Consider the following 57,671-nt stretch of genomic DNA (forward strand, 5'->3'; position numbering starts at 1 on the left):
CTGCACGTCTTCCTTCAGCACGCGGTTCTTGGGCCCGGTGGGTGTGACCTGGGCCAGATCGACGCCCAGTTCGCGCGCCAGCATGCGCACCGCCGGGCCGGCATGCACATGCGCGCCCGCCGTCTTGTCGTCGCCTTGCTTGTAACGTGCCTCGGGGCTCGGCTCGCCCGTGGGCTGCTTGGTAGACGACGTCGACTTGGAAGCGCTCGCCTTTTGCTGACCGGAATCAGCCTTCTGATCCGCCTTGCCAGCGTCGGACTTCTTGCCGGCATCGGCTTTCTTGGCCGGCTTCTTGCTACCGGCCACCTCTATATAGCCGATCAGGTCGCCCTCGGAGACGCTGTCACCCTCCTTGACCGAGACTTCGACGACCTTGCCCTTGTAGGGGCTAGGCACATCCATTGAAGCCTTATCGGATTCCAGCGTGACCAGCGTGTCTTCCTCGCTGATCTCATCGTCCTCACCGATGGCGATTTCGATGATCGGCACGTTCTCGCTACCGCCGATATCGGGGACGCGGAGTTCCTTGCGGCCACCCTCGTCGCCACCTTCTTGCGTCTCGTCTTCGGCGTCTTGCTCTTCGGTATCCGCGTCCGACTCGGCACTACCGGAGTCGCCTTCCGCCGGCGCTTCGTCGGTCTCGCCGTCTGCGTCGTCACCTTCGTCGACGATCTCCATGCTGCCGATCAGGTCACCCTCGGAGACGCTGTCGCCCTCCTTGACCGCCAGCGAGACGAGCTTGCCACTGTAGGGGCTCGGCACATCCATCGATGCCTTGTCTGATTCCAGCGTGATCAAGGTGTCTTCCGCGCTCACCTCATCGCCTTCACTGACCGGCACCTCGATGATCTCGACGCCTTCGCTGCCGCCGATGTCCGGCACCTTCACTTCAACGGTGCGCTTGCCGCCGCCGGAAGACTTCTTCTTCGGCGCCGTCTTCTCGGGCTCGGCCTCGTCCTTTTCCTGAGACTTGGCGTCGTCCTGGGACTTGGCATCTTCTTGAGAGGACGCGTCGGCGTCGCTATCGTCCTGACCGTCGTCGCCACCTTCGGCTTCGAGCTCGAGGATATCGTCGCCCTCGGAGACACTATCGCCTTCCTTGACCAACACCTTGACGACCTTGCCGCCCTTGGGCGCCGGGACGTCCATGCTGGCCTTGTCAGACTCCAGCGTGATCATGGTGTCTTCGGCGGCGATGACATCGCCTTCGGACACCGCCACCTCGATGATCTCGACGCCGTCACTGCCGCCGATATCGGGAACTTTGATGATTTCGCTACTCAAGGTCGCGCTCCTTTCCAATCTGGCAGTCTGGTCGTCCCGGCAATACATCGCACCCGGGCAATACGACCAGACCAGGCAATCTGGCCATGGCCGCCACCGCGTCTAACCGGTGGCGGCACCTTGATGGGACACTTCAGTCCATGACATCAACGGGGCTCAAGACACCAGCGGGCTGGGCTTGGCAGGGTCGATGCCGTATTTCTTCATGGCATCATTGACGACCTTGGCGTCGATTTCACCGCGACTGGCCAGCGCACGCAGCGCCTGAATGGTCACGTAATAGCGATCGACTTCGAAGAAACGACGCAACGCTTCACGCGTGTCGGAACGCCCGAAACCATCGGTCCCCAGCACATGGAAGTCACTCGGTACCCAAGCACGAATCTGATCGGCGTAGAGCTTCATGTAGTCGGTCGAGGCGATGACCGGCCCCTCGACATCTTTCAGCTGCTGTGACACCCACGGCTTCTCACGCTTCTCATCGTAGTCGAGGAACTGCAGCCGGTCGTATTCGAGCGCTTCGCGACGCAGCTCGTTGAAGCTGGTCACGCTCCACACATCGGCGACGACATCGTGCTCGTTCGCCAGCATCTCGGCGGCGGCTTCGACCTCGCGGAGAATCGTCCCGCTGCCCATGAGCTGCACGCGCGGCTGCTTCTTGCGACCGTCCTTCTTGCCTTCCTGAAGCAGGTACATGCCGCGAACGATGCCTTCCTCGCTACCCTTCGGCATCTCCGGGTGCGGGTAGTTCTCGTTCATCACGGTCAGATAGTAGAAGCAGTTTTCCTTGTCCTGGAACATGCGCTTCAGACCATCCTGCAGGATCACCGCGACCTCGTGGCCATAGCACGGGTCGTAGGCACGGCACGACGGCACGGTCGACATCAGGATATGGCTGTGGCCATCCTGGTGCTGCAAACCCTCGCCATTGATGGTCGTGCGCCCAGCGGTACCGCCGATCATGAAGCCGCGCGCCTGCAGGTCGCCGGCAGCCCAGACCAGATCACCGACGCGCTGAAAGCCGAACATCGAGTAATAGACGTAGAACGGAATCAGCGGCAGGTGGTGGTTGGCATACGCCGTCGCCGCCGCGATCCACGCGGAGATGGAACCGGCTTCGGTGATGCCTTCCTCGAGGATCTGGCCCTTCTGGTCCTCGCGGTAGTACATGATCTGGCCGGCATCCATGGGCTCGTACTTCTGCCCTTCGGCGGCGTAGATACCCAACTGGCGGAACATGCCTTCCATCCCGAAGGTACGCGCTTCGTCAGGAATGATCGGCACCACGCGCGCGCCCAGTTGCTTGTTCTTGACCAGACCGTTGAGCACACGCACGAAGGACATGGTGCTGGATACTTCGCGATCGCCAGAGCCCTTGAGCTGGCTGGCGAACATCTTGTCGTCGAGCCCGGGTATCTCGAGTGCCTCGAAGTCGTTCTTGCGCGCCGGCAAGAAGCCGCCGAGCTTCTCGCGCTGGAGATGCAGATACTTCATCTCCGGGCTATCGTCGTCGGGCTTGTAGTACGGGATGTCGCCGCTTTCGATCTGCTCGTCAGTGATCGGCACGCCGAAACGATCACGGAACGTCTTGAGCGCGTCGGTATCCATCGACTTGATCTGGTGAGCTTCCATGTCGGCTTCGCCGCTACCGCCGCCCATGCCATAGCCCTTGACGGTGTGCGCCAGGATGACGGTGGGACGATTGCCAGCATTATTGACCGCTTCATGGTAGGCCGCGTAGACCTTCTGCGGATCGTGACCGCCGCGATTGAGACGGAAGATCTGCTCGTCGGAGTAGTCCTTGACCATCTCCGCGGTTTCATCGTACTTGCCGAAGAAGTGCTCGCGGGTGTACTTGCCGCCTTGGGCCTTGTAGTTCTGGTACTCGCCGTCGACCGCCTCGTCCATGCGCTTTTGCAGCATGCCCTTGGTGTCCTGTTCGAACAGCGGGTCCCACTGACCGCCCCAGACGACCTTGATCACGTTCCAACCGGCACCGCGGAAGACCCCTTCGAGCTCGTCGATGACACGCGAATTACCGCGTACCGGCCCGTCGAGACGCTGCAGGTTGCAGTTGATGACGAAGATCAGGTTATCGAGCTTCTCGCGGCTGGCTAGATGCAGCGCGCCTAGCGATTCCGGCTCGTCGCACTCGCCGTCGCCGAGGAAGGCCCAGACCTTGCGGTCCTGCATGTCCTCGAGCTCACGCGAATGCAGGTACTTCATCACGTGGGCCTGATAGATCGCCTGGATCGGCCCCAGTCCCATGGAAACCGTGGGGAACTGCCAATAATCCGGCATCAGGTACGGGTGCGGGTAGGACGGCAGGGCTTCGCCGTCGACTTCCTGACGGAAGTTATCCATCTGCTCCTGCGTCAGGCGGCCTTCCAGAAACGAACGTGCATAGATACCCGGCGTGACGTGCCCCTGGATATACAGCAGGTCGCCCTTGTGGTCACCGTTGTCGGCACGGAAGAAGTGGTTGAAACCGACTTCATAAAGCGTGGCACTGGACTGATAGCTGGCGATGTGACCGCCCAGACCCTTGTGCTTCTTGTTGGCGCGCAGCACCTGAACCATCGCATTCCAGCGGATGGCCGAACGAATCTTGCGCTCGATGAACATGTCACCGGGCATCTTGGCTTCGCGATGCATCGGAATGGTATTGCGATGCGGCGTGGTCCCGGAAAAGGGGGGAGAAGAGCCATCGCGACGCAGACGATCCGCCAAGCGGCTCATGATGTACCGAGCGCGCTCTTCGCCCTCATGCTCGATGACCGAGGCCAAGGAATCCAGCCATTCCGTGGTTTCGATCGGATCGAGATCGTTTCTTGCCTCCAGACTCATAGACGTCTCTCCGAATGAAGATTGTATGTCGGTCATGGCCCGTCTACGCATCGCGATGGGGCCTGTGGCGCTCTTCAGTGCGGGCGCGACCTTCTTTGGGTCGTGTCTCCGAGAAAACTTTCTGTAATTTCCTTACAGCGGGGCGTGCAAGACGCACGAATTCAGGACACGACGATACCGCAAACGCTGTCTGCTGCCAATTCGATAGGCCGCAAGCGACCTGCAAAATACTTATTGCTCACACCCGCTTAGGCCATATCAAAGAGATGCGACAAAGGTTTACACGATGTAGTGAATTTACACGCATGCGTTGCCTCAAGACGCCGCGCCCTCTACTTCCTCGAGACAACGACGAAAATAGGCCCAATCAAAGGCCGGGCCGGGGTCGGTCTTGCGCAACGGCGCGATATGCGCGTGGCTGGTCATCCGTTCGACACTCAAGGCAGGATAGTGCGCTTGCAAGGCACTGAACACGCGCACCAGACAGCGATACTGCGCGTCACGATAGGCATGAATGTCGTCGCCCTCCAGCTCGATACCGATACTGAAATCGTTGAGTTCACGACGTTCACGCTGGCCATCCCACCAACGCGAGCGACCGGCATGCCAGGCGCGCCGGTCGAACCCCACGAACTGCACTGCTTCACCGTCGCGACGAATCAGCACATGCGCCGAGACCCGCAAGGCGTGAATCGTGGCAAAGTAGGGATGCGCAGCGGGATCGAGACGATTGGTGAACAAACGCTCGATGGCATCGCCACCGAAGTTTCCCGGCGGCAGGCTGATGGCATGCAGCACCAATGCCGATACTTCCCCTTCGGGGCGCGCATTATGATTGGGCGAGACGACGTGCCGCGCCGTGGTGAGCCAGTGATTGTCGACCCGCATGCCTGCTCCTATCTTTTCAGGGCGTACTGCTCGCAACGTACTTCTCGAAACGTACTTCTCGAAACGTACTGCTTAAGACGAACTTTTCAGGATGCGCGCGAATGACCAGCGTCCCCCTGACCGAATCGCCGTGATCCCGATATAATGCCCCTATTGTCGCACATCAAAGAAAGGCGCCTGACATGCAATATCGCGAAGCTCTCGCGGAGGATATCCGCACCAGTGCCGCCCGCCTGCTGGCCGAGGACGTCGGCCCCGGCGACATCACCGCACAGTTGATTCCCGCCAAACAGTGGGCCTGGGCGCGCGTCGTGGCCCGCGAGGACGCGGTGCTGTGCGGGGTGGCCTGGGTCGACGAGCTTTATCGGCGTCTCGACCCGAGCGTCAAACTCCATTGGCATGCCGCCGATGGCGATGCCCTGGCGCCCGAGGAGACCTTTCTTGAGCTGGAAGGCCCCGCGCGCAGCCTGATGACCGGTGAGCGCGCAGCCCTCAACCTGCTGCAGACACTCTCGGGCACGGCGACGCGCACGCGCGATTACAGGGCACTGGTCGCCGACACCGGCGTGGCACTGCTGGATACGCGCAAGACCCTGCCCGGCCTGCGCTTGGCGCAGAAATACGCCGTCACCTGCGGCGGCGGCCATAACCACCGCCTCGGGCTACACGACGCCTTTTTGATCAAGGAAAACCATATCGCCGCCTGCGGCGGCATTGCCAAGGCCGTCACCGCCGCGCGCCGCATCGCCAGCGACCTGCCGGTGGAGGTAGAAGTAGAAACGCTCGACGAACTCGACGCCGCACTCTCCGCCAGCGCAGACACCATCATGCTCGACAACTTCGATCTCGAGACGCTGCGCGAGGCAGTCGCACGCACGGCCGGTCGCAGCCGCCTGGAAGCCTCCGGCAATGTCAGCGAAGCAACCCTGCGCGATATCGCCGAAACCGGAGTCGACTGCATCTCCATCGGCGCGTTGACCAAGGACGTCAAAGCCGTCGATCTATCGATGCGTGTCGTACGCACCGAAATGCTTTAACGATCCTCATACGGTCGTTTCCGTTGATCTAGCGGGCTCAGCGACCGAACGCCAGCATCCGCTCCAAGGGCTTGAGGGCCCGCTGACGCAGCGCCGCCTCAATGTGAATCTCGCCACCACCTTCACTGAGGGCGCGCTCGAGGCGATCCAGGTCATTCATTGCCATCCACGGGCAGTGCGCACAACTCTGGCAGGTCGCGCCATTGCCCGCCGTGGGCGCCTCGAACAGCGTCTTTTCCGGCACCGCCTGCTGCATCTTGTAGAAGATGCCACGATCGGTGGCCACGATCAGGCGCTGCTGGTCGAGTTCGCGCGCGGCCTTGATCAGTTGCGAGGTCGAGCCCACTACGTCGGCCAGCTCGACCACTCCCATCGGCGACTCGGGATGCACCAGCAAGGCGGCGTCGGGGTAGACCTTCTTAAGATCCAGCACACCCTGGGCCTTGAACTCCTCGTGCACGATGCAGGCGCCATCCCAGAGCAGCATGTCGGCGCCAGTACGCTCGCGGATATAACGTCCCAGGTGCTTGTCCGGCGCCCACAGGATCTTTTCGCCGCTGGCCTGGAGATGCTCGATGACCTCGACCGCGATCGACGAGGTCACCACCCAATCCGCGCGCGCTTTGACCGCCGCCGAGGTATTGGCATAGACCACGACCGTGCGGTCGGGGTGCGCATCGCAGAACGCCGCAAACTCATCCGCCGGACAGCCGTCATCTAACGAGCAGGTCGCTTCCAGCGTGGGCATCAACACGGTTTTCTCGGGGGACAGGATCTTGGCGGTCTCGCCCATGAAGCGGACGCCCGCCACCACCAGGGTCGTGGCCGAGTGCCGGGCGCCGAAGCGCGCCATCTCCAGGGAATCGGCCACACAGCCGCCGCTTTCCTCGGCCAGCTGCTGAATGGCATCGTCGGTGTAGTAATGCGCCACCAAGGTGGCATTACGCTCGCGCAGCAAACGCGTGATCGTTTCAGTCTGCGCACGTGCCTGCGCACTCGGCGCGACCGGGCAATACGCACGGGCCAGCGACGAGGCTGCCTCAGGCGCTTTCGGTGTCATGATCGTCATCGTGTCTACCACTGTGACTGGCAGGGGCTCCCCCTGCATAACGAGAAGCGCCGCGCCGCGATCTCTTCGCGGACACACCGCACCCGATTTCATGATACTGCCCGTCGATGCCGGCTCGCCAGCACCGTGTTCACACGAATATCGTCACCGGGGCATGGCTCCAGAACGCAAAAACCCCGCCTCATGCGAGACGGGGTTGAATGCTGGTGGGTCGTGTAGGATTCGAACCTACGACCAATTGGTTAAAAGCCAACTGCTCTACCACTGAGCTAACGACCCATAACCTGCCCATTCAGACAGTTGTCGGCGGCAATGGTGGGTCGTGTAGGATTCGAACCTACGACCAATTGGTTAAAAGCCAACTGCTCTACCACTGAGCTAACGACCCGCCGCCGGGTCTTCGAAACGTACATCGCGCCACGCCACTCAAGGACGCTGGACAATGGTGGGTCGTGTAGGATTCGAACCTACGACCAATTGGTTAAAAGCCAACTGCTCTACCACTGAGCTAACGACCCGTCCCGATAGGGCGCACATAGTACTGATAACACTCGACATTGACAAGATTTTTTTGCTGGAAAGCCGCTCACTGCGAGCGCCGAGAACTCTTCGGCTTGCGCATGGCATTGACCGGGCGGCGCTTGTTCTTATCGCGGCTCCAGCGGTTCTTCTCGTCAGGCGTCAACGCGGGAACCTTGCGTGCCGACAGACCCGCCAATTGCGCCAAGTCATCTACCTCTTCCTGGGAAAGTTCGACCCATTCGCCCGCCTTGGCGCGTTTATCGAGGAAGATATTGCCGTAACGAACGCGTTTGAGGCGGCTCACCGTGAGCTCTTGCGACTCCCAGAGACGCCGCACCTCGCGATTGCGCCCTTCGAGAATCACCACGTGGAACCACGTATTGATGCCTTCGCCGCCGAACTCCTGGACATCGGTGAAGCGCGCCGGACCATCTTCGAGCATCACCCCCTCGGTCATGGCGGTCACGTTTTCCGGGCGAACGCCGCCCATTACGCGTACCGCGTATTCGCGCTCGACCTGCGTGGAGGGATGCATCAAGCGGTTCGCGAGTTCTCCGTCAGTGGTGAATAACAATAAACCGCTGGTGTTGATATCCAGGCGACCGATGGCGATCCAACGCTCGCCTTTGAGGCGCGGCAAGCGATCGAAGACAGTCCGCCGTCCTTCGGGATCGCGGCGCGTGCACAACTCGCCCTCGGGCTTGTTGTACATGATGACGCGCCGCGGCACTTCCTCGGCATCGCGCAGGTTGACGGGGCGCTCGTCGAGAGTGACCCGGTCACGCGTCTCGATGCGATCGCCCAGTGTGGCGACCTGGCCATTGACCTTGACGCGACCATCGGTGATGGCGGTTTCCATCTCACGGCGCGAGCCGAAGCCCGCGCGGGCCAGTACCTTCTGCAATTTTTCGGTAGGCGTGTTCATGAATCGAACGTTGTCTCGTCTGTTGAATGTTCCGCGTCCGCCGCGTCAAAAGCGTTGGTGTCACCCTCTGCAGGTGACGCCCCGGCTTTCTCTTCCCGTCGGCGGGCGCGTTCGGCCAGGCGAGCTTCGAGTTCGGCGAAGCTCACTCCCGACCGCTCGGACGCCGTCCCGGCGTGCTGATCGTCGGCCGTCCCGGCCGTCGTCGTATCTATCGTGTCTGGCTCGGCCTCGGATGGCGACGTTGCCTGCGACGCATCCTCTACCGGTGACGTATTCTCGACGTTGTCGGCGTGACTGTCACGCGCCGATGAATGATCCGCCTCATCCTGCCCCAACGTTTCCTTATCGTGCCCCAGAGCCTCCTCGAAACGCGTCTCGAATTCCTTGAGCTCGTGCATCGGCGGCAGGGCATCGAGGGTCTTGAGGCCGAAGTCGTCGAGAAAGGCACGCGTAGTGGCATAAACCGAGGGCCGCCCCGGCACATCACGCTGTCCCACGACGCGGATCCATCCCCGCTCGGTCAGGGTACGCATGATCGAGCTGCTCACCGAGACCCCGCGCACTTCCTCGATATCGCCACGGGTGACGGGTTGACGATAGGCGATCAGCGCCAAGGTCTCCAGCAGCGCGCGCGAATAACGCTGCGGCTTTTCATCCCACAGCCGCGATATCCAAGGCGAAAAACGTGCACGAATGCGCACTTGAAACCCTGAGGCGGTTTCGATGAGTTCCAGAGCGCTATGCTCGAGGCGCTCGCCGAGGCGCGCCAAGGCATCGCGCAGCTCACCGCGCGATGGGCGCTCACGCTCATCGAACAGGCTCTCCAGGCGTTCGGAGGTCAGCGGTTCGCCGGCGGCCAACAACGCCGCTTCGCAGACTTCGTCGAGAGACGTCGGCGCCTCGTTCATCGGGGATCCTCTTCGGCATCGGCGAAGGCGCTTTCTCCGCCGTCGTCATCGTCCGTCCCAGCGGTATCGTCGACCGCCTCGGCCACCAACCGGGCACGCACATGAATCGGCGACAGCGGCGCGTTCTGCGCGATCTCGATCATCGCCTCCTTGGCCAGCTCGAGAATCGCCATGAAGGTCACCACCACGCCCGCGCGCCCCTCCTCGAGCGTGAACAACGCCTCGAACAGGGTATAACGCTGGCCGTCCAGCTGTTCCATGATACGTAGCATACGCTCGCGGGTAGATAGCACCTCGCGGCTGATCTGGTGAGACTGCTGAAACTCGGCCCGCTTGAGCAGTCCCGACAGGGCATGCAGAAGCTCATCCAGCTCGACCTGAGGATGAACCACTCGGGTCTCGAGCGTGGGCAGCGCCGCCTGAGCCGCCACCCAATCGCGCCCTTCGCGCGGCAATTCATCCAGCCCCTCGGCGGCCAGCTTCAATTGCTCGTATTCCTGCAGGCGGCGGATCAGCTCGGCGCGCGGATCTTCGGCGTCCTCGTCCTCGCCCTTGGGCGGACGCGGCAACAACGTGCGCGACTTGATCTCCGCCAGCATCGCCGCCATCAGCAAATACTCGCCGGCCAGATCGATCTCCAGGGCCCGCATCAGCTCGACGTATTCGATGTACTGATGCGTGATCGCCGCTACGTCGATGCCCAGGATGTCGAGGTTCTGACGCCGGATCAGGTACAGCAATAAATCGAGCGGCCCTTCGAAGGTTTCGAGAAAGACACGCAACGCTTCGGGCGGAATGTAGAGATCTTCCGGCAGCTCGGTGATGGGCTGATCGTGCAGGCGCGCCAATACCGCCGCTTGGGACGCGGCCAAGGCGGTATCGGCACTGACGGGCTCGGCGGTATCACTCACGCGTGACGCTCTCCTCGATTGCGCCTCACGGCGCGACCTTCGACAAACGCGCAGTGTAGCAAGGCCACCGGGAGGCGAACACGCCCGCGTCATGCAAGACGTGTCGGTGGATCGTCAGGCGCCCTCGGTCGTCCGCGCGAAACGTCGATAAGTGAACTCGGGCGCACCCGAGGCATCGCGTACCGCCAAGGTCTGCACGTCATCGTGATAAGGCGATTTTTCGCATACCGGGTCCATCTGCGCAGCGTCACCGGTGAGCATCAGCGCCTGACAACGGCAGCCGCCCCAGTCGATTTCCTTGCGCTCGCAGCTCTGGCAAGTCTCGGGCATCCAATCCGTACCGCGATAGGCGTTGAAGGCCGGACTGTCGTACCAGATATCGTCCAGCCCATGATCCACGACATTCCAGAACTCCAAGTGCGGGATCGTCTCCGCCGCATGGCACGGCAGCACCTTGCCCGAGGGCGTTACATTGAGGGACTGGCGTCCCCAGCCATTCATGCAGGGCTTGGGCAGACGCGCATGGTAGTCCGGCACCACGGCGTCGATGACAAGACGCCCTTGCAGACACTCACGCGCGGCCTCGACCCGCTCGATAGCCTCCATGACCTGCTCGCGACTCGGCATCAGGGCCGCGCGATTGACCAGCGCCCAGCCATAGTACTGCGCATGGGCGATCTCCAGACGCCGCGCGCCCAATTCTACGGCCAGATCCACGAATTCATCGATCTGATGCAGGTTGGCGCGATGGATCACCGCGTTGAGCGTCAGCGGTAAGCCAAGCGCCGTCACCTCGGCGGCGAAGGCGCGCTTGCGTGCATGGGCGCCGACCATGTTGGCGATATGGTCCGTCACCTCGGGCGTCGCGCCCTGAAACGACAGTTGAACGTGATCGAGGCCCGCGTCCGCCAGGGTCTCCAGCCGGGGGCGGTCGATGTTGACGCCGGCGGTGATCAGATTGGAATACAAGCCCGCGTCAACGCAGGCCGTCACCAGCTCGGGCAAGTCGGGGCGCAGCGCGGGCTCTCCACCCGAGAGATGGACTTGCAGCACGCCAAGCTCGGCGGCTTCGGCGAAGACGCGTTGCCAGGTCGCGGTATCCAACTCTTGGCGACGGCGTTCCAGCGCCACTGGGTTGGAGCAGTACGGGCACTGCAGCGGGCAACGGTGCGTCAACTCCGCCAGCATCCCCATAGGCGGCTGCACGGCATGCGCCTGCGAATGTGTCATGCGACCTCCAGGACACGTTTCTCGACCAACCCAGCGAACATGGTCGTCACATCCTCGGCAATGCGCTCGCGCGGCGCCTGATAGGTCTCGCACAGTCGATCGATGATCGTGCCGACACTACGCTCGCCGTCTACTTCACTAACTACCGTTTGTGCGATGCCATCGAGCTGGAAGACTCGCTCAGGGGCCAGCAGTACCCAGCCGCCCCGCTGCTTGTCTTCTCGCAGCCTGACACCACGCGGTAGGCGCACGATGTCGCTTTCCTGAATCGCTGTCATAACGTCTGCGTTTCTCTATCGATCGTCGGCCGCGCCCGTGTCGCCCCATGCCCCGGGGGGCACGTGACCGGGAGCGACATAGGCATGATGAAGGGCATCCAGTTGCGTCCACAGCACGTTGCACTTGAAGATCAACGCATCGAGCACCGCTTGCTGCTGGTCGAGTCGTCGCGCGTGGCGTTTGACGTAATCGAGCGCCATATCAGCATCCCGCGGGGCCTGGGTCAGGCGCGGCTCGAAATAGGCTAGGGTCTCGGCGGAGACGAAATCGTAGTGCTTGAGCATGCCGCTGACGCGCTGACCGATCACCATCGGGGAAAACAACTCGGTCAGTGAAGACGCGATGGCTTCCAGCACGCTGCGCTCGCGCACGAAATGAATGTAGGCATCCACCGCGAAACGCGTGGTTGGCAATATGTGCCGCGTCGAGACAACCATATCGCGGTCGAGGCCTAGCCCATCGGTAAGCATCAGCCAACGTGCGATTCCCCCTTCGCCCTCGGCTTCGCCATCATGATCCACCAGCCGCGAACGCCACTCACGACGCAGCGCCGGATCGTCAAAACGCGCGATCAGCGACGCATCCTTGTGCGGGATCATGGCCTGATAGTAATAGCGATTGAGCGCCCAGGCCTGCACCTGACGGCGATCAAGCTCGCCGTTCTGCAACATCAACTGAAAGGGGTGCCGGTGGTGGTAACGCTGCTCACCAATGCTGCGCAGACGAGCTTCCAGAGCCTCTGCGCTCAGCGGTTCTTGCAGCGGTGCGTCGATATCGTTCATCAGCACTCCAACTCCATGCCGTCATAGGCGATTTCCCATCCCATGCGCGCCGCTTCCCGGCGCTCGGGTGAGCCATCTATCAACACCGGGTTGGTATTGTTGATATGCAGGAAGACACGCCGGCCAAGCGAAACCGACGACAGCTTCGCCATGCTGCCCGTATCGCCGGACATCGCCATGTGCCCCATGCGCTGCCCTGTCTTGTGGCCAACCCCGGCACGGATCATCTCGTCATCACGCCACAAGGTGCCATCGAAAAGCAGTACATCGGCCCCTTCGAGACGCGCCGCCAATGCGGGCGTCATCGCCGCGCAGCCGGGGATGTAATACGTACGGCGGCCCGCGGCGCGGAACTCGATGCCCACGGTCGCCTCGCCTTCGGCGCCAATGTCTACCTGCTCGCCTTCCAGATACAAAGCCGTCTTGCCCGGCACCGCAAACATACGTGCCTCGAGCCCTTCGGCAAGCGTCAGAGGCTGCTCCAGCGCCACCGACACACGCTCGACGTAATCCGGATTGAGCACATTGAAAATCGGGCTGTCACGCAACACGGCCTGGATCTCCGCCGTGGCATACAACCGGTAGGGAGAGCTTTCACGCAGACTCAACAAACCGCCGACATGGTCCACATCGGCATTGGTCAGCAGGATCGACGCGATGGGCGTGTGGCGACACCCTTGTTGGGGGAAGAGCGCCGGCGTTCGGCGTATCTGTGTCAGCACCTCGGGGGCGCAATTGATCAGGGCCCACGAGCGACCATCGGCACTGACGGCAATGGAGGATTGTGTTCGTGGCGTGACGCGTGGATCGCCTGACCACGCCAGCCGACATACTTCACAACGGCAATTCCATTGGGGCAGACCGCCACCGGCGGCCGCCCCGAGTACACGAATATACAAAGCCGCCTCAGAATTCGGCGGGCATGTAATCGTTGATTTCCAGCGCGATGCAGATCTCTTTGACTGCCGGAGTGGTCCAAGTCATGTCGTTTCTCCGCTAGTGGGTTTGCCTTTTCATCATAACCCCTTGATAGCACTATCGCATTAGCAATTACAAAGAATGCGCATATTGATCACGCATCACCCATCGGCCTTGCGATAGCGCCCTGTATAGTCGAAGAGCTTGTCGCGAATCTGCCAGTAACGCCCGACCTTGCGTCCCACGACGAAATCCGGGGCCTTGAGTCGATGCTCGTCGGCGATGACCTCATCCGCCGAGCGTGGCTGCCAATCGCTGCCCGGTGCGCGCAGGTGGTAGCGCAAGAACGCCAGCGTGAAAGCACGACGCTGTGCGGGCGTTTCCAGCGCGAACCATTCGTCGAGCGTGGCGCCATCCTCATCGTGATAGGTCACCTTCAAGCGCGGTAGCCCCCGCCCGTTGAGCACCGATTGCAGCTGCATGCCCGACACGCGCAGCACCTTTGCTTCCTTGAGTCGTAGGGCCGCCTTGAGTTTGTCATCGGGGTCGACCATGCGCTCGCCGCATTGATGGCAAGCTCGCGCGGCGATGTCGTTTTCCGCGCCGCACTGATCGCAGACCTTGAAGCGAAAGCGAAAGTCACACTGCTGGCGCTGGCCGTCCACGCCTTCCACCAGGCCTTGGCAGCGCCGGCCGTGATGCTCGATGACCAGGTCACCATCACGCTTGCCCCAGAACAGATTGGCGTGCCCGCACGCCGGGCATTCCACCTGAACCGGCTCAGCGTCTGAATCCGGGCGCGGCTCACCGACTTCCGGCGCGTATAGATCCCAGGGATTGCCCGCGTAATCGAGGATCAGACAGTCTTCCTTGCCCGGGGACAGGCGTAACCCGCGCCCGACGATCTGTTGATACAGGCTGACGGACTCCGTAGGTCGCAGGATGGCGATCAGATCCACATGCGGCGCGTCGAACCCGGTGGTCAGCACCGCCACGTTGACGAGATACTTGATCTCGCGCGCCTTGAAGGCCGCAATCAAGCGCTCGCGCTCCTTCGTGGGCGTCGAGCCGACGATCAACGCCGCCTGCTCGGCCGGTAGGTAACCGACGATTTCCTCGGCGTGAGCCACGGTGGCCGCGAAGATCATTACGCCACACCGCTCGCGCGCCTGCTCGACAACCTCGGCGATGATGCTCGGCGTCGCCCGGTGCCCCTGAACGACGCGATTCAACTCGGCTTCCTCGAAGCCGCCATCGCGTCCGGGTACCAGGCGCGAGAAATCGTAACGGGTCTGCCGACCATCCTCGGCGTAGAGCGCCGCATCCACGCGCTTGGGCGCGACCAGATAGCCCTGCTTGACCATCAGCCGCAGTGGCTGCTCGAACACACAATCCTGGAAGAAGCTCTCGGCCTCGCCACGCACCATGCCATGATGATGGCGGTGATAGATGAACCCTTGCCCCAGGCGATACGGCGTCGCAGTCAGCCCCAGCACCTTGAGACGCGGATTGTGCTTGCGCAGATGCGCGATCACGCGATGATAGCTCGACGGCGCCTTACTCTGGCGGGCGTCGTCACTGGCAGGCGGAGGAATGCGGTGACATTCGTCGATGACCAGCAGGGTAAACGCGCCCCACTCGTCGTGTGCCTCGAAACGCGCCAGACTATTGACCACGGACTGCACCGAGCCGAAGACCACCTGACGCTCGCTCTCCTTACGCCCTAGGCCAGCGCTGAATAAATCCGCCTCCAGGCCGTAAGCCAGATACTTGGCATGGTTCTGCTCGACCAGCTCGCGCACGTGGGCCAACACGAGTACTCGCCCCCGAGCCAGACGTGCCAGCTCGGCGATCACCAACGACTTGCCACTACCGGTCGGCAACACCACCACGGCCGGATCGTCGCTCTCGCGAAAGTGCTCGACGACCCGAGACACGGCCTGTTGCTGATACGGACGAAGCGAGGGCGCGCTCATGGCAAACTTCCAATCGAATCAAAAAGCGCATCCTACCACCGGCGACAAGAGCGGCCAGATGGCAATACAGACCTTGATCTCGCTCCCCCGCGCCCCGACCTCATGAGTGAGGCGCAGATGACAACGATCACCCCGTATCGCATTAATGTTTCCGGCCAGGAGGCCCCATGCAAGCACCAAGCAGTCCCGATTGTCCTGAATGCGGTAGTCGCGCCAAGCGTTTCCCTCCCGGTCGCGAGGGGCAATATCATGTTTTTTGCAAAAAATGCGACCATGATTTCGGGCGTTACGACCGCCTCGTCGCCGACTACCGTCATCTGCTCGACGACCTGGAAGCCCATCTCGGAACCTCGGACAACGCGCCACGAGACATCTGAGATTGTTATCGGCACTTTTCACTGACATTCGTCATTCGGAGATCCTTCATGTCCTCGACTCAATCCCATTTCGTGGTGCTCGCCGAATTCCGTCTCAAGGAAGGCCAAATACCCGCGTTTCTCGCCTTGGCGCACAACGACGCCAACGAATCCCTGGCCAATGAGGAAGGCTGCCTGGCATTCGACGTGCTGACGCCGGAAGGCAGCGATAACGTCGTCGTGCTGCACGAAGTCTATCGCGACCGCGACGCCTTCGAGCATCACATGCAGATGCCCCACTACGCGCCTTTCAAGGAAGGCAGCGCGCCGCTGCTCGCCGACGAGCCAAGCGTGCGCTTTTTCTACACGGCCATGCGTCCCGAATAAGCGCTTGTTGCCGTTAAAACGTCACGCAAAAACCGCGGCACCGAGTTTTACTCGGGACGCGGTTTTGTCTCTATATTAGCGGGCATCAACTCAATTCATTCACTACCGCCTGGGTTATCTCACGTGTCGTTGAAGCACCGCCCACATCCCGGGAATGGACACCGGAGCGCGTCAAACGCTCAATGGCCGCCATCAGTCGCTCGGCCGCCGTAGTTTCTCCCAAGTGCTCGAGCATCATGACCGCTGTCCAAAAGGCGCCGACAGGATTGGCGATACCTTGCCCTGCAATATCGAAGGCCGAGCCGTGGATAGGCTCGAACATGGAAGGAAAGCGGCGCTCAGGATTCAGGTTAGCGGTCGGGGCAATCCCCAAACTCCCCGTCAGCGCTGCTGCCAGGTCGGAAATGATATCGGCATGCAGGTTGGTGGCCACCACGGTGTCCAGGGTGTCCGGCTTGAGCACCATACGCGTGGTCACGGCATCGACGAGCTCACGATCGATCTCGACGTCGGGATAGTCCTTGGCCACCTCGAAGAACACCTCGTCCCACAACACCATGCCGTGCCGTTGAGCGTTGGATTTAGTCACCAGGGTCAACTTCTTGCGCGGCCGACTTTGCGCCATCTCGAAGGCAAAGCGGTGGATGCGCTCTACCCCCTTGCGCGAGAAGATCGACACCTCGGTGCCGATTTCCTCCGGCAAGCCGCGGTGAACCCGCCCGCCATTACCGGAATACTCGCCTTCGCTGTTCTCGCGGATGATCACCCAATCGATCTTGTCGGCGTCCTGCAGCCGGCTGCCGATCCCGGGTAATAAACGAGCGGGACGCACGTTGGCATACTGATCGAACCCCTGGCAGATCGCTAGACGCAAATCCCACAGCGATACATGGTCCGGCACGTCCTGGCTGCCCACCGCGCCGAAATAGATGGCATCGAAAGTGGCCAGTTCTTCCAGGCCGCCCTCGGGAATGTAGCGACCATGCTCCAGGTAATAGTCTGAGCTCCACGGGAAATCGCTAAAGGCGAAGCTCAACTCGCCGCTTTTCTCCGCCAGGGCCTGCAGGACCTGTTTGCCGGCCTCGATGACCTCGACGCCGACGCCGTCCCCAGGAATCACGGCGATCTTGTGATGACGCATGGTGAATATCCTCTGCTGCGATTGGCCCAAGACTTACAGATGGGCGTGGAAGACCTTCATCAACTCGGCCTTGTCCTCGAAGCCGATCCCCGGCATGGCTGGTATTGCCACATAACCATTCTCGACCGGCGTGGAATCGGCGAAACCGCCGAAGGGTGCAAAGACACGCGGGTAGGATTCATTGCCGCCTAACTTGAGGCCGGCAGCAATATTGAGCGCAAACTGATGCCCACCATGGGGAATGCATTGGCGTGTCGACCAGCCGCGAGTATGCAATTCGTCCAGCATGCGCAGGTATTCCACCAACCCGTACGAAAGCACCGGATCCATCTGCAGGATGTCGCGATCGGGACGCATGCCACCATGGCGCAACAAGTTACGCACGTCCTGGTGGGAGAACAGATTTTCCCCCGTGGCAGTCGGGCCGGCATAGTGCTCGCATAGCTGGCGCTGCAGAGCGTAGTCGAGCGGATCGCCCGCCTCCTCGTACCAGCGCACCCCATAGGGGGCCAGACCATCGGCGAAATCCAGCGTGGCCCGCAGGTCGAAACGGCCATTGGCATCCACCGCCAGGCGCGACGCTTCGCCCACGACCTCGAGCGCCGCCTCGATACGCGGCAAGTCTTCTTCCAACGGCACGCCGCCGATTTTCATCTTGGTGGCCACATAGCCCATCTCCAGGTAATCGCGCATCTCCTCCTGCAGCCCCTGGATTTCTTTACCGGGATGGTAATAGCCGCCGGCGGCGTAGACCGAGACGCGGCGATCCACCTCACCGTCCCCGAAGCGTTCGGCCAATAACTGCGCCAATGGCTTGTTCTCGACCTTGGCCACGACGTCCCAGATCGCCATGTCGAGGACACCCACCGCCACCGAGCGTTCGCCGTGACCGCCCGGTTTCTCGTTGGCCATCAGCGTCGCCCAGACCTTGAATGGATCGAGGTTGCGGCCGCTGTCATCGAGAAGCGACGCCGGGTCCGCCTCCCTCAGACGCGGCAAGAAACGTTCCCGAAGCAAGCCACTCTGGGCATAGCGGCCGTTCGAGTTGAAGCCATACCCCACAACCTGCCGGCCATCGACCTTGGCGTCGGTGTAGATCGCCAGGATGGAGACATCCATCTTGGCGAATGAAATGTAGGCATTAGCGATATCGGACGCGATCGAGACTCGCGCTTCCTTGATGTCGGTGATTCGCATGCTTTCTCCTTGTCTTGAAGCCATCGTCGTTCTTGAACGATTACGACCAGATACCGGACGGTAGCCTAACGCTCAGGACTTCCGTAAAGGCCAGATAAAAAGCCCCAATCAGCACCGCAACGACCGGTACCCACTGAACCAGGCGACGCACTGGTACCGGCCCCTCGATATGCGCCAGGTACCAGGTCAAGCCGAAGAAAACGATGGCCGTCGCGACCAGAAATCCCAGTAGGTCGATGGCATACCACCAAACAAACAGCACGACGATCATGATCACCAGGCGTCGTGGATCACCTTCGATTTCCACCTGACGCGCCGCCGGTTTGATAAACGCCTTGACGATCAGCGCCAGTGACAACGCGACCATGATCACCAAGATGGCGCGGGGGAAGATGATGCTCAGCCGGCCCATGCCTTCGCGCGGCAACCACAGAACGGCGGCAAATAGCAGACCAAAGAGCCCTGCGGCGAAGTCGGTGTTGAGTCGCAGGGTCATGATGTCTTCTCCTCGTCCGAGTCGACCTTGGCCATGCGTCCACTACGTTCCAGCCATCCCGGCAGCAGGGTCGTCGCGACACTCAAAACCACCAGGCAAGCAAGAACGATGGATAGCGGATTAGCCACCAGCCGCAACCAGGGAATCGGGTCCACGACCGCCACCAGCATGGTCTGCACATAGCCCTTCTCGGCAATAACGCCAAGAATCATGCCCAGAACGATGGGCGCCGCCTGGATACCGATCAGGCGCAGGAAATACCCCACAGTGCCCAGCAGTAGCATGATGAACACGTCGGTCATGCTGTTGCGCAGTGCATAGGTCCCCAAAATGGTGACCATGGCGATGCTCGGCAGCAGGAAGTAAAACGGCGTCTTGACCACGACACGATGAATCAAGCGCCCACCCAACAGGCCAACCGGCAGCAGGAACATGGCCGCGAAGCCCATCGAGAGGATGAAGCCATTGGTCAACACACCGGTTTCGGTGAACAGGTCAAGCCCCGGGCGCAGGCCATGCATGAGCAGCACCCCGAGGATGATGGCATCCGGTGGCGCGCCGGGAATGCCCAGGGTCAGCAGCGGTACCATGCTGCCCGCTACCATGACGTTGTTACTCGATTCAGACGCGATCACGCCATCGACATTGCCCTTACCGAACGACGACGGATCCTTCGAGAAACGGCGGGCTTCGTTATAGGCCACCAAACTGGTGACGTTGCCGCCCGCCCCTGGGATGATGGCGATAATTTGACCAATGATGCAGGAACGAATCAGATTGATGGGCTTGCCGAAAATATGCCTGCCCATGCGCCCGATGGCCGCTCCCGCGCCGCCCTGCAACTTGCCGCTTTCCGGTAAAGCGCCCCGCCCTTGGGCCGCCATCGAGATCAGCTCAGGGATGACGAACAGTCCGATCAAAGCGACGATCAACTCGATACCGCCCTGTAGCGCAGGAATGCCAAAGATGAAGCGGGTTTCACCACCGATCGGCGAAACCCCGATGGTGCTCAACAACATGCCAATGCAACCGCCGAGCAATCCCTTGAGCAGCGAACCGCTCGACAGGCTGGCCACCAGGGTCAGACCCAGCAATGCCACCCAGAACATCTCGGCTGGCCCAAACACTACGGCGAGTCTCGCCAACGGTGGTGCCAGCAACAAAAGAAACGCCACCCCGATGATGCCGCCGACCACCGAGGCAATGGTCGCGGCGGCCAGGGCTTCGTAGGCACGCCCTTGGCGCGCCATGGGATAACCATCGAATGTCGTGGCGATGGATGACGGAGTGCCGGGCGTATTGATCAGGATGGCGGTAAAGGCGCCGCCATAAATGGCGCCCATGTAGACCGCCCCCAGCGCCATCAAGCCTTGCAAGGGCGACATCGTGAAGGTGAACGGCAATAACACGGCCAATGCCATGGTCGCCGTCAACCCCGGCAACGCGCCGATAAACAACCCCGCCGTGACGCCCGCCAGAATCGTGACGAGCCCCTCGAGCGTCAGGATCGAGAATAAAGCTTCCAGTAACATGTCCATGAGCCAACTCCACTAAATGCAGGATGGGTCGCTGCAGATGAACGGCCAGCACCCGGCCCTGCGCCAAGAAGGATCGCAGGGGCGGGTGACGCATCACGTCGCGTTATTGGTTGGCTTTGGCTTCTTCGAGGATCGGCTGATAGGCCGTCTTGAGTTGCTGTATGACCTCATCCACTTCGCCATCGGTGATATCGGTCATGACGAAGCCGAGCGGCTCCTGCTTTTCGGCGATGCGCTTATTGGTTTCGGCGAACGCCTCTTCCAGGGTGTTGACGATATCGTCCGGGGTGCCCTTAGGCACGGCGACGCCGCGATAGGCACCGCCGACGATGTCATAGCCCAATTCCTTGAACGTCGGTACGTCGGGTAGCGCGGGCACGCGCTCTTCCGAGGCCACGGCCAGGACACGTGCATTGTCCTGCATCTGCACACCGAGCATCGAATAGTTGAAGATGCCCGACACATGGTTCCCTTGTACTGCCGCCGGCAACGGCCCCGTACCGGTAAAAGGAATGTAAGTCACATCGATGCCCGCTTCACGCTCCAGACGCAAGGCACCCAAGTGGTTGGCACTGAACGTCCCACTTCCACCCAGCGTTACCGCCTGGGGATTTTCCTTGGCGTACTTCACCAGGTCATCGAGCGTCTCGAACTGGCTATCCTTGGGGACGATCAAGGCATTGGGCGTGGTGTGGAAAAAGGTCACGATCTTCCAGTTGTCTGTCTCGTAACCGGCATTCTCACGCATGATGGGCTGAGCGATGATGTGTGGAATATTAACGCCAATCATCTCGTAACCCGTCGGCTCGGCATTATTCTGGAACTCGCTCCAGCCAACGGCGCCACCACCCCCTGGGCGGTGATTGACGTTGACATCGACCCCCAAGATCTCTTCCAAATGCGGCTCTTGGAAACGCGCGGTGACGTCGGACTCGCCACCCGGATCAAACGGAATTGTATAAGTAATGGGTTGTTCGGGGTACTCGGCGAAGGCGATGCCGGGCATGCCCAGGGCAGCCATCAGGGTTAGCGAGCCTACCCAACGTGTCGTGGCGAGTGTCATTGGCGTACTCCTTGGTCTTCTTGTGGTCTGGCGACGTTCTCCGCTCGATTGTTCTTGTCACCGTCATGGCGGAGAGAATGAAACGTCATACGCATTCCGTGTCGGGGAAATGCATACCGCACCTTTGAAGCTAGCCAACTTGTAAAATCTGTCCACTCACAAGAGATAGACCTTAGTCGGGTCAAGCAGGTAAAACACATTCCCACACAAAGCACCCAACTAAATATAAATTAAAAACAATAACTTACTTAAAATGCATTCTTTTCAAAACAAGCAAGCGCACACCGGCCGAGTTGTTTTAAATGAACATGGAAATCCTGCTAACCCTCGAACACGCGAAGGCGTGAGTTACCGATGTGCTCGCGCATCTGTTGGCAGGCCAGTTCGGCATCGCCTGCTCTAATGGCCTGAAAAATCCGCACATGTTCTTCTTGAACTTCCGGCAAGTGCTGCCCAGGACGGCGTAGACCAAGGTTGCGCGCCAAGTTCTGGCCGAAATTGATTTGTGCCTTGAGCGACAGGAGGGTATCGGTGAAAAACCGATTGTTGGTGGCATTGGCAACCGCGAGGTGAAAGCCGAAGTCCGCATCTACCCCGAGTTCACCCACTTGGATACACACTTCCAAGCGCTGTAGCGCCTTCTCGATCTCCTTGAGCGCCGACGTCGAGGCATATTGAGTGGCCGCGCGTGCCGACTCCCCCTCGAGCGCCGCTCGAAACTCGAAACAACGCTGCATGTCCGCCAGACTGTCCAGCGGAGCGAAGTCCAGCATGGCACGGTCTGGGCGGCGCATTACGTAACTCCCCGCCCCCCGCTGCGACCTCACCAAGCCGTCTTCCCTGAGCCGTGATAACGCCTGGCGCACGATGGGTCGCGAGACTTGGTTCATTTCGGCCAGTTTGGCCTCGGAAGGTAGCCGATGACCTTCGTCGTACTCGCCCTGAAGAATACGCTCGACGATAACGCCATAGACCTTGTCACTGAGCCGCGCAGGACCCGCACGCGAGTCCGCGCCCCCCGCGTGATAAAAGCCCCCGCGCCGTTCGGAGTGAGAATCGTGTGTCATTGACGGGCCCATGGATAAAACATACCCGCTCAACCTAACGCATTTCGAGGCGCCTGTGGATTATGCGAGAGGCCAACAGGCGCCATCGTTCATCACGCCAGCCCGAACATCAATCCATCCATGCGCGCGCGTTACGGAAAAGGCGCATCCAGGCGCCGTCTTCCTGCCATTCGGCGGGACACCAAGAGTTGGTGACCGCCCGCGCTACCCGCTCGGGGTGCGGCATCATGATGGTCACGCAGCCATCCGGTGTGGTCAGCCCGGTGATCCCCGCGGATGAGCCATTGGGGTTGGCGGGATAGCGCGTGGTGACCTGGCCATAGTTGTCCACGTAGCGCATGGCGATCTGATCGCTGGTCTGCATGCTGCGTAAATGGCCACTATCGCGGAACTCGGCGCGCCCTTCACCGTGCGCCACGGCGATCGGCAGCCGCGAGCCTTCCATCCCGGCGAGCAAGATCGAAGGGCTCTTCTCGACCTGCACCATGCTCACGCGTGCCTCGAACTGCTCGGACTCGTTGCGTACGAAGCGCGGCCAGTTCTCGGCGCCGGGAATCAGCGATTTGAGCTGCGAAAGCATCTGGCAACCGTTGCACACGCCTAGCGAGAAGCTGTCTTCACGCTGAAAGAAGCCCTCGAAGGCATCACGGACGCGGCTATTGAAGAGCACTGACTTGGCCCAGCCGCCGCCAGCGCCGAGCACGTCGCCGTACGAGAAACCGCCACAGGCGATCAGCCCTTTCATTGTTTCCAGATCGACGCGGCCCTCGAGGATGTCACTCATATGCACGTCGATGGCCGCGAAACCCGCACGGTCGAAGGCCGCCGCCATCTCGACATGGCCGTTAACGCCCTGCTCGCGCAGCACCGCCACGCGCGGCTTCTCGCCACGCCCGACATAGGGCGCGGTAATGTCCTCATCGACATCGAAGCTAGGCTGCGCCGAAAGGCCCGGATCGCGCAGATCGAGCAAGGCGTCGAATTCGGACTTCGCGCAGTCCGGATTGTCACGCAGCGCCTGCATGCGGTAGCTGGTTTCGGTCCAGGTACGCTGCGCGATGGCCCGCGTGGTTTCCAGAAGCGGCTCCTCGAAGAGCGTGACACGCACCTGATCGTCGTAGCGAGGCCGGGCGACCACGCCGCTGGTTTCGAGTCCTGCGGCAGCGAGCTGGGCGAGCACGAACTCGGTATCGCGGCGGTTGATCTGAATCACCGCACCTAGCTCTTCGGCGAACAAGGCATCGAAGGCTTCATAAGCGTCGTCGATCAACCAGTCGAGCTTGATTTCCAGCCCACCGCGTGCGGCGAAGGCCATCTCCAGCAACGTCACCAGCAAGCCGCCGTCGCTGCGGTCATGATAAGCGAGCAGCTTGCCATCGGCGTTGAGGCCTTGAATGACGGCGAAGAAAGCCTTGAGGTCCTCGGCGTCTTCGAGATCGGGACACACGTCGCCGACCTGACCATACACCTGCGCCAATGCCGACCCGCCGAGACGATTCTGACCGCGCCCCAGGTCGATCAGGATCAGATCGCTTTCGTCCTGATCCAGCCGCAGCTGCGGGGTCAGGGTACGCCGGGCATCGGTGACCGGCGCGAAACCGGTGATATCCAGCGTCAGCGGCGCGGTGACGCTTTTCTCCTCGTCATCGGATTGCCACGCGGTACGCATGGACATCGAGTCCTTGCCCACCGGAATGGCGATGCCAAGCGCCGGACAGAGTTCCATACCCACGGCATGCACGGCATCGAACAATGCCTGATTCTCGCCGACATGCTCGGCGGCACTCATCCAGTTGGCAGAGAGCTTGACGTCGGAAAGCTTGGCAATCGGCGCCGCGGCCAGGTTAGTGATCGTCTCGGCCACCGCCAAGCGCGCGCTGGCCGCCGGGTCGATCAACGCTACCGGCGGACGCTCGCCGAGCGCCATGGCCTCGCCCGCATGCGTGTCGAAACTCGCCGTGGTCACCGCGCAGTCGGCCACCGGTACCTGCCAGGGGCCGACCATCTGATCGCGCGCCACCATCCCCGTGATCGAGCGGTCGCCTATGGTGATCAAGAAACTCTTGGAGGCCACCGTCGGCAGGCGTAGCACACGATCCAGCGCCTCGCGCAGGTCGAGATTGTCTAGCCCCAGCCCCGGCATGACCAGTGAATGGCGCTCGAAGGAGCGCGTCATCTTGGGCGGCTTGCCGAATAGCACGCTCATCGGGAGATCAACGGGACGCGTGTCGAAATGTCCGTCACGAACGTCCAAATGGTGCGCCTCGGTGGCTTCGCCGACCACCGCATAAAGGCAGCGTTCACGCGAACACAGCGCATCGAACGCCTCGAGATCGTCCGGCGCCACAGCCAGCACATAGCGCTCCTGGGCCTCGCTGCACCAGATGGCCAACGGGCTCATGCCAGGCTCGGCATTGGGCACATCGCGTAACTCGAAACGTCCACCGCGACCGCCATCCTTGACCAGTTCCGGCAAGGCGTTGGAAAGCCCGCCGGCACCCACGTCGTGGATGAAACACAGCGGGTTGTCATCGCCCAGAGCCCAGCAGCGGTCGATGACCTCCTGGGCACGGCGTTCCATTTCCGGGTTATCACGCTGCACGGAGGCGAAGTCGAGATCTTCACTAGAAGCACCCGAGGCCATGCTCGACGCCGCGCCACCGCCAAGGCCGATCAGCATCGCCGGGCCGCCCATCACGATCAGCTTGGCACCGACCGGAATCTCGCCCTTGGCGACATGGCCCTCGCGAATATTGCCGTAGCCGCCGGCCAGCATCACCGGCTTGTGGTAGCCGCGCCGTTCGATGCCGCCGGCACCCACTGCGTCCTGTTCGAAAGTGCGGAAGAAACCGGCCAGGTTGGGGCGGCCGAATTCGTTGTTGAACGACGCGCCACCGACGGGCGCTTTCAGCATGATCTCGAGCGCCGACTGAATGCGCGCAGGCTTGCCGTAATCGAAGGCTTCCCAGGGCTGCACGAATTCGGGGATACGCAGGTTGGAGACCGCAAACCCGGTCAGCCCGGCCTTGGGCTTGCCGCCAACGCCCGTGGCACCTTCATCACGAATCTCGCCGCCGGCGCCGGTCGCGGCACCAGGATGCGGCGCTATAGCCGTCGGGTGGTTGTGGGTTTCCACCTTCATCAGGATGTGAATTGGCTCCTGATGAGCCGCGTAGCTGGCCCGCGTCGCTTCGGGCGCGTTGATGTTCGTCGTTCGCGCGGTTTCGGGCGCGTTAAGCAGTGGCGCGGCGAAGAAGCGTCCGGCCTCGGTGCCACGAATCACGGCGGCGTTATCGCTATAGGCGGAAAGGATACCGTCGCTGGAACACGCATGGGTGTTCTTGATCATCTTGAACAGCGAATGCGGCTGCGCTTCGCCATCGACATGCCAATCGGCATTGAAGATCTTATGCCGGCAATGCTCGGAATTGGCCTGCGCGAACATCATCAGTTCGACATCGGTGGGATTGCGATCGAGCCCTTGGAAGGCATCGAGCAAGTAGTCGATCTCATCCTCGGCCAGCGCCAACCCCAAGGCATCATTGGCCTCGACCAGGGCGGCACGGCCACCGCCGAGCACGTCGACACGCCCCAGCGGCGCCGGCTCGTGGCGCTCGAAGAGCTTGGCTGCGTCGCTCGCGTTGGACAGCACCGTTTCCGTCATCGGATCGTGAAGCGCCGCTACCAGGCTCGCGAAGGCCGACTCGTCGAGCGAACCTTTGAGCGTCACACGGTAAGCAATGCCGCGCTCGATCCGGCGTACCTGCGTCAAGCCGCAGTTGTGGGCGATATCGGTGGCCTTCGATGACCACGGCGATAGCGTGCCCAGACGCGGCACGACCAACAACAGATGCCCTTCGTGATCGGCATTTCCACCATCACGAACGGGACCGTAGCTCAGCAGCTGCGCCAGCACCTCTTGTGCCGCGTCATCGAGCGCCTCTTGGTGATCGACGAAATGAACGTAATCAGCATGCAGCGCCTCGACCTCGGGCACGGCATCACGTAACGCAGCTAGCAGCTTGGCATGACGGAAGGCGGAAAGGGCGGGCGCTCCTCGCAGTTCGAGCATGTCGAATGGGCCTCTGGGACAGCAAGTAGACGATGCCGCGGGCGGCGGCCAATGAGCGATCATGATACTGGAAAAGGCCTCGACGGGCGAAGACGCCTTCACGCCCTCGCCCATTGCGTGGAATAGCCGCCAGGTGACACAAGGCGCAACGCCCGCTAAGGTGGCCTCTCTCATCGCTGACTCGAATTGGCATGCTCGATGCTCTCTTACGCTACATGCAGCCAGCCGCGACCACACTCGTCGCGCTGCTGGCGCTACTGATTTCCGACGGCCGCACGCTCTCAGTTCGGGACGCCGCGCTGTCGGAGGTCTTCTCGCGTGATTTCATCCAGGTATTCACCCGCAATACGCCGTCGACCTATTACGAAGGGCGCCACGGCCCGACGGGGTTCGAATACGAGCTGGTAAGGCAATTCGCCGAGGCGCTGGACGTCAGTCTATCGATCGATAGCCAGGGCAGCATCGGCGAGGTACTCAGTGCCGTGCGCGATGGTCGTGCCGACATCGGCGCCGCCACCCTGGCGCTCGATCCCGCCGAACCCGGCGTGAATTACACGCGCCCGATCATGTCGATGCAGCCCATGGTCATTTATCACCATGGCATCACCCCACCCAAGACACCGGAAGATCTTCTGGGGCTGGATATCGCCGCGCTGCGTGGCTCGGGAACCGGCCACGCGCTGCGCGATCTGCAGGAATCCCTCCCCAAGTTGACGTGGCGGGAAACCGACGAGCTGGAAGTCACCGACCTCATCGAAATGGTCGAGAATGGCGAACTCGATGCCGCCGTCGTCTATGCCCATCAGTTCAAGCTCAATCGGTTGTTCTTTCCCGACGTCGAGAGCGGCTTTCCTCTGGGCGAGCCGCAAAGCCTCGTGTGGGCGCTCCCCAAGAACAGCGGCGTGGCACTTCTGCGAGCCGCCAACCAGTTTATCGCGCGTCTTAGAGAGCACGGAGACTTGGCGGATTTGATCGCACGCTACTTCGGTCATGACAACTACCTCGAGTACGTGGGGGCGAGCCTTTTCATCCGTCATGCCCAAAATCGCCTGCCGCGCTATGAAGATGCTTTCAAGCAAGCGGCGCGCGATTCCGGCTTCGACTGGAAACTGTTGGCTGCCCTGGGCTACCAGGAATCGCACTGGAAACCACGCGCGACCTCGCCGACCGGCGTTCGCGGTCTGATGATGCTGACTAACGCCACCGCCGCCGAGGTGGGCGTGAGCAACCGGCTCGACCCCGAACAGAGCATCGAGGGCGGTGCCATCTACCTCGGCCATGTGAAGGGTCGCCTGCAGGAAGAGATCACCGAGCCGGACCGCACCTGGATGGCGCTTGCCGCCTACAACGTCGGCCTGGGACACCTCTACGATGCTCAGAAGATCGCCGAGATGCAGGGCGGCGACCCTTACAACTGGGCAGACGTACGCAAGGCATTACCCCTGCTACAGAAGCGAAAGTGGTACAGCAAGGTCCATCACGGCTACGCGCGTGGCGGCGAGCCGGTGATTTACGTGCGCAATATTCGTCGATATTACGAAATTCTCAACTATGTGGATCGCAGTCGGCGCCAATTTCACCAGCTCGGCGAACGCAACGATCCGATGCTCCAGGGAACGCCTTTCGACACCGTCCCCCCGGTGCTCTAACTCACTCGCGCCGCGCGGCAAAAAAGGCTTGCAGAAGTCGCGTCGCACGCGTGGCCAGCAGCCCGCCTTCCACTTGGACACGATGATTGAACCACGGTTGGGCAAACAAGTTGGCCCGTGACTCGACCATGCCGCTCTTGGGCTCGGCAGCGCCGTACACGACCCGAGCCACGCGCGCATGGATGATAGCCCCGGCGCACATCATGCAAGGTTCCAAGGTAACGAAGAGCGTGCAGCTATCCAGCCGATAGTTACCCAGATGGGCGGCGGCATCACGCAAGGCACGCACCTCGGCATGGCCACTCGGGTCGTGGCACGACACCGGAGCATTGAAGCTCGCCCCCACGATCTCGCCACTAGGCTCGACCACCACCGCGCCCACCGGCACCTCGCCTGCCTCCAACCCCATGCGCGCTTGATCCAGCGCACGGTGCATGTAGAAGGTATCGCTGCGCATGACAGGGGCACTCCGGTATGCTGGTAGAATTGGAACAGTCGTATGAAAACGAGCCATCAGAAGGATGCCGGCATGACGCAACCACTCGCCACTCTCGTCGATCTATTGGGTCTGGAATCCTTGGAGGAGGACCTGTTTCGCGGTCGTAGCCAGGATCTCGGCCTTCCTCAGTTGTTTGGCGGCCAGGTGCTCGGCCAAGCGCTTTCCGCCGCCACTCGCACGGTCGATGCGGCGCGCCGCGCCCACTCGTTGCACGGCTACTTTCTACGCCCCGGCGACGCCAAACGCTCGGTAGTGTATCAGGTCGATCGCGTACGCGACGGTGGGAGTTTCACGACCCGGCGTGTCAGCGCCATCCAGAACGGCAAGACCATTTTCTTCTGCAGCGCCTCGTTTCAGGGCGAGGAACCAGGCTTTGGCCATCAGCGCGAGATGCCCGACCTCGAGTCACCCCAGACGCTGCTCGAAGCCGGCGCCGAGGTACAGCGCTTCGACGGCCATCCCATCGAGTTCCTGCATTTCCCGGATACCACCACCGACATGCCGCGCAAGCGCCTGTGGTTCCGCCTCGCTGGCGAACTGCCCGAGGACGCCTCACTGCATCGCTATCTGCTTGCCTATAGCTCCGATTTCAACCTGCTGACCACCAGCCTGGTCTCGCACGACACCTTTTTCGGCGACCCGCGGCTGCAGATCGCGAGTCTCGATCATGCCCTGTGGTTCCACGACGACGTGACCATCAACGACTGGCTGCTGTATGACATGGAAAGCCCGTGGGCCGGAGGAGCACGCGGATTCGCGCGCGGCAGCGTCTACGACCGGACCGGACGGCTGGTCGCATCGGTGGCGCAAGAAGGGCTGACGCGTCTGCGAGACTGAGCGACGCGTGTCGCGGCGTCTATCTGCATGGCGAGCATGATGCTACCGACATAATAAACGATTAATATAAGCCACGACCCGGTATCGACGACACCCAAGCGATATAGTCACCACTTCAAGAGTGGCGCGGCATAGCGTGATACACGCCTATTCCTGCCAGTCGCTGCGGTACCGGTATCGCCCGACCCAAGCTCGGGGATCATCAATGAATACAAGGGAACACCATGTTACGACGTATCTCACTTGCCTGCGTGATGGCTGGCAGCGTGCTGCTGTCGGGTTGCGGGCAAGACTCGGCAGACGCACCGCTGGCGCATGTTCCGGCTGATACCCCCTTTCTCTTCGCCAATCTCGACACCCTCGACGACGCGACTCTCGATGCCGCGCTGGCGTCATCGAATGCCTCACTCGCGCAACAGCGTGTCGACTTGCGCCAATTCGCAGAGGAACTGCGCCACGACGGCGAGGCCGAGTCCCTCGCCAATGTGCTCGATGCACTCGCCGAGGAACTTGCCGACAAATCGGACTATCAGCAGGTCGCTAAACAGATCGGCGTCGACTTGGGGGGCCGCAGCGCGCTCTATGGTCTGGGCCTGAGCCCCGTATTACGCCTTAGCATCAGCGATGCCGAGCGTTACCAGGCTTTCCTGCAACGTCTTGCCGATGCTGCCGGCCGGCCGCTGGAAACCCATACGCAGGGCGAGCTCAAATACCGCCAGGCACGCCTCGGCGAGGCACCGCTGCAACTTCTGAGCGCCGTTCATGACGGCCAGGCAGTGCTAGCAATGGCCCCCACCGACCTGGATGACGACGCTCTTCAGCAACTGCTAGGCACGCGTCTGCCCGACAACAGCGTGCAGGATACTCAGCGGCTCAGCGAGTTGGCCGACGCCAAAGGCTACCTGCCCTACGGGCTGGGCTATGTCGATACGACACGCTTGGCGACCTTGCTCACCGGCAGCCAAGATCCCATGATCCAGTCCTTTCGCGCATTCGCCGAGCAGACGCAAGGCCAGGCCCCAGAGCCGGTTTCGGCGAGCTGCCGCAAGGACGCGGCGCGCCTAGCCTCACGCATGCCTCGACTAAGCGCCGGTTACACCACGCTCGACGCCGAACGCACCGAGCAACGCGTCGATGTGGCATTGGCCGAGGATATTGCCGCCCCGTTTGCCTCGCTCACGTCCACGCTGCCGGGCCTGGGCAAGGACTCGCTCGAGTCTCCCTTCGACCTAGCAATCGCGCTGCCCATGAACGATCTGCGCGATCTGCTGACCCAACAGATCCAGCACGTACGCACCACACCGTTCGACTGCCCGGCGCTTGCCGAACTCAACAACGACCTGGACGAACTCGGCCGTCAGGCCAACATGCTGGCCATGCCTCCCTTAGGTAGCCTGCGCGGTATGCGACTGGTGATCGATGAGTTCGCGATGCCCGAAGACAGCAGTCAGCCCGCCATCAAGGTCTCCCTGCTGGTCGCCTCCAACGACCCCGACGGCCTCCTGGCGATCGGTCAGAGCATGCTGCCCGGACTGGCAACACTCTCGCTTTCCGGAGACGGCGAACCCCAAGCGCTGCCGCCACAACTCACCGCGATGCTTGGCGACACGCCGGCCTGGCTGGCCATGACAGACAAGGCACTCGGCGTAGCCACGGGCCAAGGCGAGCAGGCAACGCTCAAGACCCTGCTGCAGGACGAAACCGGCGAGGCGGGCGAGCTGATGCACCTCAAGCTTTCCGGTGACATATACGCCAAGTGGCTTCAGTTGGCCGACACTTTCGGCAACCTCGCGGGCAACGACGCCGCCGCAATCGAGGAGCAGCTCGATGCCATGCGGAACCAGTTCGAGCGCATCGACAACGTTGTAATACGCATGCGCATGGAAGACGACGGCCTGGTCATCGACAACCGTATCGACTGGCAGCAGTAACGCCACTTGCCCAGAGCGCCCGAAGGCGTTCTGGTGCCCTTACGGCATCACCACTCATGACCCATTCTGCGACCTGCCAGAAACGAAAAAGGCGCGGGGCATAGCCCGCGCCTGACACGATCACTGGGTAAGCCGTCGCGGCTTGCTCAGCCGTTCTTCATCGATGCCATGTCGATGACGAAGCGATAACGCACGTCGCCTTTCTGCATGCGATCCCAGGCCTCATTGATATTCTGGATATCGATCATCTCGACATCGCAGGTGATGCCCTTCTCGGCGCAGAAATCCAGCAGTTCTTGCGTCTCGGGAATCCCGCCGATCAGCGAACCGGCCAGCACACGGCGCCGGAAGATCAGGTTGGCGCCTGCCACGCCGGGCTCCAATGGCTGCATCTGGCCGACCAGGATGTGCGTGCCGTCGTACTTCAAGGCCTGCAGGTACGGATTCAGGTCGTGCTCGTTCGGCACGGTATCGAGCATGAAGTCGAAGGTCTCGGTGACCGCCGCCATCTGCTCCTCATCGGTGGAGACCACCACGTGATCGGCGCCGTTGGACTTGGCCTCGGCAATCTTGCTCTCGGAACGCGTGAACAGCGTGACCTCGGCACCCAGCGCCTGGGCCAGCTTGACCCCCATGTGACCGAGACCACCCATGCCGATTACGCCGACCTTATGGCCCGGCTTGACGCCATAATGCCTGAGCGGTGAATAGGTGGTGATACCGGCGCACAGCAGCGGCGCGGCGGATTTAAGATCGATGCCTTCCGGCATGCGCAGCACGAAACGCTCGCTGACCGTGACCCGGTCGGAATAGCCGCCCTGGGTCAGGCTGCCGTCGTGGCGATCGGGGCTGCCGTAGGTCATGGTGAAACCTTCGGCACAATACTGCTCCAGACCATCGCCGCACGCCTGGCAATGACGGCAAGAATCGACCATGCACCCCACGCCGACCACGTCGCCTTCCTTGAAGTTGGCGACCTCGCTGCCGACGGATGTGACGCGGCCGACGATCTCGTGGCCCGGTACGATCGGATACTGCGCCATCCCCCAGTCGTCGCGTGCAAAATGCAGATCACTGTGGCAAACGCCGCAGTAAAGAATCTCGATAGCGACATCATCCGGGCGCGGTTCGCGACGCTCGAAGGCAAATGGCTCGAGTGCCGACTCCGCAGAGTGCATTGCATAGCCCGTAGCTTGTGGCATAGCGAATATCCTATAACTGGTGAGTGCAACCGCGTACCGGCTCGGCGAATTGCCCAGCCTGGGTCGCGAACACCGACATTGTGGGCGCCGTCGGCGATTTCCTCCATGCCCGATTCTGTGTGATATTTGCCCAGAGCTCTTGTATCGCCTCCTGAATCGCCGAGTAGGCGGTATTTTTCATGCACGATGTTATTCTTATGAGCGTTCGTCATTGCCGAGGAGCCACCCCATGACCCACCCACTGCCCTCTCACTTGACCGCCGTCGGGGCCAGCGCCGAGTCTGCCTCGGAGACCCGGCTGGCTGCGCGCTTGGCGCCGCTGACGACTCGGGATGGCTTCACGTCCACCACACTGCCCGGCGTACAACTGATCGCCTCGCATTGCGGCCACCCGCGCACGCCCCTCATGTACGAGCCCAGCCTGGTAATCATCGTCCAGGGCAACAAGACCGGGTATCTCGGCGAACGCATCATTCATTACGGTGCCGGCCACTATCTGATCCAGGCCATGCCGCTCCCGTTCGAGTGCGAAACCCACGCTTCCGATACCAAGCCTTTGCTAGGCTTATCGGTGAGCCTCGATATGGCCATGCTCAGCGACTTGGTAGCGCGCCTGCCCTCGACGACGTCCACGCGCATGCCCGCGCCCATGGCCGCCGTATCCATGGACGCCGACATGGAAGAAAACGTGTCACGGCTCATCGATTGCCTCGCCGACCCCGATCAAGCCGCCGCGCTAGGCGATGGGCGCATCCGCGAAGTCCTGTTCACCGCGTTGCGTGGGCCGCAGGGAGCCTCGTTGCGTCAGCTGGTCGCCTACCATGGCCAATATTCGCGCATCGCCGAGGCGCTGACTTTCCTGCATCGTCACTACACCCAGACCCTGAACGTTGATGCACTCGCGCAACGCGTCAACATGAGCGCCTCGCATTTCCATCATCACTTCAAGCGCACCACACAGCTCGCGCCGATGCAGTACCTCAAGCGCCTGCGCCTGCTCAAGGCGCGCGCCCTGCTCACCCAGCAAGGGCACCAGGTCGCGCAGGCGGCCACTCAGGTGGGTTATCAAAGTGCGTCGCAGTTCAGCCGCGATTACAAACGCTATTTCGGTCGCAGCCCGCTGGAGGATCGACAGCGCGCCACACCGGCCGCTTCCTAGGCGAAGGACGCATGCAAATAGCGACTTACCTGCCTCGATGACGTTACCCTGAGTCCTTGCGCGGCGCCCGCCCAGCACACGGCCCACTCATCGACGCATCCAGCACAATACCGGCCATGGCCGCACGATGCCTGACCAGGAAAGCGCTGAAAGAATGATCCATCTCACTTCCACAGACTCTATCAACGCCCCCATTCAAGGCCAATGGGAGCCAGGCTTGATCGTGCTGTCATGCCTGGTGGCGTGGCTCGCCGCTGGGCTCGGCTTGCTGATCGGCGAACGCATGCAGGAAGCCGATAGCCGCCTACGACGCGGCGTCTGGTTGATCGCCGGCGCCGGTATGATGGGGCTTGGCGTGTGGAGCATGCATTTCACCGGCATGCTGGCCCTGCGTCTGCCGCTGCCCATGCAATACGATGTGGGGATGACGCTCTTGTCGCTACTCCCCGCCGTTCTCGGCAGCGGCTACGCACTGCGCATCATGGCCCAGCCCATCGCAACCCTGCGCTACTCCGTACTGGGTGGATTGGTGTTAGGAGCGGGGATCGGCACCATGCACTACTTGGGCATGGAGGCCATGCGTATGCCCGTCGCCGTGCGCTACGACGCAACCCTTTTCTTCATGTCACTCGGCGTCGCGCTCGTACTCGGCATGGTGGCAATGCTGGCCCACCGCTACTGCGTGCGCCATCGACGCCTGACACACCTCGATCGCCGGTCATTCGGGGTCGCCGCCTGCATTGCATTGGCCATCAGCGGCATGCATTACGTCGCCATGTCCGCCACGTATTATCTCCCGGTACCCGCGCCTCATCATATGGTGGAAACATCGACCTCGTGGCTCGCCATCAGTGTCAGCGGTGTCGTGACACTGTTATTGCTGGTCGCCGCGCTGAGTGTCGCCATCGACCGGCGCCTGCAGCGTCATGCCCGTCAGTCGACGATGTCGCGCGAGCAGTTGATGGAAGTCATCGCCGCGATCAATGACGCCTTCCTGCTGTTCGATACCCAGGGCCGGATCGTACTCAGCAATCGGGCCTTCACGGCCATGACCGGCTACACCTCCGCCGACATTCAGGGCCAGCTTCTGTCAGTGCTCGAGCACTCCCATGAAAGCGCCCGGATCCATCGCGATATCCGCCGCCACATCATCGACAGCGGACAATGGCAAGGTGAGATCAAGGCGCGACGCAAGGACGGCCAGGCGTTTCCCGCGCGCTTGAGCGTCAGCTGCGTCGAGTACAGCCACGGCGCCACCCGCCATTACGTCGCCACGCTCCACGATCTGAGCGCGCGCCGCGAGGCGGAGGCAAAAATCCATCGCCTCGCCCATCACGACACCCTGACCGACCTGCCCAATCGCCAAACCCTTTATACGCGCCTCGACGCCGTGCAAGCCGCGAGTCACACGCGGGGACAAAGCGGTGCGCTGATCATGCTCGACATCGACAATTTCAAGGCACTCAACGACTCACGGGGTAATGCCGCCGGCGATATGCTGCTGCGCCATGTGGCACGCCGTCTCAAGCGTTTCGCACGCCACGAGCATGACCTGGCACGCCTGGGCGGCAACGAATTCGCCTTGGTGGTGAGCGGCTTGCCATCCGATCGCAGCGCCGCCATTGCCGACTTGCAACACCACATGACCACCGTGCGACAAGTCATCGGCGGCGTGTACGATCTCGACGATCATTCACACACTACGACGCATAGCCTGGGCGGGGTGTGGTTCGGGGACGACGACGTGGCCACGGACGAGCTGGTCAAACGCGCCAGTCTGGCACTCTCGCGGGCCAAGCAGGACGGTGGCAACGTGAGTCGCGTCTTCCATCCCGAAATGGAATCCGCCTTCCAGGATCGCCTATTGCTGGAAGCCGAGCTGCGCCAGGCTATCCATGACGAGCAAATGCGCTTGTACTACCAACCCCAGGTCGATGCCGAAGGCACCATCATCGGGGCCGAAACGTTGATCCGTTGGCAGCATCCCGAACGTGGCATGATCTCCCCGGGCGCATTCATTCCCCTCGCCGAAGAAACCGGCTTGATCGTGCCCATCGGACAATGGGTGCTGGCAAAGGCATGCGAACGGCTGGCTCGCTGGGCCACCGATCCGGCCTTGGCCCACTTGCAGCTGTCCGTCAATGTCAGCGTGCACCAGTTTCAAAAGCACGACTTCGTCGCCCAGGTGCTGGCCACGCTCGCCGAGCATCAAGCGCCGCCCGAACGCCTGACTCTGGAGCTCACCGAAAGCCTGCTACTCGCCAACGTCGAGGGCGTCATCGAGAAGATGATGCAGCTCAAGCACCATGGCGTGAGTTTTTCTTTGGATGACTTCGGCACCGGTTATTCGTCACTGGCCTATTTGAAGCGCCTGCCGTTCAATGCCTTGAAGATCGATGTTTCCTTCGTGCGGGATGTTCTGGTCGAGGCCAACGATGCCGCTATCGTCAAGACCATCATCGCCCTGGCCGACAGCCTGCAACTCAAGACTGTGGCCGAAGGCGTGGAAACCCTGCCCCAACGCGATTTCCTCGCGCGGCTCGGCTGCCATCATTACCAGGGCTATTACTATGGGCGCCCCAGCCCCGTCGAGGCTTTCGAAGCGCTCGTCACGCCGCTGCCCGCACAGCACACGACACTCAAATAAGCCCCATCACGCCACGCACGGCGTAGTATCCGCCCACCAGGGTGACCAGCCAGCGCGTCCAGCCGCGGAAGCTCGCATCGGTGAGCCGCTTCAGGATGGCGTTTCCCGAACGCGTCCCCAGGAAACTCAAGGGAATCGCCAGGGCGATCCAGCCCCACTGTCCCCGCTCCAGTGATAGCACCGCCTGGAAATAAAACACCACCTTGATGGTATGCGCGATGACTTGAATCGCCGCCTTGGAGGCCACGACCGTGCGCCGATCGAGCCGCGTGCGCACGAAGCCGATATCAATGGTCGGCCCCGACACCCCGGCGGCGATGGTCAATCCACCGGCCACCAGGCCACACAGGATGGCATCGGCGGGACGCGAGACATCGAACCGGAACCAGCGACGCGGCAACCACACCAGGACCGGCATGACCCCGATCAAAAGCAACACCACATTTTCGCTGGGAGTGTAACGAACGCTGGCTAGCAGCAGCGCCGCGATCACTACGCCCAGCACGATCCACGCCACGATGCGCCAATCGATATAATGCCGTGAGAGCCAGGCACGCGAGGCGTTGGAGCCCATTTGGATGATGCCGTGCACGGCGATGGCCGTGGTCGCCGGCATCCACACCAGCAGAAAGCCCATCAGGATCAAACCGCCCGCCATGCCGAAGACGCCGGAAAGCGCCGAGGCAAAAAACACCACGCCGAGAAACACCAAAGAAAGAGGAAACGTCATGCCTGTCCCAAATCGCCCCCGTAGCGCCTATTAATCAGCAGCCGCATTCACGCCCCCTCACAGCACCTTGAGCGTCGGCCAAGCGTGTCCCGGCCGCGCCACCAGGGTGTCACGCAATGCCTCACCCGCCATCCCGCTGGTCAGCATCACATCGAAGGTCTCAAGGTCAGCGAAAAACGCCGGGCGCACCAAATCGAGCTTGCTCTCGTCGACAACGAGAATGCGCTGCACAGCGGTCTCCAGCGCCACCTGCTTGGGCACCACTTCGTGGAAATGAAAGCAGCTCACCCCCTTATCGACATGTACCCCCGCAGCGGAAATGAACGCCTTGTTGATACCCAGACGGCGGATCGCGGTGACCAATTCCTCACCCCCGAAGGACTGCGACACGGGGTAATAAAGCCCGCCAAGCAATACCAGACGTACGTGAGGCAGCGCCATTTTCTCGATGGCATTGGCGACGTTGAGCGCGTACGTCACCACCGTCAGTGGCATGTCGGGATCGAGTTGAGCGAACAACGGAATCAGCGTCGTGCCGCAATCCACGAAGATCGTGTCATCGGCCTCGATCATGCGCGCCGCTTCATCACACATGCGCTGCTTGGCCTGCGCGAAGCTATCCTGCTGAGTGGCAAAATCATATCCGGTGGACACCTGCGGATGCTCGGCCAGCAATAAACGCCCGCCTAGCGAGACGATGGTGTCCTGGCTGGCGGCGATGTCGCGGCGTATGGTCATTTCCGAGACTTGGCAGCGCTGAGCGGCCTCGGCGATCGGCAGCATGCCTTCCGCGCGCAAGGTGTCCTGTAGCCATTGAAGGCGTGCCGCACTGCGGCTATTCATTTCCAATATCTCCGTCGACACGCCGGTCAACGAGCGTTGCTCGCCATCCCCCGGCACATTTTGTTAGCTTAGCCACAAAATTTCTGTTAAAAAAATAACAAAGGCATCCCAACAATAAAGATAAGGACATTACCATGCCAGCGTCTTTTTGCGTGTCATCCGGCGCATTCGCCGCCCGCGCGACCGACTCATCGACCCATGCACCGGCGCCAGGTGCATGCATACCACTCGGGGACTCACGCCCATGACCGACCTCACGTCCACCGCCCGTCAGGCGCTCAGCCTGATGGATCTGACCTCGCTCAACGACGATGACGACAGCGCCCAGATTCAGGCACTATGCCGCCGCGCCGACACCCCCGTCGGTCATCCCTCCGCACTGTGCCTGTATCCAGCCTTCATCGAGGACGCCCAGCGCGAACTCGACGCCCTCGGCCTGACCCGACGCGTGCGCATCGCCACGGTGACCAATTTTCCCGGCGGCGCCCCCAATGCCGAGCGCGCGGCGCGCGAGACACGCCTCGCCGTAGCCGCCGGCGCCGACGAAGTCGACGTGGTCTTTCCCTATCGGGCTCTGCTCGACGGCGCGTCCGATGTCGGGCGTCTGCTCGTCGAGGCTTGCCGTGAAACCTGCGGTGGTGCGACCTTGAAGGTCATCCTCGAGAGCGGCGAACTCAAGGACCCCGCCCTGATCCGCCAAGCCGCGGAAATTGCCATTGCCGCCGGTGCCGACTTCATCAAGACCTCTACCGGCAAGGTCGCCGTCAACGCCACCCTCGAATCCGCCGAGATCATGCTCGAAACGATTCGCGACAGCGGCCGCGACGTCGGCTTCAAGGCCGCCGGCGGCATTCGCACCACCGAGGACGCCAAGGCTTATCTCGAGCTGGCCGCGCGGATCATGGGCGAGGACTGGATCAGTCCCGCACACTTCCGTTTTGGCGCCTCGGGGTTGCTCGATGCCCTGCTCACCACTCTGGAAGTCGGTGAGGGCAAGGCACCCCAAGACGGCTACTAGGCACCGTCCGAAAAGTACCCGCGCTCACTGGCAGACATCGATACTCAACGGCAGACATCGACAATCAACGACAAACAACAACACGGTTATCGCCATGCTGATTCAAGACATCCTCCGCCGTAAGCGTGACGCCGAGGCCCTCGACGCCGACGCCATCCACACCTTCATGCGCGGCGTCACCGATGGCAGCGTGGGCGACGCCCAGATCGGCGCCTTCGCCATGGCGGTCGTGCTCAATGGCATGAACCGCGAGGAGGCCATCGCGCTGACCGAGGCCACCCGCGACTCCGGCCAAGTCCTGCGCTGGAACGACCTGAAACTCGACGGCCCGGTGCTCGACAAGCACTCCACCGGCGGCGTGGGCGATCTCGTTTCGCTGGTGCTGGGGCCGTGGATCGCCGCCTGTGGCGGTCACGTGCCCATGATCTCAGGACGCGGGCTCGGCCACACCGGCGGCACGCTGGACAAGCTCGAAGCGATTCCCGGCTATAACGTCACGCCCGATGACGGCGTCTTCCGCCAGTTGGTGAAAGACGTCGGTGTGGCGATCATCGGCCAGACCGGCACGCTTGCCCCCGCCGACAAGCGCTTGTACGGCGTACGCGACGTGACCGCCACGGTGGAATCGCTGCCGCTGATCGTGGCCTCGATTCTGGGCAAGAAACTGGCCTGCGGCCTCGATACTCTGGTGATGGACGTCAAGGTCGGCAACGGCGCCTTCATGCCCACCGCCGAGGCCTCACGAGAACTGGCCGAGGCCATCGTCGCCATCGGCAGCGGTGCCGGCACGCCCACCAGCGTGCTGTTGACCGACATGAACCAGCCGCTGGCCGACTGCGCCGGCAATGCCCTGGAAGTGCACGAAGCACTGCGTCTGCTGAGAGGAAAAGGTCGCGATAGCCGTCTCTATCAGACTACCCATGCCCTGGCCACGGAAATGCTCGTGCAAGTCGGTCTCGCCAACGATGCCGCCGACGCCGCCACGCGCCTGGAAACCGCGCTGGCCTCAGGCGAGGCACTGGAACGCTTCTCGCGCATGGTGCATGGCCTCGGCGGCCCGAGCGACCTGGCCGAACGCCCCGAGCACTATTTAGCGCCCGCGCCCTTCGCGACCGATGTCGTCGCCCCTCGGGCCGGCACCGTCAACGCCATCGACACGCGCGCGCTGGGGCTCGGCGTGGTCGAACTGGGCGGCGGGCGTCGCAATGCCGGTGATGCCATCGACCATCGCGTCGGCCTCTCGCATATCGCCGCGCTCGGCCAGCGCGTCGAGGCCGGCCAACCACTATTGCGCCTCCACGCCGCCAGCCAAGCCGACGCCGAGGCCATCAGACGCCAATTGGATGCGGCCTTCACCCTCGGCGAGGAAGGTAGCGTCGCGCCCGCGTCACCGATCCACGCCACCCTGCGTAAGGAGGATCTGTCATGACCCGCGCTGTTCTATTAGTGCTTGATTCCTTCGGCATCGGCAACGCCCCGGATGGCGCCGCCTTCAGCGATGCCGGGGCGGATACGCTAGGCCATATCGCGCGTCACCGTGCCGCTGCCGGCCGACCGCTCGCGTTGCCCAATCTAGCCAGGCTGGGGCTCTATCACGCGCACCATCTCGCCACCGGCGAGTGGGCCGAGGGCATCACGCCCCCCGAGACGCTCGACGGCGCCTACGCGGCGGCGTCCGAGATTTCCTCAGGCAAGGACACGCCCTCCGGGCACTGGGAAATCGCCGGCGTGCCGGCGCTGTTCGAATGGGGTTACTTCCTCGATAAGACGCAGAGCTTCCCACCCGACCTCTTGGAAGCGCTGATCGAGCGCGCCGACCTGCCCGGCGTGCTGGGCAACTGTCACGCGTCCGGCATGCCGATACTCGAGGAACTTGGCGAAGAACATATCGCAAGCGGCAAGCCGATCGTCTACACCTCGGCGGACTCGGTATTCCAGATCACCGCCCACGAGACCCATTTCGGTCTCGACCGCTTGTACGCGCTGTGCGAAATCGCCCGTGAGCTACTGATGCCCTACAACATCGGTCGCGTCATCGCGCGCCCCTTCGTCGGCGAAACGCTGGACGCCTTCGAGCGCACCGGCAACCGCCGCGACTACGCCATCGAGCCCCCCACGCCGACCTTACTCCAAAAGCTGCACGACGACGGCGGCACGGTATTGGGCGTAGGCAAGATCGGCGATATCTATGCCCATTGCGGCGTTTCGAAAGTGCTCAAGGCCCACGGCCATGACGCGCTGTTCGACGCGACGCTCAAGGCCATCGATGAAGCAGGCGATCGGACGCTGGTGATGACCAACTTCGTCGACTTCGACACGCTCTACGGTCACCGGCGCGACCCTGACGGCTACGCCGCAGCCCTGGAGGCCTTCGACCGGCGCTTGCCGGAAGTGCTCGCCAAGCTGCGTCCCGAGGATTTGCTCATTCTCACCGCCGATCACGGCAACGACCCGACCTGGACAGGGACCGACCACACCCGCGAGCAAGTCCCCGTGCTCGCCAGCGGCGCGAACTTGGCGCCGGGGCCGTTGGGCGACGATGCCGGGCGTCTGGCGACCTTCGCCGACATCGGCCAGAGCCTGGCGACGCATTTCGGTCTCGCGCCCATGGCCCACGGCAGTGACTTCCTAACCGACTCCACCACGACGACAACAGGAGACTGATGCCATGTCGACGCCGCACATCGATGCCCCCGCAGGCGCCTTCGCCGAGACCGTGCTCATGCCCGGTGACCCGCTACGCGCCCAATTCATCGCCGAGACCTTTCTCGACGACGTGGAATGCGTCAACCAAGTACGCAACATGCTCGGCTTTACCGGCACCTACCAGGGCCAGCGCATCTCGGTGATGGGCAGCGGCATGGGCATCCCCTCGATCTCGATCTATGCCAAGGAACTGATCACCGAGTACGGCGTCAAGCGCCTGGTGCGTGTGGGTTCCTGCGGCGCGGTGCGCGACGATGTCGCCGTCAACGACATCGTCGTCGGCATGGGCGCGTGTACCGATTCCGGGGTCAACCGTACGCGCTTCAAGGGCCACGATTTCGCCGCCATCGCCGACTTCGACTTGACCCGGCACGCCGTCGACGCTGCCCGTGCACGCAACACCCCCGTCAAGGTCGGCAACCTGTTCTCGGCGGACCTGTTCTATTCGCCCGACGATGCCCTGTTCGAGCTCATGAAGCGCCACGGCGTGCTCGGCGTCGAGATGGAAGCCGCCGGCCTGTATGGCGTCGCCGCCGAATTCGGTGCGCGTGCGCTGACCGTATGCACGGTCTCCGACCATATCCTCAAAGGCCAGGCGCTCGATGCACACACCCGTCAGACCGGCTTTCACGAGATGATGGCGATCACCCTCGAAGCCCTGCTCCGCGACGCGGGAGAAACCACCCATGGCTGAAACCTCCCCCGCGCCGCTTTCCGATGCGCTGCGCCAAGCGTTGCTCGAGACGCGCGAGCGCGCTTATGCGCCCTATTCCCGCCATCCGGTGGGGGCCTTGTTGATTGCCGAAAGCGGTCAGCATTACCTAAGCTGTAACGTGGAAAGCGCCAACTACAAAGGGCTCTGCGCCGAGGCCGGCGCCATTAGCGCGATGATTGCGCAAGGCGAGCGCGAGATCGCCACGCTCTACGTCATCGGCCCCGGCGAACACCTTTGCACCCCTTGTGGCGACTGCCGCCAGCGCATCCGCGAATTCGCCACCCCGGCGACCGTCATCGTCGTCCTCGACGGCGATGGCGCGCTACTCAAGCGCTATACCATGGAGCAACTGCTGCCCGACTCTTTCGGCCCGGAAAATCTACCTCCATCGTAAGGCAGACAACGGATACTCGGACTACCCGCTTACCCAGAACGATGCGCGTCGCCATGACGCGCACGCCATGAACACACGCATACCCTCATTACCAGACAACATCTCATCGTAATGCACCGTGTATCGGTAGGCTGACAAGCCATGATATTGGCGCATGAAGCCACACGATAACGATAAACGGAGGCTGGGTGATGCCAACATCGCTACACCCCTTGGTTTACTGGCCAACCTTCCTGTTGCTGCTCCCGGATGAATTGCTGGAGAAGTTCCTTGGCTGTCAAAAGAGAATAATTTCCCAGGCTGATTGCATCATTTGGGATGTCAACATTTAGCCACTTAATACCTTGTACGATTCTGCGTACAACGATCTACCGCATCGAAAGCAAAAATCATTGCGGGTGTTATTTATTGTAAATTAATGAAAAGTTATTAACTAAATGAACTCGGTGGAGTCATCAATGTCAGGCTATACAAGGATATAACTTGCGACTATTCGAATAGTCGTAAATTATTCGGTGTGCGTGACGTCTTATTCTCCAAGAGCAAACAAGGTCTTCTAACCATGCAGTTTCATGAACGCGTTCTCCTTGAGAATCAGGCCTGGGTCGAATCAATGCTGAGCCGGGATCCCGACCACTTCGAGAGACTACAATCCGGTCAGTCCCCCGAAGCGTTCTGGATCGGCTGTTCCGATAGTCGCGTCCCGGCCGAACAACTGTGCAACGCCTCACCGGGAGATCTGTTCGTGCATCGCAACGTGGCCAACTTGGTGGCCACCGAAGACCCGACGTTTCTGAGTGCGCTGGAATACGCCATTTCCGTCTTGGGGGTACGCTATATCATCGTTTGTGGCCATGAAGGCTGTGGTGGCGTGGGGGCCGCCTGCTCGGGCGAATCGACCGGCCTGGCATATGTCGATGCGCATCTGAAGCCTGTCGTGGCGCACTACGAAAGGGTGAAGAACGAGCTATCCAAGGCGCCCGACGAGGCCAACCGGGTCAACGACATGGTCAGGCGTCACGTCGCCGCACAGGCCGACCATCTGGCCGATTTGGATCTGGTACGCAACGCCGAGCAGCCGCCGCTGGTCGTCGGTCTGGTCTATAGCCTGGACCGTGGCGCACTGGAGCCGATCTGTGAGCGCACGCAAGCGGCGGTCGCCTGAAGGCCACTGTGGCCAGCCGAGCCGCCCAATGCCCCGCTAACGAATTTTCAAAGTTCCGGCGTCTGGTCCTGCCAAGCGCCCTAACGAGTCTTTTCCATGTCCAGCAACGCTTCGTTTTTCGATACCCGGTACCTGGGGCGCGACATACGCGCCGGCGTGGTCGTGTTCTTTGTCGCCATACCACTGTGTCTAGGCATCGCCATTGCCTCGGGCGCACCGCCGCTGGCGGGCCTGATCACCGGCATGGTCGGGGGGCTTATCGTCGCTCTCGCCAGCGGCTCGCCGCTATCCGTGTCGGGGCCTGCCGCCGGCCTGACAGCCATCGTGCTCGGTATAATTGAGCAATACGGCTATGGCGGCCTACTTTATGCGACCGTACTCGCCGGCCTGATTCAGCTCGGCCTCGGTTTTGCCCGCATGGGCATCATCGGTGCCTTCGTGCCTTCGGGCGTGATCAAGGGCATGCTGGCCGGTATTGGCTTGATCCTAATCGGCACCCAAGTACCGCTAGCCATCGGCCACGGGGCCGATACCGAGGCCGGCATCACCACGCCAGGACTGCTCGCCGATGGCTTCTCGCCGATGGCGCTGACCATCACGCTCGTCTGTCTGGCGATTCTGGCGTTCTTCGAGACACCGCTGGCCAAGCGCTACCCTAAGCTGGCGATCGTACCACCGCCACTGTTGGCGGTAATCGTCGGTGTGCTTATGAGCTTGGCCATGCAGGCGTCTGGGGCTGGCTTCGCGTTATCACCCGAGCAGTACGTCAGCCTGCCCGATCTGGAAGGACCCGCCTCGCTGCTGGCGTCGCTGGAATCCCCGGATCTGAGCTATTGGCTGGCGCCGGGCATCTACCTATCGGCCATCACCATTGCACTGGTCGCCAGCCTCGAGACGCTGCTCAGCGTCGAGGCCGTCGACGAAATGGACCCGATGGGCCGCAAGTCATCGACGCATCGCGAGCTGTGTGCTCAGGGCATGGGCAATACGCTCTGTGGTCTGATCGGCGGCCTACCGATGACGGCGGTGGTCGTACGTAGCTCAGCCAACGTCCAGGCCGGCGGTCGGACCCCTCTGGCCAGCTTCGTGCACGGCTTACTGCTGCTGGTGTCGGTGGCGTTCCTGGCCTTCGCGCTGGAGACGATACCGCTGTCCGCACTGGCCGCGATCCTACTGTTCACCGGCTATAAACTGACCAAGCCGGCGCTGATTGCCACGCAGTATCGCGCGGGTTGGCAACGGTTCATCCCATTCGTCGTGACCATCGTCGCGATCCTGGCTACTGATCTATTGATCGGCGTGCTGATGGGCATCGTGGTGGCACTGTACTTCCTGATCCGGGCTCACTATCGCTCAGCCATGTCGATGACTATGCAGGGCGATTTCGCGCTTCTGCGTTTCAACAGCGAGGTCTCGTTCCTCAATCGACAATCGCTGCGCCACTTCCTGTCGCGGGTACCGGACGACGGTCATCTGGTGGTCGACGCCTCGGCCACTCAATTCATCGATCCAGACATCCGCGAGGATCTCACACATTTCATCGGTGGAGCTCCCAAACGCGGCATCACGGTGGAACTGCGCGGCCTGGATCGTCATACGGCAACTTATACAGAGGCCCACAAGCGTCGAGCGGCCGAGCCCACATCGGCCCAAGATACCCACTGGGATGGCCATCAGGCCAAACCGACCTGATCACCGCGCTACCGGGGCCCTTAACGCGATAATCGCTCAGGGCTAGCGCGAAAGCGCCACACTGTCTGGCAGCGGCTTCGGCGAACGCCCGACAGCGTGGCGCAACTATTGCCTGGCGTCTGCGGACCAGAGATACCGCGGAAGATGGCGTGGATGCCTTGCGGCGCTGGCTCACCAGATGCCTCCCACGCCGACAGAATCGGTAACAACCGGCCGGCGCTGATTTCCTCGTGAATCAGCCAGGTCGGAAACCACACGATGCCTTGGCCTTGCAAAGCAAGCCTCGAGCAGACTTTCCGCGTTATTGCTACGCAAGTTGCCCCGCAACTCCCTGGCACGGTACTTGCGCGCCCCAGGATCGCGGAAATACCACGGCTGTTGGCCACATGTGCCCTTGTAGATCAAACAGTTGTGCTCCGACAATGCATCAGGGGTCGACGGCACGCCCCAGCGTTCGAGATACCCCGGCGAGGCACACACCACGAAGTGCTGATGCACCAGTCGCCGCGCGACAAGACTAGAGTCGTTCAGGGCACCCACACGCACCACGACATCTACGCCTTCCTTCACCGGATCGATGAAGGCATCGTTTGCCTGAGCAATACGCGGCGTCGGGCTAGTCAGGCCGAGGCTGCTGCCGCTGGATAGTCGTCAACGCAGCGGCTCAAGCAGAGCATTGAGCCCGTTGTGGTCGACTTCGTGCATCAAGGCGAGTAGCCGCCCGATCTCGCCGTTGGGGAAGCCCTGCCGAGCGAACCAGGCAAGGTAGGGGCCCGGTAGGTCGGCGATCAGCCGGCCTTCATATTTGCCGAAGGGCATCTTGCGGGTGGTGAGCTGTTGCAGATCTTCAGGGTTCATGAAAGCGCTTCTCGCGTAACGGCTCGAAGTAATCATGCTAACGGATGTAACGATGCGCGTCGCCATGGCGCGCATGCCATGCGTCACACGCATACCCCCATTACCAGGCAACGTTTGAGCGTAGTGCACCGTGTGTCGGTAGAGTGGCAGGCCATGATATTGGCGCATAACGCCACACGATAACGACAAACGGAGACTGGGTGATGCAAACATCGCTACGGCCCTTGGTTTTCTGGCCAACCTTCCTGGTGCTACTGGCGGCAGTGATCGCCAGCTACGTCAATCTCGATGCCTTCCTGGCGGCGACCAGCGCGCTCAACGATGCCATTCTGGATAACTTTTCGTGGCTATTTAGCCTGGGCAGTCTGTACCTGCTGGTGTTGGCGGTTATCGTTTATTTCTCGCCGCTGGGTAAACTACGTATCGGCGGCGAGCAGGCAACGCCCATGCTGTCGCGGCTGCGTTGGTTTTCGATCACTTTGTGCACCACCCTAGCCGTGGGCGTGTTGTTCTGGACCACCGCCGAGCCGCTTTATCACTTCATGGGACCGCCCGAGTCACTAGGTCTGGAAGCCGGTTCCAGCGATGCCATGCTGTTCGCGATGTCGACCATGTTCCTGCACTGGTCGTTCACGCCCTATGCCATCTACGCCGTGCCGGCACTGATCTTCGCTCTGGCGTTCTACAATCTGCGCCTGCGTTTCTCGATCTCCAGCATGCTGGAGCCGGTCTTCGGGCCCAAGGTCAAGCGCTTCGGCGGTTTGATCGACGCGGTCTCGCTCTACGCGCTGGTCGCGGGCATGGCCTCGTCGCTTGGCACCGGCGCGCTGACGCTGGCCGGCGGCGCAGGGCAGTATCTGGGCGGCGAAGCCAGTCCACTGCGACTGGGCGTGGTCATCGCGGTGATCGTGGTGACGTTCGTGATCTCGGCGGCTAGCGGCCTGCAGAAAGGCATCGCGCGCCTCTCGTCGTTGAATGCCGTATTGCTCGCGATTCTCGGTGTTTTCATCTTCGTGGTGGGCCCGACGAGTTTCATGCTCTCGCTGGGCGTGGAGTCCTTCGGCGTCTATCTCGACGGCTTCTTCACCAAGAGCCTGTTCACCGGGGCCGCCGGCGAGGATCAGTGGCCACAATGGTGGTCGATCTTCTATTGGGCGGTATGGTTCGCCTGGGCACCCATGGCGGCCCTGTTCCTGGGCAAGATTTCACGCGGCTACACGGTACGCGAGTTCCTGCGGGTCAACCTGTTCTACCCAGCTCTTTTCGCCTCCGCTTGGGTCATCATTTTCTCCGGCGCAGCGCTCTATTATCAGGCCCATACCGGTGTCGACCTGCATGCCATTCTCAGCGATCGCGGCGTCGAGAACGTGCTTTACGAGCTGTTCCGCCAGCTGCCGTTCTCGCAGGTGTGGATTCCGCTGCTGCTGTTCATCGCCTACATCTCCTACGTCACCGCAGCAGATTCGCAGACCGATGCCATCGGCAATCTTTGCACCCGTGGCCTGACCGCCGACTCGGATCTCAATACCGGCGTGTCGATGAAAATCTTGTGGGGCATCATCGTCGGCATCGTCTCCTGGGTCATGGTCAGCTTCGTGGGGATCGACGGCATCAAAATGCTCTCCAATCTCGGCGGCCTGCCTGCGCTGATCATCGTGCTGCTCGCCACGGGCTCGCTATGGCGCTGGTTGAAACATCCCGAGCGCCTCGGGACACCGTCTCTCTCTTCTCACGCCTCCAAGGACGACGCATGAACATCAAGCACGACTTTCCACACCGCGTGCGCGAGATCGAGAACCAATGGATCATACTGGCCGACGGTACACGGTTGGCAGCCCGCATCTGGCTGCCTGAGAACGCCGAGTCGAAGCCGGTGCCGGCGATCCTCGAGTATCTGCCCTATCGCAAGCGCGATGGTACGGCGGTGCGCGACGAGCTGACCCATCCCTATTTCGCCGGCCACGGTTATGCCTGCATTCGGGTCGATATGCGCGGCAACGGCGAGTCCGACGGGCTGATGGAGGACGAGTATGCTCTCCAGGAGCAACGTGATGCGCTGGAGGTGATCGACTGGATCGCCGGCCAGCCCTGGTGCGACGGCAAGCTCGGCATGATGGGCATCTCATGGGGCGGCTTCAACAGCCTGCAACTCGCCGCGCTGCGCCCCGAGCCGCTCAAGGCGATCATCACGCTGTGCTCCACCGACGACCGCTATGCCGACGACATCCACTACAAGGGCGGCAACATGCTGCTGGAGAATCTCGGCTGGGCGGCGACCATGCTGAGCTTCTCCGCCGCCGTGCCCGACCCAGCGCTGGTCGGCGACAAATGGCGCGAAATGTGGAAATACCGCCTCGACAACATGCCGCTACTCGCCGAGCCGTGGCTCGAGCATCAGCATCGCGACGACTACTGGAAACACGGCTCGATCTGCGAGGGCTATCACCAAGCGCTAGGCGGCATCGAAGCGGCTGTCTACATGATCAGCGGCTGGGCCGATTCCTACATCAACGCCATTCCGCGCATGATGGAGCACCTGTCGTGCCCGAAAAAGGCGCTGGTCGGCCCCTGGATGCACAAGTATCCACATTGCGCGATTCCCGACCCGGCCATCGGTTTTTTGCAGGAGGCGCTGCGCTGGTGGGACTACTGGCTCAAGGATACCGACACCGGCATCATGGACGAGCCGCCTTGCACTTTTTATCTGCAGGACGGCGTGCCGCCGGCGCCCAAGTATCTCGAGCGCCCCGGGAAGTGGGTGCGAACCTCCGCCTGGCCAGCGCCCAGCGACGAGGTCGAGACGCAGTCCCTGGTACTCGGCGATTATGGTCTGGGGAGCAATGGCCGGTTGAGCAACGATCAGCAAATCGCCTCCCCGCTGACCACAGGCTCGCTACAGGGCGAGTACATCCCACTATGGTTCGGCGCCGACTTTCCCCCCGATCAGCGTCGCGACGACGGCCTGTCGTTGACCTTCGACTCAGCGCCCTACATCGAAGGACTCGATATTCTCGGCCAACCGACGCTTGCAGTGTCGATCGCCAGCACCGAAGCGTGCGGTCAACTGCACGTGCGGCTGTGCGACGTGGCCCCCAGCGGCGAAAGCGCGCTGATTACCTACGGCACGCTCAACCTCAACCTGCGTGACAACCCGGGCATGATCAATCCACCGGTGCCGGGCGAGCCGATGAACGTTCACGTGCCGCTGGATCTGATCGGCTACCGCCTGCCCCCGGGACACCGCCTGCGCATGGCGCTCTCCAGCGCCAGCTTCCCACTGGTATGGTCACCTTCGAGGCGCGCCGACCTGACCCTTCAGTCGGGCATGCCGACGCTCGAGCTGCCATGTTCAAAAGCGGCTTACATCCCGATGCCGTTCGAAGCGCCGGAGAGTGCCACGCCGTGTCGCGTCGAAACGCTCCGCGGCGGTCAGCCCAAGCGCACCATCAGCGAGGACGTCGGCAGTGGCGAGGTGACCGTCACCGTCGAAGACGACATGGGCGACATTCGCTTCGAAGATCACGGTCTACGCGTCGAGCAGAAGGCCAAAGAGGTCTATACCAGCCACCCCAGCGATGCCACTCGCACCCGCGCCGATATCGAATGGGTCTACCGCGCCAGCCGGGGCGACGGCCAGAACACCCAAAGCGATCACTTCGCGGTCGAGGTGGTGAGCCGTTATCACCTGCATTGCGACGCGCAGACCTTCTATCTCAACGCCGAGCAAATCGCCCATGAAGGCGAGACGTTGATCAGCGAGAAGCGATGGGAACGGAAGATTCCACGTACGGCCCTCTAACCGGCGGCGTGCATGTTATGCTCCGGGGCCGAGAGAACTCGGTTCCGGATGCTTTCATGCCCACTCGCGATGCGCTTCCCCCCTTGGCTTGTCTGCGTGCCTTCGAGGCCGCCGCGCGACATGCCAGCTTCACGCAAGCCGGCAATGAACTCAGCCTGACCCAGAGCGCCGTCAGCCGTCAGATCAAGCGGCTCGAGGACGACCTGGGCCGGCCGTTGTTCGAGCGCCACTACGAAGGCTTGCGCCTGACACCCGCCGGCGAACATTATTTTCGCGTGGTGCAGCGCCTGCTGCGCGATTTACGCGATGAAACGGCGCGCCTGCGTCGTCGTGGGGATGACCGCCAGTTGACCTTGGCCTCCAGCCCCACCATCGCCTCGATCTGGCTGGCGCGGCAGCTTCCTGACTTCCAGCGCGCCCATCCGCATATCGAAATCCGTATCTTGACGGTGGAGGACCCACATCGTCTGGATCTTGCCGAGTTCGATTTGGGTATCTATTACCATGTTCCGCGTGAAGTCGATCCGCCCGGCCTCGGCGCCGAGGCGATCTTCGCTCACGAAGAGGTCGCCGCCGTGTGCAGTCCAGCCTATCTGGCTCGTCATGGCGACATCCGCGATGCCGATGACCTGCTCGCTCGACACACGCTGATGGTCGTCGAAGATCATTATCACGACTGGCTGACCTGGGAAGGCTGGTACCAGGCCCAGGGCCTGACCTGGCACGCCCCGGAACACAGTCTGCGTGCCAACAGCTTCCAATTGCTGATGAATGCCACCCTGGCCGGGCAAGGCGTCACTCTGGGCTGGAAACGCCTACTCGAGGCGGACCTGGCGCAGCGCAACCTGGTGCAGGCGCTCCCGCATACGCTGCCCAGCCGAGGGTGCCTGTCACTGCTCACCCCGCAACATCGCCACCTGACCGAGCCCATGCGCGCATTTCGAGCCTGGGTACTGAACACCGCTTGAGAAGTGCCTGCGCTATACGCCTAAAGTGGCAAGCCTGGTTCATATCCGGTAAGCTGCACGCCCGCTGCCCGCCTACTCTGGCCCACTTCGCAGCCACCGAGACGACTTCATGAGCTTTACCTCCTTGGGGCTTTCCGCTCCGATTCTGGATGCCGTGGCCGAGCAAGGCTACGAGACACCCTCACCGATTCAAGCCAAGGCGATCCCCGCCGTTCTCGAGGGACGCGACGTGATGGCTGCCGCCCAGACCGGCACCGGCAAGACCGCCGGATTCACGCTGCCGATCCTCCAGCGCCTCTCTACCGGCACGCGCGCGCCCGCCAAGCAGGTGCGCGCGCTGATTCTCACGCCGACCCGCGAGTTGGCTGCCCAGATCGGCGCCAATATCGAGGCATACGGCAAACACCTGCCGCTACGCAGCGCAGTGGTCTTCGGCGGCGTAAAGGTCAACCCGCAGATCGCCAAGCTACGCGGCGGGGTCGATATCCTGGTGGCAACGCCGGGCCGACTACTGGATCTGTATAGCCAGAAGGCCGTCAGCTTCGATGCGCTGGAAGTGCTGGTGATGGACGAAGCCGACCGCATGCTCGACATGGGCTTCATCCACGATATCCGTCGGATCCTCAAGACACTGCCCGCCAAACGTCAAAATCTGATGTTCTCGGCGACCTTCTCGCAGGAAATCCGCACGCTCGCCAAGGGCATGGTCAACGACCCGGTGGAAATCTCGGTCACGCCGCGCAACACCACCGCCGAGACAGTCACGCAGTGGATCCATCCGGTCGACAAGACCCGCAAGCCGGCACTGCTCACGCACCTGATCCACGAGAATCAGTGGCAGCAAGTACTGGTCTTCATGCGTACCAAGCATGGCGCCAACCGCCTGAGTCGCCAGCTCGAAGACGCCGGCATCGAGGCAGCCGCCATTCACGGCAACAAGAGCCAGAATGCGCGCACCAAGGCACTCGACGGCTTCAAGAGCGGCGATATTCGTGTGCTGGTGGCGACCGATATCGCCGCGCGCGGCCTCGACATCGACCAGCTCCCGCAAGTGGTCAACTTCGAGCTACCCAATGTCGCCGAGGACTACGTCCACCGTATCGGACGTACCGGGCGTGCAGGCGCCAGCGGCCACGCGGTATCACTGGTCAGCCCCGAGGAAGGCAAGGAACTCGCGGGTATCGAGCGACTGACCCGCCAGACGCTGGAACGCCAGACCATCGCCGGCTTTGAACCCAGCGAAGCACTCGTCAGCGGCCAGGGCACCAGCCCGCCGCGCGGTGGTAGTGGTGGGGGCCAGCGTAACGGTAGCGGCAACGGCCAACGTCGTAGTGGCAACTCAGGCGGCAATGACGCACGCAGCAGCGACTCACGCAATCAAAATGCCTCACGCAACCGCAATGATGGCGGCGAAAACCGCCCACGCCGTCGTCGCGGCGGACGGGGTCGCGGTAACGGCACCCAAGGCGGGGCATAAGTCACGTCAATCGTGAGTCGTGGCGCTATCGTCGCCAACGGCTCACGTATTGTCGCCGGATGCCGGTGATTCGCAACAACCGCGGGCAACACTGTGCGACAGCCGGATGTGATCGTCGAGCAACGCTCGCGCGGCCGCTATGTCGCGGCTAAGCGCCAGTTCGACCAGTTCGCCGTGCTGACGATCGAGTACCTTGCGCACTGCTGGGTTGGGCGGCGCCAGGCGTCGGTAGCGGTCGAACTGGTCGTGCAGTTGTTCGATGAAACGTAACAACCAGTGTGATCCACACGACGCTAGCAACGCCCGATGAAAGCGCAGGTGTGCCTGCTCCCACTCCTCCACTCGCTCAGGATGCTCGTCGGCACGACGCAACCGATGGTGGGCCGCCAACACCTGTGACTCCCATTCTGAATCGCCCGCCTGAAACGCCTGCGTCAACGCCATGCATTCAAGCTGGACGCGCAGTCCTGCGATATCATCGAGTTCCTCTAAATGCATCGCCGGTACCCGAAAGCCACGCTGGTTGACCTGCTCGAGCAGGCCGTAGGCCGCTAGCCGGTTGAGCGCCTCGCGCAGCGGGCTGAGCCCGACCTGGTAGTGATCCTTCAAGGCGCTGATGGCGAGCTTCTCGCCCGCCGCGAAACGCCCGCGAATCAAGTCCTGCTTGAGCGTATCGAAGACTCGGCTCGAGGCCATGTCGCGACTGGCGGATGGCGATGCGGTCATGGCGTGGCTCTCTTCTCAAGTTCGAAGGTAGTGGCTTATCAAGTTCAAAGATAATGGCGGGAAATGTGCGTTGATGACTGGCGAGCAAGGTTCTGCCTCGGTGCAACAAGCCCTTTGCCAAATCCCATATTGACGTTAATCAAACCGGGCGCCATAGTCATCTCAATAAAATCGATTTTTTTACTAAAGACGATTTATAACATAACAATCGATTGGAGACGGCATGTTGACGCCCTTTTCCCAGGCAACGCCCTACGCTTCCCAGCGCAGCGCGACCTACGCCAAACACGGCATGGTCGCCGCGTCCCAGCCCCAAGCCAGCCAGATCGGCCGTGACATCCTCGCTCAGGGCGGCAACGCCGTGGACGCCGCCATCGCCACTGCGGCAGCGCTCACCGTGGTCGAGCCCACCGGCTGCGGGATCGGCGGTGATGCCTTCGCGCTGGTCTGGATCGCCGACGACAATGCAGGCAAAGGCGAGCTTCACGGCCTCAATGCCAGCGGCACCGCCCCCGCCGCGCTGACTCCAGAGGCAGCCGCCGAGGCCGGCTTCGAGTCCATGCCGTTGTACGGCTGGACGCCGGTCACCGTGCCCGGCATCCCCGCCGCCTGGGCCGAGCTGTCGCGGCGTTTCGGCAAGCTCGATTTCCCGACGCTACTGGCCCCGGCGATCCGCCTGGCCCGCGAGGGCTTTCCGGTCTCGCCGGTGATCGCCAGCCTGTGGCAGCGCGCCGAGACGACCTTCCGCGAACATCTCAGCGACGCCGCGACCGCCGGCTGGTTCGAGACCTTCACACCGACCGGGCGTGCCCCTCGCGCTGGCGAGTGGCATCGCTGCGAGGACCAAGCGAAAACCCTGGAAGACATTGCCGAGACCCGCTCCGAGAGCTTCTATCGCGGCGCGCTGGCCGAACGCATCGATGCCTTCTCGCGGGAGACCGGCGGCTATCTGCGCGCGGTGGATCTTGCCGGCTACCAGCCGGAGTGGGTCGAGCCGATCGCCGCCGACTACCGCGGCCACAAAGTATGGGAGATCCCACCCAATGGTCAGGGGCTGGTCGCGCTGATGGCGCTGCGCATCCTCGAGGGTTTCGAGGTCGACAACCGCGACGATCCCGAGGTGCTGCACCGCCAGCTCGAGGCAATGAAGCTTTCGTTCATCGACGGCCAGACCCACATCACCCAGCCCGAGCACATGACCCACAGCGTCGAGGCGCTGCTCGGCGACGCCTATACCCGTGAGCGCCGCGCGCTGATCGGCGAGCGTGCACTCGAGCCGACCCCGGGCACTCCGCAGGCCGGCGGCACCGTCTACCTGGCGACCGCCGATGACGACGGCAACATGGTGTCGTTCATCCAGAGCAACTATCACGGCTTCGGGTCCGGCGTGGTGGTGCCGGGCACCGGCATCGCGATGCAGAACCGCGGCCACAACTTCAGCCTCGATCCGAATCACGACAACGTGCTCGCGCCGGGCAAGAAGACCTTCCATACCATCATCCCAGGTTTTCTAACACGCGACGACGGCACGCCGCTCGGGCCGTTCGGGGTGATGGGCGGCTTCATGCAGCCCCAGGGCCACGTTCAAGTGATCATGAATCTGGTCGACTTCGGCCTCAACCCGCAGGCCGCGCTGGACGCGCCGCGCTGGCAGTGGATGGGCGGTAAGCGCATCGGCATCGAACACGGCTACCAGGCACCGCTGGTACGCGCGATGGCTGAGCGCGGTCACGACATGCAGATCGATCACGATCCACGTGGTTTCGGCCGCGGGCAGATGATCATCCGCGATCCCGACAGCGGCATCTACTGTGGCGGCACCGAACCACGCACCGACTCCAGCATCGCGGTGCTGTGACCATGCTGCAGACACAAGCCCAGTTGTTCATGGCCTTCCTGCGCATCGGCCTGTTCGGTTTCGGTGGCGGTCCGTCGATGATTCCGCTCGTTCATCAGGAGGTGGTGAAACGCCACGCCTGGATGGACGACGAGGCGTTCGCCGACGTGCTGGCGATCGGCAACACCCTACCCGGCCCGATCGCCACCAAGATGGCCGGCTATATCGGTTATCGGGTCGGTGGCGTGCTGGGCGCGCTCAACGCCGTCATCGCGGTGATAGGACCCATAATCGTGGCCATGATCGCGCTGCTCAGCCTCTACGCGCGTCACGGCGACCAGCGCTGGGTGCAGGGCATGGGCCAGGGCGTGGTGCCCGTGGTCATGGTCATGATGGCCAAGCTGACCTGGGATTTCTTCACCAAGTCGCGGGCCAGCCTCGGCTGGCTCGTGACACTGGTAATGGGCGCCGTCGCCGGTGGGCTGATCTACTGGCTCGACGTGCATCCGGGCCTGGTGATCGGAGCCATCCTGATCGCCGCACTGCTACGTCCCGAACCGCAGCACACGACCAGCGAGACGGATAAATGATCTATTGGCACCTGTTCCTGGCGTTCTTCATTCCCAACATCGTCGGTTACGGCGGCGGCCCGGCGATCATCCCGCTGATCGAGAACGAAGTGGTCGGTCGCTACGGCTGGATGAGCTCGCAGGCCTTCGCCGAGACCCTGGCGCTGGGCAACGCCCTGCCCAGCCCAATCGCCACCAAGATGGCCGGCTACATCGGCTACGACGTCGCCGGCGTGCCTGGATCTCTGATCGCCACCTTCGCCACCGTCGCGCCATCATTACTGCTGATGCTGATCGCGCTAGGCACGCTGTATCGCTATCGCGAGTCGGTCAAGGTCAAGTCGATGAGCCAATGGGTCCGCCCGGTGGTGATGACGCTGATGGCCTACCTGACCTGGCGTTTTTTCGACGAAGGCGTAACGACCGCTGGCGCAGTGCACACCGTAATCATCGGTGGCATCGCCGGCGTACTGCTTCTGGCGACCCGGGTTCACCCGGCGTTCGTCGTGTGTTTCGGGCTCGTCTATGGTGCCCTGCTGCTCGGGTAGCAAAGATCAGAATTCCAGGCAGATCTTGCCGAAGTGACGTCCCGCTTCCTGGTGGCGAAATGCGTCGGCGATCTCGTCAAGGGCGAAACGCCGGTCGATGACCGGGTGTAGGTCGCTGGCATCGATGGCACGGATCATCTCGATCTGATCGCGCCGGCTACCCACGATCAAGCCCTGCAGACGCGCCTGCTTGGCCATCAGCTTGGCGGTAGGGATCTCGCCGCCGCGCCCGGTGAGCACGCCGATCAATGAGATGTGTCCGCCGATGCGCACGGCGTCGATGGATTGCGGCAACGTGGCGGGACCACCCACTTCGATGACATGATCGACGCCCCGACCATCGGTGAGCGCCTTGACGCGCTTACCCCATTCCGGCTCGGTCTTGTAATTGAGCGTGTAGTCGGCGCCCAGTTCCTTCAGCCGGGCGATCTTCTCGTCCGAGGACGAGGTCGCGATGACCGTGGCGCCCATCAACTTGGCGAACTGCAAGGCGAAGATCGAGACACCGCCGGTGCCCAGCACCAGCACCGTGTCACCCGCCTTGAGATTGCCGTCCACTACCAGCGCGCGCCAAGCGGTCAACCCGGCCGTGGTCAGGGTAGCGGCTTCGGCATGGTCATAATTGCGCGGCGCGTGGGTAAACCACGTCGTCGGACGCACGACCTGCTCACGGGCGTAGCCATCGACGCCATCACCGGGCGTGGTGGTGAAGTCACCGATGCGCGCCGGCCCTTCGAGCCACTCGGGGAAGAACGTCGATACCACGCGATCCCCCACGGTGAATTCCTCGACGCCTTCACCCACGGCTT

General features: G+C 62.1%; 49 protein-coding genes and 3 tRNA genes (1 of these 52 running past the window's edge). 22 read left to right on the top strand and 30 right to left on the bottom strand.

The features are described from left to right. The 3 genes from OP494_RS15560 to ampD all read right to left on the bottom strand — a co-directional run. Positions 1-1,284, bottom strand: a 1,284-nt coding sequence (locus OP494_RS15560) for a biotin/lipoyl-containing protein (protein ID WP_280542161.1), incomplete at its 3' end; no start/stop codon positions are given. 156 nt (positions 1,285-1,440) lie between these two features. Then, a complete protein-coding gene (aceE, locus tag OP494_RS15565) occupies positions 1,441-4,131 on the bottom strand; it encodes a pyruvate dehydrogenase (acetyl-transferring), homodimeric type (protein ID WP_280542163.1) in 2,691 nt (896 codons plus the stop codon). Positions 4,132-4,446: 315 nt separating this feature from the next. Continuing rightward, complete coding sequence (gene ampD, locus OP494_RS15570; protein ID WP_280542164.1) at positions 4,447-5,019, bottom strand: 1,6-anhydro-N-acetylmuramyl-L-alanine amidase AmpD; 573 nt, start codon at positions 5,017-5,019, stop codon at positions 4,447-4,449. Positions 5,020-5,201: 182 nt separating this feature from the next. On the opposite strand from ampD, the gene nadC reads away from it, so the two are divergent. Then, entirely contained in the window at positions 5,202-6,056 is an 855-nt protein-coding gene (nadC, locus tag OP494_RS15575; protein ID WP_280542166.1) for a carboxylating nicotinate-nucleotide diphosphorylase, read from the top strand. Positions 6,057-6,093: 37 nt separating this feature from the next. Here nadC and nadA read toward each other — a convergent pair whose 3' ends face one another. The 12 genes from nadA to OP494_RS15635 all read right to left on the bottom strand — a co-directional run bounded on the left by nadA (position 6,094) and on the right by OP494_RS15635 (position 15,576). Continuing rightward, a complete protein-coding gene (gene nadA, locus OP494_RS15580) occupies positions 6,094-7,125 on the bottom strand; it encodes a quinolinate synthase NadA (RefSeq protein ID WP_280542169.1) in 1,032 nt (343 codons plus the stop codon). A gap of 204 nt (positions 7,126-7,329) precedes the next feature. Further along, positions 7,330-7,404, bottom strand: a tRNA-Lys gene (locus OP494_RS15585). 34 nt (positions 7,405-7,438) lie between these two features. Next, positions 7,439-7,513 (bottom strand) — tRNA-Lys (locus OP494_RS15590). A 55-nt stretch (positions 7,514-7,568) separates the two neighbouring features. Further along, a tRNA-Lys gene (locus tag OP494_RS15595) sits at positions 7,569-7,643 on the bottom strand. A gap of 68 nt (positions 7,644-7,711) precedes the next feature. Continuing rightward, positions 7,712-8,572 carry a 23S rRNA pseudouridine(2605) synthase RluB gene (rluB, locus tag OP494_RS15600; protein WP_280542170.1) on the bottom strand — a complete coding sequence of 287 codons (861 nt, stop codon included), beginning with the start codon at positions 8,570-8,572 and terminating at the stop codon, positions 7,712-7,714. Beyond that, on the bottom strand, positions 8,569-9,480 hold the full coding sequence (gene scpB, locus OP494_RS15605; RefSeq protein ID WP_280542172.1) for an SMC-Scp complex subunit ScpB: 912 nt from the start codon (positions 9,478-9,480) through the stop codon (positions 8,569-8,571). Before scpB ends, rluB begins: the two co-directional genes overlap by 4 nt. Continuing rightward, positions 9,477-10,352, bottom strand: coding sequence for a ScpA family protein (locus OP494_RS15610; protein WP_280542308.1), 876 nt, complete (start codon positions 10,350-10,352; stop codon positions 9,477-9,479). Before OP494_RS15610 ends, scpB begins: the two co-directional genes overlap by 4 nt. Before the next feature lie 153 nt (positions 10,353-10,505). After that, the gene (gene pqqE, locus OP494_RS15615) at positions 10,506-11,621 is read right to left on the bottom strand and encodes a pyrroloquinoline quinone biosynthesis protein PqqE (protein ID WP_280542173.1); all 1,116 of its coding nucleotides are present in this window, start codon (positions 11,619-11,621) and stop codon (positions 10,506-10,508) included. Then, positions 11,618-11,899, bottom strand: coding sequence for a pyrroloquinoline quinone biosynthesis peptide chaperone PqqD (pqqD, locus tag OP494_RS15620; RefSeq protein ID WP_280542176.1), 282 nt, complete (start codon positions 11,897-11,899; stop codon positions 11,618-11,620). The genes pqqE and pqqD overlap by 4 nt, the downstream gene beginning before the upstream one ends. Before the next feature lie 15 nt (positions 11,900-11,914). Beyond that, on the bottom strand, positions 11,915-12,682 hold the full coding sequence (pqqC, locus tag OP494_RS15625) for a pyrroloquinoline-quinone synthase PqqC (protein ID WP_280542177.1): 768 nt from the start codon (positions 12,680-12,682) through the stop codon (positions 11,915-11,917). Then, positions 12,682-13,581 carry a pyrroloquinoline quinone biosynthesis protein PqqB gene (pqqB, locus tag OP494_RS15630; protein WP_280542179.1) on the bottom strand — a complete coding sequence of 300 codons (900 nt, stop codon included), beginning with the start codon at positions 13,579-13,581 and terminating at the stop codon, positions 12,682-12,684. The genes pqqC and pqqB overlap by 1 nt, the downstream gene beginning before the upstream one ends. Positions 13,582-13,761: 180 nt before the next feature. Then, positions 13,762-15,576, bottom strand: coding sequence for a DEAD/DEAH box helicase (locus OP494_RS15635; protein ID WP_280542180.1), 1,815 nt, complete (start codon positions 15,574-15,576; stop codon positions 13,762-13,764). 167 nt (positions 15,577-15,743) lie between these two features. On the opposite strand from OP494_RS15635, the gene OP494_RS15640 reads away from it, so the two are divergent. Beyond that, positions 15,744-15,953 carry a transposase gene (locus tag OP494_RS15640; RefSeq protein WP_247619524.1) on the top strand — a complete coding sequence of 70 codons (210 nt, stop codon included), beginning with the start codon at positions 15,744-15,746 and terminating at the stop codon, positions 15,951-15,953. A 48-nt stretch (positions 15,954-16,001) separates the two neighbouring features. Continuing rightward, entirely contained in the window at positions 16,002-16,319 is a 318-nt protein-coding gene (locus OP494_RS15645) for a putative quinol monooxygenase (RefSeq protein WP_280542183.1), read from the top strand. 85 nt (positions 16,320-16,404) lie between these two features. Here OP494_RS15645 and OP494_RS15650 read toward each other — a convergent pair whose 3' ends face one another. From OP494_RS15650 to purL, 7 genes are all read right to left on the bottom strand, one after another. Beyond that, on the bottom strand, positions 16,405-17,460 hold the full coding sequence (locus OP494_RS15650; RefSeq protein ID WP_280542185.1) for a tartrate dehydrogenase: 1,056 nt from the start codon (positions 17,458-17,460) through the stop codon (positions 16,405-16,407). 33 nt (positions 17,461-17,493) lie between these two features. Next, positions 17,494-18,657 (bottom strand): mandelate racemase/muconate lactonizing enzyme family protein, encoded by a 1,164-nt coding sequence (locus tag OP494_RS15655; protein WP_280542186.1) that lies wholly within the window; start codon positions 18,655-18,657, stop codon positions 17,494-17,496. A 40-nt stretch (positions 18,658-18,697) separates the two neighbouring features. Next, complete coding sequence (locus OP494_RS15660; protein ID WP_280542188.1) at positions 18,698-19,153, bottom strand: tripartite tricarboxylate transporter TctB family protein; 456 nt, start codon at positions 19,151-19,153, stop codon at positions 18,698-18,700. Beyond that, the gene (locus tag OP494_RS15665) at positions 19,150-20,691 is read right to left on the bottom strand and encodes a tripartite tricarboxylate transporter permease (protein WP_280542190.1); all 1,542 of its coding nucleotides are present in this window, start codon (positions 20,689-20,691) and stop codon (positions 19,150-19,152) included. Before OP494_RS15665 ends, OP494_RS15660 begins: the two co-directional genes overlap by 4 nt. Positions 20,692-20,794: 103 nt before the next feature. Further along, positions 20,795-21,754 (bottom strand): tripartite tricarboxylate transporter substrate binding protein, encoded by a 960-nt coding sequence (locus OP494_RS15670; protein WP_280542195.1) that lies wholly within the window; start codon positions 21,752-21,754, stop codon positions 20,795-20,797. A gap of 320 nt (positions 21,755-22,074) precedes the next feature. Next, entirely contained in the window at positions 22,075-22,821 is a 747-nt protein-coding gene (locus OP494_RS15675) for a FadR/GntR family transcriptional regulator (RefSeq protein WP_280542197.1), read from the bottom strand. A 109-nt stretch (positions 22,822-22,930) separates the two neighbouring features. After that, positions 22,931-26,893: a phosphoribosylformylglycinamidine synthase gene (purL, locus tag OP494_RS15680; protein WP_280542198.1), complete on the bottom strand. Its 3,963-nt coding sequence runs from the start codon at positions 26,891-26,893 to the stop codon at positions 22,931-22,933. 191 nt (positions 26,894-27,084) lie between these two features. Here purL and mltF point away from each other — a divergent pair, with 191 nt between their 5' ends. Continuing rightward, positions 27,085-28,542, top strand: coding sequence for a membrane-bound lytic murein transglycosylase MltF (gene mltF, locus OP494_RS15685; protein WP_280542204.1), 1,458 nt, complete (start codon positions 27,085-27,087; stop codon positions 28,540-28,542). A gap of 1 nt (position 28,543) precedes the next feature. On the opposite strand, the gene tadA is transcribed toward mltF, so the two are convergent. Then, positions 28,544-28,999, bottom strand: a complete 456-nt coding sequence (tadA, locus tag OP494_RS15690) for a tRNA adenosine(34) deaminase TadA (RefSeq protein ID WP_040244625.1) — start codon at positions 28,997-28,999, stop codon at positions 28,544-28,546. Positions 29,000-29,071: 72 nt separating this feature from the next. Here tadA and OP494_RS15695 point away from each other — a divergent pair, with 72 nt between their 5' ends. Beyond that, a complete protein-coding gene (locus tag OP494_RS15695; RefSeq protein ID WP_280542206.1) occupies positions 29,072-29,878 on the top strand; it encodes an acyl-CoA thioesterase II in 807 nt (268 codons plus the stop codon). A 224-nt stretch (positions 29,879-30,102) separates the two neighbouring features. Next, positions 30,103-31,809, top strand: a complete 1,707-nt coding sequence (locus tag OP494_RS15700) for a hypothetical protein (protein WP_280542207.1) — start codon at positions 30,103-30,105, stop codon at positions 31,807-31,809. Between the two features lie 146 nt (positions 31,810-31,955). Here the strand turns inward: OP494_RS15700 and OP494_RS15705 are convergent, their stop codons facing one another. Continuing rightward, positions 31,956-33,011 (bottom strand): NAD(P)-dependent alcohol dehydrogenase, encoded by a 1,056-nt coding sequence (locus OP494_RS15705; protein ID WP_280542209.1) that lies wholly within the window; start codon positions 33,009-33,011, stop codon positions 31,956-31,958. Between the two features lie 229 nt (positions 33,012-33,240). On the opposite strand from OP494_RS15705, the gene OP494_RS15710 reads away from it, so the two are divergent. Further along, on the top strand, positions 33,241-34,170 hold the full coding sequence (locus tag OP494_RS15710; RefSeq protein ID WP_280542211.1) for an AraC family transcriptional regulator: 930 nt from the start codon (positions 33,241-33,243) through the stop codon (positions 34,168-34,170). Between the two features lie 154 nt (positions 34,171-34,324). Further along, entirely contained in the window at positions 34,325-36,817 is a 2,493-nt protein-coding gene (locus OP494_RS15715; RefSeq protein ID WP_280542213.1) for an EAL domain-containing protein, read from the top strand. On the opposite strand, the gene OP494_RS15720 is transcribed toward OP494_RS15715, so the two are convergent. Both OP494_RS15720 and OP494_RS15725 read right to left on the bottom strand, forming a co-directional pair. Further along, complete coding sequence (locus OP494_RS15720; protein WP_280542216.1) at positions 36,810-37,547, bottom strand: sulfite exporter TauE/SafE family protein; 738 nt, start codon at positions 37,545-37,547, stop codon at positions 36,810-36,812. The genes OP494_RS15715 and OP494_RS15720 overlap by 8 nt on opposite strands. A 57-nt stretch (positions 37,548-37,604) precedes the next feature. Next, positions 37,605-38,390, bottom strand: coding sequence for a DeoR/GlpR family DNA-binding transcription regulator (locus tag OP494_RS15725; RefSeq protein ID WP_280542218.1), 786 nt, complete (start codon positions 38,388-38,390; stop codon positions 37,605-37,607). 244 nt (positions 38,391-38,634) lie between these two features. Here OP494_RS15725 and deoC point away from each other — a divergent pair, with 244 nt between their 5' ends. The 7 genes from deoC to OP494_RS15760 all read left to right on the top strand — a co-directional run bounded on the left by deoC (position 38,635) and on the right by OP494_RS15760 (position 46,080). Further along, positions 38,635-39,408, top strand: coding sequence for a deoxyribose-phosphate aldolase (deoC, locus tag OP494_RS15730; RefSeq protein ID WP_280542220.1), 774 nt, complete (start codon positions 38,635-38,637; stop codon positions 39,406-39,408). Positions 39,409-39,502: 94 nt separating this feature from the next. Further along, positions 39,503-40,837, top strand: coding sequence for a thymidine phosphorylase (gene deoA / locus OP494_RS15735; protein WP_280542222.1), 1,335 nt, complete (start codon positions 39,503-39,505; stop codon positions 40,835-40,837). Beyond that, positions 40,834-42,072: a phosphopentomutase gene (locus OP494_RS15740; protein ID WP_280542224.1), complete on the top strand. Its 1,239-nt coding sequence runs from the start codon at positions 40,834-40,836 to the stop codon at positions 42,070-42,072. The genes deoA and OP494_RS15740 overlap by 4 nt, the downstream gene beginning before the upstream one ends. Before the next feature lie 4 nt (positions 42,073-42,076). Continuing rightward, the gene (deoD, locus tag OP494_RS15745; protein WP_280542225.1) at positions 42,077-42,808 is read left to right on the top strand and encodes a purine-nucleoside phosphorylase; all 732 of its coding nucleotides are present in this window, start codon (positions 42,077-42,079) and stop codon (positions 42,806-42,808) included. After that, on the top strand, positions 42,801-43,223 hold the full coding sequence (cdd, locus tag OP494_RS15750) for a cytidine deaminase (RefSeq protein ID WP_280542227.1): 423 nt from the start codon (positions 42,801-42,803) through the stop codon (positions 43,221-43,223). Before deoD ends, cdd begins: the two co-directional genes overlap by 8 nt. Positions 43,224-43,785: 562 nt before the next feature. Next, a complete protein-coding gene (locus OP494_RS15755) occupies positions 43,786-44,388 on the top strand; it encodes a carbonic anhydrase (RefSeq protein WP_280542229.1) in 603 nt (200 codons plus the stop codon). Between the two features lie 96 nt (positions 44,389-44,484). After that, the gene (locus OP494_RS15760) at positions 44,485-46,080 is read left to right on the top strand and encodes a SulP family inorganic anion transporter (protein WP_280542232.1); all 1,596 of its coding nucleotides are present in this window, start codon (positions 44,485-44,487) and stop codon (positions 46,078-46,080) included. A gap of 171 nt (positions 46,081-46,251) precedes the next feature. Here the strand turns inward: OP494_RS15760 and OP494_RS15765 are convergent, their stop codons facing one another. After that, positions 46,252-46,629 carry a LysR substrate-binding domain-containing protein gene (locus tag OP494_RS15765; RefSeq protein WP_280542234.1) on the bottom strand — a complete coding sequence of 126 codons (378 nt, stop codon included), beginning with the start codon at positions 46,627-46,629 and terminating at the stop codon, positions 46,252-46,254. 102 nt (positions 46,630-46,731) lie between these two features. Continuing rightward, entirely contained in the window at positions 46,732-46,938 is a 207-nt protein-coding gene (locus OP494_RS15770; RefSeq protein ID WP_280542236.1) for a DUF3820 family protein, read from the bottom strand. 203 nt (positions 46,939-47,141) lie between these two features. Here OP494_RS15770 and OP494_RS15775 point away from each other — a divergent pair, with 203 nt between their 5' ends. The 4 genes from OP494_RS15775 (at position 47,142) to OP494_RS15790 (ending at position 53,182) form a co-directional block, all read left to right on the top strand. After that, the gene (locus OP494_RS15775) at positions 47,142-48,692 is read left to right on the top strand and encodes a BCCT family transporter (RefSeq protein WP_280542238.1); all 1,551 of its coding nucleotides are present in this window, start codon (positions 47,142-47,144) and stop codon (positions 48,690-48,692) included. Beyond that, positions 48,689-50,737, top strand: coding sequence for a CocE/NonD family hydrolase (locus OP494_RS15780; RefSeq protein WP_280542240.1), 2,049 nt, complete (start codon positions 48,689-48,691; stop codon positions 50,735-50,737). Before OP494_RS15775 ends, OP494_RS15780 begins: the two co-directional genes overlap by 4 nt. A 56-nt stretch (positions 50,738-50,793) precedes the next feature. Continuing rightward, entirely contained in the window at positions 50,794-51,705 is a 912-nt protein-coding gene (locus OP494_RS15785) for a LysR substrate-binding domain-containing protein (RefSeq protein ID WP_280542241.1), read from the top strand. A 109-nt stretch (positions 51,706-51,814) separates the two neighbouring features. Further along, positions 51,815-53,182 carry a DEAD/DEAH box helicase gene (locus tag OP494_RS15790; RefSeq protein ID WP_280542243.1) on the top strand — a complete coding sequence of 456 codons (1,368 nt, stop codon included), beginning with the start codon at positions 51,815-51,817 and terminating at the stop codon, positions 53,180-53,182. Positions 53,183-53,224: 42 nt separating this feature from the next. On the opposite strand, the gene OP494_RS15795 is transcribed toward OP494_RS15790, so the two are convergent. Then, positions 53,225-53,908: an FCD domain-containing protein gene (locus tag OP494_RS15795; protein ID WP_280542245.1), complete on the bottom strand. Its 684-nt coding sequence runs from the start codon at positions 53,906-53,908 to the stop codon at positions 53,225-53,227. A gap of 223 nt (positions 53,909-54,131) precedes the next feature. Here OP494_RS15795 and OP494_RS15800 point away from each other — a divergent pair, with 223 nt between their 5' ends. From OP494_RS15800 to OP494_RS15810, 3 genes are read left to right on the top strand one after another with little or no spacing between them, the layout of a single operon-like run. Continuing rightward, positions 54,132-55,766, top strand: a complete 1,635-nt coding sequence (locus OP494_RS15800) for a gamma-glutamyltransferase family protein (protein ID WP_280542247.1) — start codon at positions 54,132-54,134, stop codon at positions 55,764-55,766. Between the two features lie 2 nt (positions 55,767-55,768). After that, a complete protein-coding gene (locus OP494_RS15805; protein ID WP_280542249.1) occupies positions 55,769-56,335 on the top strand; it encodes a chromate transporter in 567 nt (188 codons plus the stop codon). Beyond that, entirely contained in the window at positions 56,332-56,862 is a 531-nt protein-coding gene (locus OP494_RS15810; protein ID WP_280542251.1) for a chromate transporter, read from the top strand. Before OP494_RS15805 ends, OP494_RS15810 begins: the two co-directional genes overlap by 4 nt. A gap of 6 nt (positions 56,863-56,868) precedes the next feature. Here the strand turns inward: OP494_RS15810 and OP494_RS15815 are convergent, their stop codons facing one another. Beyond that, positions 56,869-57,671, bottom strand: partial view of an NAD(P)-dependent alcohol dehydrogenase gene (locus OP494_RS15815; protein ID WP_280542253.1) — the 3' portion only. The gene runs 205 nt beyond the window's last position; the window shows 803 of its 1,008 coding nt (coding positions 206-1,008); its start codon lies off the right edge, out of view; the stop codon is at positions 56,869-56,871.

The organism is Chromohalobacter sp. 11-W (assembly GCF_029889905.1).
GTDB lineage: Bacteria > Pseudomonadota > Gammaproteobacteria > Pseudomonadales > Halomonadaceae > Chromohalobacter.

Coding starts and splice junctions, on each gene's coding strand:
- OP494_RS15715 (WP_280542213.1), top strand. CDS start 34,325: ATGATCCATCTCACTTCCACAGACTCTATCAACGCCCCCATTCAAGGC.
- OP494_RS15650 (WP_280542185.1), bottom strand. CDS start 17,460: ATGCGTCATCACAAGATCGCCGTGATTCCTGGGGACGGCGTCGGCGTC.
- OP494_RS15780 (WP_280542240.1), top strand. CDS start 48,689: ATGAACATCAAGCACGACTTTCCACACCGCGTGCGCGAGATCGAGAAC.
- OP494_RS15805 (WP_280542249.1), top strand. CDS start 55,769: ATGCTGCAGACACAAGCCCAGTTGTTCATGGCCTTCCTGCGCATCGGC.
- OP494_RS15645 (WP_280542183.1), top strand. CDS start 16,002: ATGTCCTCGACTCAATCCCATTTCGTGGTGCTCGCCGAATTCCGTCTC.
- OP494_RS15740 (WP_280542224.1), top strand. CDS start 40,834: ATGACCCGCGCTGTTCTATTAGTGCTTGATTCCTTCGGCATCGGCAAC.
- OP494_RS15710 (WP_280542211.1), top strand. CDS start 33,241: ATGACCCACCCACTGCCCTCTCACTTGACCGCCGTCGGGGCCAGCGCC.
- OP494_RS15725 (WP_280542218.1), bottom strand. CDS start 38,390: ATGAATAGCCGCAGTGCGGCACGCCTTCAATGGCTACAGGACACCTTG.
- pqqC (WP_280542177.1), bottom strand. CDS start 12,682: ATGAACGATATCGACGCACCGCTGCAAGAACCGCTGAGCGCAGAGGCT.
- pqqD (WP_280542176.1), bottom strand. CDS start 11,899: ATGACAGCGATTCAGGAAAGCGACATCGTGCGCCTACCGCGTGGTGTC.
- OP494_RS15700 (WP_280542207.1), top strand. CDS start 30,103: ATGTTACGACGTATCTCACTTGCCTGCGTGATGGCTGGCAGCGTGCTG.
- OP494_RS15760 (WP_280542232.1), top strand. CDS start 44,485: ATGTCCAGCAACGCTTCGTTTTTCGATACCCGGTACCTGGGGCGCGAC.
- OP494_RS15755 (WP_280542229.1), top strand. CDS start 43,786: ATGCAGTTTCATGAACGCGTTCTCCTTGAGAATCAGGCCTGGGTCGAA.
- OP494_RS15635 (WP_280542180.1), bottom strand. CDS start 15,576: ATGAGCGCGCCCTCGCTTCGTCCGTATCAGCAACAGGCCGTGTCTCGG.
- nadC (WP_280542166.1), top strand. CDS start 5,202: ATGCAATATCGCGAAGCTCTCGCGGAGGATATCCGCACCAGTGCCGCC.
- OP494_RS15795 (WP_280542245.1), bottom strand. CDS start 53,908: ATGACCGCATCGCCATCCGCCAGTCGCGACATGGCCTCGAGCCGAGTC.
- purL (WP_280542198.1), bottom strand. CDS start 26,893: ATGCTCGAACTGCGAGGAGCGCCCGCCCTTTCCGCCTTCCGTCATGCC.
- deoA (WP_280542222.1), top strand. CDS start 39,503: ATGCTGATTCAAGACATCCTCCGCCGTAAGCGTGACGCCGAGGCCCTC.
- ampD (WP_280542164.1), bottom strand. CDS start 5,019: ATGCGGGTCGACAATCACTGGCTCACCACGGCGCGGCACGTCGTCTCG.
- OP494_RS15790 (WP_280542243.1), top strand. CDS start 51,815: ATGAGCTTTACCTCCTTGGGGCTTTCCGCTCCGATTCTGGATGCCGTG.
- rluB (WP_280542170.1), bottom strand. CDS start 8,572: ATGAACACGCCTACCGAAAAATTGCAGAAGGTACTGGCCCGCGCGGGC.
- nadA (WP_280542169.1), bottom strand. CDS start 7,125: ATGACGATCATGACACCGAAAGCGCCTGAGGCAGCCTCGTCGCTGGCC.
- OP494_RS15775 (WP_280542238.1), top strand. CDS start 47,142: ATGCAAACATCGCTACGGCCCTTGGTTTTCTGGCCAACCTTCCTGGTG.
- OP494_RS15770 (WP_280542236.1), bottom strand. CDS start 46,938: ATGAACCCTGAAGATCTGCAACAGCTCACCACCCGCAAGATGCCCTTC.
- OP494_RS15665 (WP_280542190.1), bottom strand. CDS start 20,691: ATGGACATGTTACTGGAAGCTTTATTCTCGATCCTGACGCTCGAGGGG.
- scpB (WP_280542172.1), bottom strand. CDS start 9,480: ATGAACGAGGCGCCGACGTCTCTCGACGAAGTCTGCGAAGCGGCGTTG.
- OP494_RS15660 (WP_280542188.1), bottom strand. CDS start 19,153: ATGACCCTGCGACTCAACACCGACTTCGCCGCAGGGCTCTTTGGTCTG.
- OP494_RS15810 (WP_280542251.1), top strand. CDS start 56,332: ATGATCTATTGGCACCTGTTCCTGGCGTTCTTCATTCCCAACATCGTC.
- tadA (WP_040244625.1), bottom strand. CDS start 28,999: ATGCGCAGCGATACCTTCTACATGCACCGTGCGCTGGATCAAGCGCGC.
- OP494_RS15695 (WP_280542206.1), top strand. CDS start 29,072: ATGACGCAACCACTCGCCACTCTCGTCGATCTATTGGGTCTGGAATCC.
- aceE (WP_280542163.1), bottom strand. CDS start 4,131: ATGAGTCTGGAGGCAAGAAACGATCTCGATCCGATCGAAACCACGGAA.
- deoD (WP_280542225.1), top strand. CDS start 42,077: ATGTCGACGCCGCACATCGATGCCCCCGCAGGCGCCTTCGCCGAGACC.
- OP494_RS15670 (WP_280542195.1), bottom strand. CDS start 21,754: ATGACACTCGCCACGACACGTTGGGTAGGCTCGCTAACCCTGATGGCT.
- cdd (WP_280542227.1), top strand. CDS start 42,801: ATGGCTGAAACCTCCCCCGCGCCGCTTTCCGATGCGCTGCGCCAAGCG.
- OP494_RS15705 (WP_280542209.1), bottom strand. CDS start 33,011: ATGCCACAAGCTACGGGCTATGCAATGCACTCTGCGGAGTCGGCACTC.
- pqqE (WP_280542173.1), bottom strand. CDS start 11,621: ATGACACATTCGCAGGCGCATGCCGTGCAGCCGCCTATGGGGATGCTG.
- OP494_RS15640 (WP_247619524.1), top strand. CDS start 15,744: ATGCAAGCACCAAGCAGTCCCGATTGTCCTGAATGCGGTAGTCGCGCC.
- mltF (WP_280542204.1), top strand. CDS start 27,085: ATGCTCGATGCTCTCTTACGCTACATGCAGCCAGCCGCGACCACACTC.
- OP494_RS15720 (WP_280542216.1), bottom strand. CDS start 37,547: ATGACGTTTCCTCTTTCTTTGGTGTTTCTCGGCGTGGTGTTTTTTGCC.
- OP494_RS15675 (WP_280542197.1), bottom strand. CDS start 22,821: ATGACACACGATTCTCACTCCGAACGGCGCGGGGGCTTTTATCACGCG.
- OP494_RS15655 (WP_280542186.1), bottom strand. CDS start 18,657: ATGCGAATCACCGACATCAAGGAAGCGCGAGTCTCGATCGCGTCCGAT.
- deoC (WP_280542220.1), top strand. CDS start 38,635: ATGACCGACCTCACGTCCACCGCCCGTCAGGCGCTCAGCCTGATGGAT.
- OP494_RS15785 (WP_280542241.1), top strand. CDS start 50,794: ATGCCCACTCGCGATGCGCTTCCCCCCTTGGCTTGTCTGCGTGCCTTC.
- OP494_RS15800 (WP_280542247.1), top strand. CDS start 54,132: ATGTTGACGCCCTTTTCCCAGGCAACGCCCTACGCTTCCCAGCGCAGC.